The sequence below is a fragment of the Cellulomonas sp. Root137 genome, assembly GCF_001426725.1.
Taxonomy (GTDB): domain Bacteria; phylum Actinomycetota; class Actinomycetes; order Actinomycetales; family Cellulomonadaceae; genus Cellulomonas.
The window spans coordinates 401,713-458,893 of sequence record NZ_LMFG01000004.1; the positions used below are offsets into that span (position 1 = coordinate 401,713).

At 72.3% G+C, this 57,181-nt stretch carries 52 protein-coding genes and 1 pseudogene (1 of these 53 cut by a window edge); 45 read left to right on the forward strand and 8 right to left on the reverse strand.

What is annotated here, in order from left to right; all coding sequences use genetic code 11:
* From argS to rho, 6 genes are all read left to right on the forward strand, one after another.
* On the forward strand, positions 1–713 hold the final stretch of the coding sequence (gene argS, locus ASD18_RS19365) for an arginine--tRNA ligase (RefSeq protein WP_056096268.1). Its footprint begins 970 nt before the window's first position; the window shows 713 of its 1,683 coding nt (coding positions 971–1,683); its start codon lies off the left edge, out of view; its stop codon occupies positions 711–713.
* Positions 710–2,071: a diaminopimelate decarboxylase gene (gene lysA / locus ASD18_RS19370; protein WP_056096271.1), complete on the forward strand. Its 1,362-nt coding sequence runs from the start codon at positions 710–712 to the stop codon at positions 2,069–2,071. The genes argS and lysA overlap by 4 nt, the downstream gene beginning before the upstream one ends.
* Positions 2,072–2,160: 89 nt before the next feature.
* On the forward strand, positions 2,161–3,483 hold the full coding sequence (locus ASD18_RS19375; RefSeq protein WP_235522477.1) for a homoserine dehydrogenase: 1,323 nt from the start codon (positions 2,161–2,163) through the stop codon (positions 3,481–3,483).
* Positions 3,483–4,574 carry a threonine synthase gene (thrC, locus tag ASD18_RS19380; protein WP_056096276.1) on the forward strand — a complete coding sequence of 364 codons (1,092 nt, stop codon included), beginning with the start codon at positions 3,483–3,485 and terminating at the stop codon, positions 4,572–4,574. Before ASD18_RS19375 ends, thrC begins: the two co-directional genes overlap by 1 nt.
* Positions 4,575–4,583: 9 nt before the next feature.
* Positions 4,584–5,513, forward strand: coding sequence for a homoserine kinase (thrB, locus tag ASD18_RS19385; protein ID WP_056096279.1), 930 nt, complete (start codon positions 4,584–4,586; stop codon positions 5,511–5,513).
* A gap of 277 nt (positions 5,514–5,790) precedes the next feature.
* A complete protein-coding gene (rho, locus tag ASD18_RS19390; RefSeq protein ID WP_056096282.1) occupies positions 5,791–7,812 on the forward strand; it encodes a transcription termination factor Rho in 2,022 nt (673 codons plus the stop codon).
* Positions 7,813–7,966: 154 nt separating this feature from the next.
* Here rho and ASD18_RS19395 read toward each other — a convergent pair whose 3' ends face one another.
* A complete protein-coding gene (locus tag ASD18_RS19395; RefSeq protein ID WP_056096285.1) occupies positions 7,967–8,461 on the reverse strand; it encodes a DUF6326 family protein in 495 nt (164 codons plus the stop codon).
* 163 nt (positions 8,462–8,624) lie between these two features.
* Here ASD18_RS19395 and ASD18_RS19400 point away from each other — a divergent pair, with 163 nt between their 5' ends.
* The 23 genes from ASD18_RS19400 (at position 8,625) to ASD18_RS19510 (ending at position 28,065) form a co-directional block, all read left to right on the forward strand.
* The gene (locus tag ASD18_RS19400; protein ID WP_056096288.1) at positions 8,625–9,773 is read left to right on the forward strand and encodes a sensor histidine kinase; all 1,149 of its coding nucleotides are present in this window, start codon (positions 8,625–8,627) and stop codon (positions 9,771–9,773) included.
* Complete coding sequence (locus tag ASD18_RS19405; RefSeq protein WP_056096291.1) at positions 9,770–10,450, forward strand: response regulator transcription factor; 681 nt, start codon at positions 9,770–9,772, stop codon at positions 10,448–10,450. The genes ASD18_RS19400 and ASD18_RS19405 overlap by 4 nt, the downstream gene beginning before the upstream one ends.
* Positions 10,451–10,578: 128 nt before the next feature.
* Complete coding sequence (locus ASD18_RS19410; protein WP_056096294.1) at positions 10,579–11,433, forward strand: PPK2 family polyphosphate kinase; 855 nt, start codon at positions 10,579–10,581, stop codon at positions 11,431–11,433.
* Between the two features lie 122 nt (positions 11,434–11,555).
* Positions 11,556–11,771, forward strand: coding sequence for a 50S ribosomal protein L31 (gene rpmE, locus ASD18_RS19415; protein ID WP_056096298.1), 216 nt, complete (start codon positions 11,556–11,558; stop codon positions 11,769–11,771).
* A 113-nt stretch (positions 11,772–11,884) separates the two neighbouring features.
* A complete protein-coding gene (gene prfA, locus ASD18_RS19420) occupies positions 11,885–12,973 on the forward strand; it encodes a peptide chain release factor 1 (RefSeq protein WP_056096303.1) in 1,089 nt (362 codons plus the stop codon).
* Entirely contained in the window at positions 12,970–13,857 is an 888-nt protein-coding gene (gene prmC / locus ASD18_RS19425; protein WP_056096306.1) for a peptide chain release factor N(5)-glutamine methyltransferase, read from the forward strand. The genes prfA and prmC overlap by 4 nt, the downstream gene beginning before the upstream one ends.
* Positions 13,854–14,504 (forward strand): L-threonylcarbamoyladenylate synthase, encoded by a 651-nt coding sequence (locus ASD18_RS19430; protein ID WP_056096309.1) that lies wholly within the window; start codon positions 13,854–13,856, stop codon positions 14,502–14,504. The genes prmC and ASD18_RS19430 overlap by 4 nt, the downstream gene beginning before the upstream one ends.
* Entirely contained in the window at positions 14,501–15,625 is a 1,125-nt protein-coding gene (locus ASD18_RS19435) for a glycosyltransferase family 4 protein (RefSeq protein ID WP_056096312.1), read from the forward strand. The genes ASD18_RS19430 and ASD18_RS19435 overlap by 4 nt, the downstream gene beginning before the upstream one ends.
* Before the next feature lie 2 nt (positions 15,626–15,627).
* The gene (locus tag ASD18_RS19440; RefSeq protein ID WP_082574324.1) at positions 15,628–16,065 is read left to right on the forward strand and encodes a hypothetical protein; all 438 of its coding nucleotides are present in this window, start codon (positions 15,628–15,630) and stop codon (positions 16,063–16,065) included.
* Between the two features lie 278 nt (positions 16,066–16,343).
* Positions 16,344–17,024 carry a F0F1 ATP synthase subunit A gene (atpB, locus tag ASD18_RS19445; protein ID WP_369817326.1) on the forward strand — a complete coding sequence of 227 codons (681 nt, stop codon included), beginning with the start codon at positions 16,344–16,346 and terminating at the stop codon, positions 17,022–17,024.
* A gap of 87 nt (positions 17,025–17,111) precedes the next feature.
* The gene (atpE, locus tag ASD18_RS19450; RefSeq protein ID WP_056096321.1) at positions 17,112–17,318 is read left to right on the forward strand and encodes an ATP synthase F0 subunit C; all 207 of its coding nucleotides are present in this window, start codon (positions 17,112–17,114) and stop codon (positions 17,316–17,318) included.
* Entirely contained in the window at positions 17,315–17,908 is a 594-nt protein-coding gene (locus ASD18_RS19455; RefSeq protein WP_369817323.1) for a F0F1 ATP synthase subunit B, read from the forward strand. The genes atpE and ASD18_RS19455 overlap by 4 nt, the downstream gene beginning before the upstream one ends.
* Complete coding sequence (locus ASD18_RS19460; protein WP_056096324.1) at positions 17,908–18,720, forward strand: F0F1 ATP synthase subunit delta; 813 nt, start codon at positions 17,908–17,910, stop codon at positions 18,718–18,720. The genes ASD18_RS19455 and ASD18_RS19460 overlap by 1 nt, the downstream gene beginning before the upstream one ends.
* Before the next feature lie 81 nt (positions 18,721–18,801).
* Positions 18,802–20,430, forward strand: a complete 1,629-nt coding sequence (gene atpA, locus ASD18_RS19465) for a F0F1 ATP synthase subunit alpha (RefSeq protein ID WP_056096328.1) — start codon at positions 18,802–18,804, stop codon at positions 20,428–20,430.
* Position 20,431: 1 nt separating this feature from the next.
* Complete coding sequence (locus ASD18_RS19470) at positions 20,432–21,325, forward strand: F0F1 ATP synthase subunit gamma (protein ID WP_056096331.1); 894 nt, start codon at positions 20,432–20,434, stop codon at positions 21,323–21,325.
* A gap of 35 nt (positions 21,326–21,360) precedes the next feature.
* Positions 21,361–22,848: a F0F1 ATP synthase subunit beta gene (gene atpD / locus ASD18_RS19475; RefSeq protein WP_056096334.1), complete on the forward strand. Its 1,488-nt coding sequence runs from the start codon at positions 21,361–21,363 to the stop codon at positions 22,846–22,848.
* 79 nt (positions 22,849–22,927) lie between these two features.
* Entirely contained in the window at positions 22,928–23,221 is a 294-nt protein-coding gene (locus ASD18_RS19480) for a F0F1 ATP synthase subunit epsilon (RefSeq protein WP_056096337.1), read from the forward strand.
* 13 nt (positions 23,222–23,234) lie between these two features.
* Positions 23,235–23,642: a DUF2550 family protein gene (locus ASD18_RS19485; RefSeq protein WP_056096339.1), complete on the forward strand. Its 408-nt coding sequence runs from the start codon at positions 23,235–23,237 to the stop codon at positions 23,640–23,642.
* A gap of 23 nt (positions 23,643–23,665) precedes the next feature.
* Positions 23,666–24,361 carry an endonuclease NucS gene (gene nucS / locus ASD18_RS19490; protein WP_056096343.1) on the forward strand — a complete coding sequence of 232 codons (696 nt, stop codon included), beginning with the start codon at positions 23,666–23,668 and terminating at the stop codon, positions 24,359–24,361.
* A gap of 62 nt (positions 24,362–24,423) precedes the next feature.
* Positions 24,424–25,071: a TetR/AcrR family transcriptional regulator gene (locus tag ASD18_RS19495; protein ID WP_056096346.1), complete on the forward strand. Its 648-nt coding sequence runs from the start codon at positions 24,424–24,426 to the stop codon at positions 25,069–25,071.
* Positions 25,068–26,408: a YndJ family transporter gene (locus ASD18_RS20880; protein WP_082574299.1), complete on the forward strand. Its 1,341-nt coding sequence runs from the start codon at positions 25,068–25,070 to the stop codon at positions 26,406–26,408. The genes ASD18_RS19495 and ASD18_RS20880 overlap by 4 nt, the downstream gene beginning before the upstream one ends.
* The gene (locus tag ASD18_RS19505; protein ID WP_056096349.1) at positions 26,405–26,884 is read left to right on the forward strand and encodes a hypothetical protein; all 480 of its coding nucleotides are present in this window, start codon (positions 26,405–26,407) and stop codon (positions 26,882–26,884) included. Before ASD18_RS20880 ends, ASD18_RS19505 begins: the two co-directional genes overlap by 4 nt.
* Positions 26,863–28,065 carry an N-acetylglucosamine-6-phosphate deacetylase gene (locus ASD18_RS19510; protein ID WP_056096352.1) on the forward strand — a complete coding sequence of 401 codons (1,203 nt, stop codon included), beginning with the start codon at positions 26,863–26,865 and terminating at the stop codon, positions 28,063–28,065. The genes ASD18_RS19505 and ASD18_RS19510 overlap by 22 nt, the downstream gene beginning before the upstream one ends.
* Here ASD18_RS19510 and ASD18_RS19515 read toward each other — a convergent pair.
* Together ASD18_RS19515 and ASD18_RS19520 are read right to left on the reverse strand one after the other, a co-directional pair.
* Positions 28,062–28,523 carry a nitroreductase/quinone reductase family protein gene (locus ASD18_RS19515; protein WP_056096355.1) on the reverse strand — a complete coding sequence of 154 codons (462 nt, stop codon included), beginning with the start codon at positions 28,521–28,523 and terminating at the stop codon, positions 28,062–28,064. The two genes, ASD18_RS19510 and ASD18_RS19515, sit on opposite strands and share 4 nt — an antisense overlap.
* A gap of 19 nt (positions 28,524–28,542) precedes the next feature.
* A complete protein-coding gene (locus tag ASD18_RS19520) occupies positions 28,543–31,293 on the reverse strand; it encodes a glycoside hydrolase family 3 C-terminal domain-containing protein (protein ID WP_056096358.1) in 2,751 nt (916 codons plus the stop codon).
* 249 nt (positions 31,294–31,542) lie between these two features.
* Here ASD18_RS19520 and ASD18_RS19525 point away from each other — a divergent pair, with 249 nt between their 5' ends.
* The 4 genes and pseudogenes from ASD18_RS19525 to ASD18_RS19540 form a co-directional block, all read left to right on the forward strand.
* A complete protein-coding gene (locus ASD18_RS19525; protein ID WP_056096361.1) occupies positions 31,543–33,201 on the forward strand; it encodes an extracellular solute-binding protein in 1,659 nt (552 codons plus the stop codon).
* Positions 33,201–34,205 (forward strand): sugar ABC transporter permease, encoded by a 1,005-nt coding sequence (locus tag ASD18_RS19530; RefSeq protein WP_056096364.1) that lies wholly within the window; start codon positions 33,201–33,203, stop codon positions 34,203–34,205. Before ASD18_RS19525 ends, ASD18_RS19530 begins: the two co-directional genes overlap by 1 nt.
* Positions 34,202–35,152, forward strand: coding sequence for a carbohydrate ABC transporter permease (locus ASD18_RS19535; protein ID WP_056096366.1), 951 nt, complete (start codon positions 34,202–34,204; stop codon positions 35,150–35,152). The genes ASD18_RS19530 and ASD18_RS19535 overlap by 4 nt, the downstream gene beginning before the upstream one ends.
* 1 nt (position 35,153) lies before the next feature.
* Positions 35,154–37,100: pseudogene (locus tag ASD18_RS19540) on the forward strand (beta-galactosidase); the annotation flags it as partial.
* Positions 37,101–37,109: 9 nt separating this feature from the next.
* On the opposite strand, the gene ASD18_RS20885 reads toward ASD18_RS19540, so the two are convergent.
* The gene (locus ASD18_RS20885; RefSeq protein WP_082574325.1) at positions 37,110–38,114 is read right to left on the reverse strand and encodes a LacI family DNA-binding transcriptional regulator; all 1,005 of its coding nucleotides are present in this window, start codon (positions 38,112–38,114) and stop codon (positions 37,110–37,112) included.
* A 247-nt stretch (positions 38,115–38,361) separates the two neighbouring features.
* Here ASD18_RS20885 and ASD18_RS19545 point away from each other — a divergent pair, with 247 nt between their 5' ends.
* The 9 genes from ASD18_RS19545 to ASD18_RS19585 all read left to right on the forward strand — a co-directional run bounded on the left by ASD18_RS19545 (position 38,362) and on the right by ASD18_RS19585 (position 48,344).
* Entirely contained in the window at positions 38,362–39,684 is a 1,323-nt protein-coding gene (locus tag ASD18_RS19545) for an ABC transporter substrate-binding protein (protein ID WP_056096369.1), read from the forward strand.
* 76 nt (positions 39,685–39,760) lie between these two features.
* Positions 39,761–40,735, forward strand: a complete 975-nt coding sequence (locus ASD18_RS19550; protein ID WP_082574301.1) for a carbohydrate ABC transporter permease — start codon at positions 39,761–39,763, stop codon at positions 40,733–40,735.
* Entirely contained in the window at positions 40,735–41,625 is an 891-nt protein-coding gene (locus tag ASD18_RS19555) for a carbohydrate ABC transporter permease (protein WP_056096370.1), read from the forward strand. Before ASD18_RS19550 ends, ASD18_RS19555 begins: the two co-directional genes overlap by 1 nt.
* 10 nt (positions 41,626–41,635) lie before the next feature.
* On the forward strand, positions 41,636–43,906 hold the full coding sequence (gene yicI, locus ASD18_RS19560; protein WP_056096374.1) for an alpha-xylosidase: 2,271 nt from the start codon (positions 41,636–41,638) through the stop codon (positions 43,904–43,906).
* A gap of 181 nt (positions 43,907–44,087) precedes the next feature.
* A complete protein-coding gene (locus ASD18_RS19565; protein ID WP_056096378.1) occupies positions 44,088–45,530 on the forward strand; it encodes a GH1 family beta-glucosidase in 1,443 nt (480 codons plus the stop codon).
* 150 nt (positions 45,531–45,680) lie between these two features.
* A complete protein-coding gene (locus ASD18_RS19570; protein WP_056096381.1) occupies positions 45,681–45,980 on the forward strand; it encodes a hypothetical protein in 300 nt (99 codons plus the stop codon).
* Positions 45,977–46,813, forward strand: coding sequence for an HAD family hydrolase (locus tag ASD18_RS19575; RefSeq protein WP_056096384.1), 837 nt, complete (start codon positions 45,977–45,979; stop codon positions 46,811–46,813). The genes ASD18_RS19570 and ASD18_RS19575 overlap by 4 nt, the downstream gene beginning before the upstream one ends.
* The gene (locus ASD18_RS19580; protein WP_056096387.1) at positions 46,810–47,574 is read left to right on the forward strand and encodes an alpha/beta hydrolase; all 765 of its coding nucleotides are present in this window, start codon (positions 46,810–46,812) and stop codon (positions 47,572–47,574) included. Before ASD18_RS19575 ends, ASD18_RS19580 begins: the two co-directional genes overlap by 4 nt.
* Positions 47,571–48,344: an alpha/beta fold hydrolase gene (locus ASD18_RS19585; protein ID WP_056096390.1), complete on the forward strand. Its 774-nt coding sequence runs from the start codon at positions 47,571–47,573 to the stop codon at positions 48,342–48,344. The genes ASD18_RS19580 and ASD18_RS19585 overlap by 4 nt, the downstream gene beginning before the upstream one ends.
* On the opposite strand, the gene ASD18_RS19590 is transcribed toward ASD18_RS19585, so the two are convergent.
* The 4 genes from ASD18_RS19590 to ASD18_RS19605 all read right to left on the reverse strand — a co-directional run bounded on the left by ASD18_RS19590 (position 48,341) and on the right by ASD18_RS19605 (position 52,962).
* On the reverse strand, positions 48,341–49,717 hold the full coding sequence (locus tag ASD18_RS19590) for a gluconate:H+ symporter (protein ID WP_056096396.1): 1,377 nt from the start codon (positions 49,715–49,717) through the stop codon (positions 48,341–48,343). The genes ASD18_RS19585 and ASD18_RS19590 overlap by 4 nt on opposite strands.
* Complete coding sequence (locus tag ASD18_RS19595) at positions 49,714–50,235, reverse strand: gluconokinase (protein ID WP_235522479.1); 522 nt, start codon at positions 50,233–50,235, stop codon at positions 49,714–49,716. Before ASD18_RS19595 ends, ASD18_RS19590 begins: the two co-directional genes overlap by 4 nt.
* Positions 50,236–50,316: 81 nt before the next feature.
* The gene (locus tag ASD18_RS19600; protein ID WP_056096399.1) at positions 50,317–50,745 is read right to left on the reverse strand and encodes a hypothetical protein; all 429 of its coding nucleotides are present in this window, start codon (positions 50,743–50,745) and stop codon (positions 50,317–50,319) included.
* A 24-nt stretch (positions 50,746–50,769) separates the two neighbouring features.
* Entirely contained in the window at positions 50,770–52,962 is a 2,193-nt protein-coding gene (locus ASD18_RS19605; RefSeq protein WP_235522480.1) for a hypothetical protein, read from the reverse strand.
* Between the two features lie 219 nt (positions 52,963–53,181).
* Here ASD18_RS19605 and ASD18_RS21800 point away from each other — a divergent pair, with 219 nt between their 5' ends.
* From ASD18_RS21800 to ASD18_RS19620, 3 genes are read left to right on the forward strand one after another with little or no spacing between them, the layout of a single operon-like run.
* A complete protein-coding gene (locus tag ASD18_RS21800; protein ID WP_056096402.1) occupies positions 53,182–54,750 on the forward strand; it encodes a hypothetical protein in 1,569 nt (522 codons plus the stop codon).
* Positions 54,747–55,754, forward strand: coding sequence for a hypothetical protein (locus ASD18_RS19615; RefSeq protein ID WP_056096405.1), 1,008 nt, complete (start codon positions 54,747–54,749; stop codon positions 55,752–55,754). Before ASD18_RS21800 ends, ASD18_RS19615 begins: the two co-directional genes overlap by 4 nt.
* 58 nt (positions 55,755–55,812) lie before the next feature.
* Positions 55,813–56,754, forward strand: a complete 942-nt coding sequence (locus ASD18_RS19620) for a tetratricopeptide repeat protein (protein WP_056096409.1) — start codon at positions 55,813–55,815, stop codon at positions 56,752–56,754.
* Positions 56,755–57,181: the final 427 nt, after the last annotated feature.

A 57,181-nucleotide genomic window follows, 5' to 3' on the forward strand; every position in this document is an offset into this window, starting at 1 on the left:
TGGACAAGCGCGAGCGCGGCTTCGACCGGGTCGTCATCATGCTCGGCGCGGACCACCACGGGTACATCGGCCGGATGATGGCGATCTGCGCGGCGTTCGGGGACACCCCGGGCGTGAACCTGGAGATCCTCATCGGGCAGCTGGTCAACCTGGTGAAGAACGGCGCCCCGGTGCGGATGAGCAAGCGCGCCGGCACGGTGGTCACCATCGACGACCTGGTCGACGCGGTCGGCGTGGACGCGGCCCGGTACGCGCTGGCCCGCTCGTCGGCCGACTCGATGATCGACCTGGACCTCGACCTGCTGACGCGGGCGACCAACGAGAACCCCGTGTTCTACGTCCAGTACGCGGCGGCGCGCACGTTCCGCGTGGGGGTCAACGCCGCGGAGGCGGGCGTCCGCCGCGAGGACGGCTTCGACGCGTCGCTCCTCGACCACGAGAGCGAGTCGGTCCTCATCGGCCGGATCGCCGAGTTCCCGCGCGTGGTCGCCCAGGCGGCCGACCTGCGTGAGCCGCACCGCATCGCCCGGTACCTCGAGGAGCTCGCCGGCAGCTACCACAGGTGGTACGACGAGAAGCACCGCGTGGTCCCGTTCGGCGACGAGCCGGTCAGCGACGCGCACCGCACTCGCCTGTGGCTCAACGACGCCACCCGCCAGGTGCTGGCCAACGGGCTGGGGCTGCTCGGGGTCACCGCCCCGGAGCGGATGTGACCACCTTCATCCCCGGCGAGCCCTGGTCCACCGGGGTCGCGCGGGCGGCCGACGGCTCGGTCACGGTCGGGGGTGTCGGCGTGCGCACGCTCGCCGCGCAGCACGGCACCCCGGCCTACGTCCTCGACGAGGCGGACCTGCGGGCACGTGCCCGCGGCTACCGGCGCGCGTTCGAGACCGCGTTCGCGGAGATCGGTGCCGGCATCGACGTGTACTACGCGGGCAAGGCGTTCCTGTCCGTGGCGGTCGCGCGCTGGGTGCACGAGGAGGGCCTGCGCGTGGACACCGCGACGGGCGGCGAGCTGGCGGTGGCGCTGCGCGCGGGGGTCCCCGGCGCGCACCTCGGGCTGCACGGCAACAACAAGTCGGACGCGGAGATCGCGCGGGCGCTGGACGCGGGGGTCGGCCGGATCATCGTCGACTCGCTGGTGGAGATCGACCGGGTGGCCGACGCGGTCGCCGCCCGCGGGGGAGCGCCGGCGCCGGTGATGGTGCGCGTGACCACCGGGGTGCACGCGGGCGGCCACGAGTACATCTCGACGGCGCACGAGGACCAGAAGTTCGGCCTCTCGATCGCGTCGCCCGACGGGGACAGCCCGGCCATGCAGGGCCTCCTGAAGGTGCTGGCACGCCCGGAGCTGCGACTGCTGGGCCTCCACTCGCACATCGGCTCGCAGATCCTGGACCCCTCGGGGTTCGAGGTGGCGGCACGCGCGGTGCTGACCCTGCGGGCCCGGCTGGCCGAGCGGACGGGCGTGCTCGTCGACGAGGTCGACCTCGGCGGCGGCTACGGCATCGCGTACCTGCCCGGGGAGGTCGCCCTCGACCCGGACCGGATCGCCAAGGACATCGCGGGCTCCGTCGAGGCGTCCAACGCCGAGCTCGGCACCCCGCTGCCGCGGTTCTCCATCGAGCCGGGCCGCGCGATCGTCGGCCCTGCGGGTCTGACCCTCTACACGGTGGGCACGGTCAAGCCGGTCCGGCTCGACGACGGCCGCACCCGCACCTACGTGTCGGTCGACGGCGGGATGAGCGACAACCTCCGGCCGGCCCTGTACGGCGCGCGGTACCACGCGGAGGTCGTCGGCCGGCGGGGGAGTCTCGAGACGGTGCTGGCGCGGGTCGTCGGCAAGCACTGCGAGAGCGGCGACATCGTGGTGCACGAGGTGCAGCTCCCCGCCGACATCCGCGCGGGCGACCTGCTCGCCGTCGCGGCGACCGGTGCCTACGGCCGCTCGATGGCGTCCAACTACAACCACGTCCCGCGCCCGCCGGTGGTCGCCGTGGCGAAGGGGACCAGCCGCGTGCTGGTGCGCCGCGAGACCGAGGACGACCTCCTCGGGCTCGACCTCGGCTGAGCCGCCCACCGGTCGGACCTGCGGTCCGGGCGTCGGGACGCACCCCTATCCTGGGGGCGCTCTCGACCCATCCGACTGGAGGCCGTCCCGTGCCCTCGCCCGTGCCCGCCCATCCGCCCCTGCGCGTCGCCGTCCTCGGGTGCGGTGTCGTCGGCACGGAGGTGGTGCGGCTGCTCACGACGCAGGCGTCGGACCTGGCATCTCGCGTGGGCGCGCCCCTCGAGCTGGTCGGGGTCGCGGTGCGCGACGTCGAGGTCGCGCGTGACCCGGTGGTCGACCGCGCCCTGCTGACCGCCGACGCGGAGTCGCTCGTCGAGCGCGCCGACGTGGTGGTCGAGGTCATGGGCGGCATCGAGCCCGCGCGAAGCCTGCTGCTGCGGGCCATCGCCGGCGGCGCGTCCGTCGTGACCGCCAACAAGGCGCTGCTGGCCCAGGACGGACCCACGCTCTACGCGGCGGCCGACGAGGCCGGTGTGGACCTGTACTTCGAGGCGGCTGTCGCCGGAGCGATCCCGATCGTCCGCCCGGTGCGCGAGTCGCTCGCGGGTGACCGCGTGACGCGCGTGCTCGGCATCGTCAACGGCACCACCAACTACGTGCTCGACAAGATGGCCTCCGAGGGCCTCGACCTGGACCAGGCGGTCAAGGAGGCCCAGGCGCTCGGCTACGCGGAGGCGGACCCGACCGCCGACGTCGAGGGGTACGACGCCGCCGCGAAGGCCGCGATCCTCGCCTCGCTCGCGTTCCACACCCGCGTCTCCATCGACGACGTGTCCCGCGAGGGCATCACGTCGCTGACCGCCGACGACGTCCTGTGGGCCGAGCGCACCGGCTACGTGCTCAAGCTCCTCGCGATCGCCGAGCGCGGCACCGCCGACGGGGTCGACGGCGTGCAGGTCCGCGTGCACCCCGCGCTGGTGCCCGTCAGCCACCCGCTCGCCGGGGTCCGGGGCGCCTACAACGCGGTCTTCGTCGAGGCCGAGGCCGCGGGCGAGCTCATGTTCTACGGCCGCGGCGCCGGCGGCGAGCCCACGGCGTCCGCGGTGCTCGGGGACGTCGTCTCGGTCGCCCGCCACCGGGTGCTCGGCGGCAAGGGCCCGATCGAGTCGCGCTACGCCGAGCTGCCGGTCCTGCCCGCCGCCGCGGCGCGCACCCGCTACCAGGTGCGACTCGAGGTGGCCGACCGCCCGGGCGTGCTCGCGCAGGTGGCCACCGTCCTGGCCTCGCACGACGTGTCGATCGAGGCAGTGCGGCAGTCGCCGGCCTCCGAGACGCCCGAGGCCGACTTCGCGCGCCTGGTGATCACCACGCACGCCGCCCCCGAGCACGCGCTGCGCAGCACGGTCGACGCCATCGCCGGCCTCGACGTCGTGCGTCGTGTCGTGTCCGTCCTGCGAGTCGAGGGAGCCTGATGGCCCACCAGTGGCGCGGCGTCATCGCCGAGTACGCCGACCGCCTGCCCGCGCACGTCCAGGAGCGCATCATCACGCTGGGGGAGGGCGGCACGCCGCTCGTCCCCTCGCCGACGCTCTCGCAGCGCACCGGCGCCGAGGTGTTCATCAAGGTCGAGGGCATGAACCCGACCGGGTCGTTCAAGGACCGCGGCATGACGACCGCGATGTCCGCTGCCGCCGGCCGGGGCGCCAAGGCGGTCGTGTGCGCGTCGACCGGCAACACGTCCGCGTCGGCGGCGGCCTACGCCACCCGCGCGGGCATGGTCTGCGCGGTGCTGGTGCCGGACGGCAAGATCGCCATGGGCAAGCTCAGCCAGGCGATCGCCCACGGAGCCACGCTGCTGCAGGTCGACGGCAACTTCGACGACTGCCTGATCGCCGCCCGCAAGCTCGCCGAGGCGTACCCGGTCGAGCTGGTGAACTCGGTGAACCCCGACCGCATCGAGGGCCAGAAGACGGGAGCGTTCGAGATCGTCGACGCCCTCGGGGACGCTCCTGACATCCACGTGCTCCCGGTCGGCAACGCCGGCAACATCACCGCGTACTGGAAGGGCTACCGCGAGTACGCGGGGCTCGACGCCGGCGCCGCGCACACCGCGGTCGCCTCGCGCACCCCGATCATGTGGGGCTTCCAGGCCGCCGGCGCCGCGCCCATCGTCAAGGGCCACCCGATCGACCAGCCCGAGACCATCGCCACGGCCATCCGGATCGGCAACCCGGCGTCCTGGCGGCAGGCCGAGGAGGCGCGGGACGTGTCCGGCGGGCTCATCGAGGCCGTCACCGACGAGCAGATCCTCGCCGCGCACCGCGTGCTCTCCGCCGAGGTCGGCATCTTCGTGGAGCCCGCCTCGGCGTCCGGCGTGGCGGGTCTGCTCATGCTCAGCGAGCAGGGTCGCGTCCCCGCCGGGGCGCGCATCGTCATCACGGTCACGGGACACGGCCTCAAGGACCCGCAGTGGGCGCTGCGCACACCGGACGGCAGCGACGTCGTCCCGGTGCGCATCTCGTCCGACGTGGTGTCCATCGCCACCGCCCTCGGCCTGGACTGAGGCCCCGCGATGCGCCTGGGTGCGGACCACGTCCGCGTCCGCGTCCCCGCCACCAGCGCCAACCTCGGTCCCGGTTTCGACGCGTTCGGCATCGCCCTCGGGCTGTACGACGAGCTCGAGGTCCGGGCGCTCGGCTCACCGGGCGTCAAGGTCGAGGTCACCGGCGAGGGTGCCGGTCAGGTGCCCGACGACGAGCAGCACCTGGTGGTCAGCTCGCTGCGGGCCGCCCTCGATCTCGTCGGTGCCTCGCAGGCGGGGCTGCATCTGGTCTGCCACAACCGCATCCCGCACGGCCGCGGGCTCGGCTCGTCCGCCGGGGCGGTCGTCGCGGGGATCGTCGCCGCCCGCGGGCTGATCGCGGAGCCGGGCGCCCTGTCCGACGACGTGGCGATCGACCTCGCCGCGCAGATCGAGGGGCACCCCGACAACGCGGCTCCGGCGGTGCTCGGCGGCGCGACGCTCGCGTGGCGCGACGGCCGGTTCCGCGCCATCGGCCTCGCGGTCCACGACGACCTGGCGCTGCTCGCGATCGTGCCGCCGAACCACCTGTCCACCAAGGCCGCCCGGGGCGTGCTGCCGGCGACCGTGCCGCACACGGATGCCGCGTTCCAGGCGGGCCGGGCCGCGCTGCTGGTCGAGGCGCTCGGGCGGCGTCCGGACCTGCTGCTCACCGCGACGCAGGACCGGCTGCACCAGGAGTACCGGCGTGCCGTGATGCCCGGCTCGCTCGCGCTCGTCGACGTGCTCCGGGCGCAGGGCGTGGCCGCGGTGGTGTCCGGCGCCGGGCCGACCGTGCTCGTGCTCGCGCGGCGCACGGGGACCGGGACGACCGACGCGGACGACGCCGTGAGCGCCGCGTTCGGCGGCGCCATGGGGGGCTGGCAGATCCTGCCGCTCCCCGTGGATCGCACCGGCGCGACCGTCCAGCGCGTGATCTGACGGGTGAAGTACACGCCGGTTGTTCACTCGGTCTGGTGGCGGTTCCGACAGTGATAGCATCGAAACGTTCCCTGGATCTCGTCCTCTGGTAACCCGTCGCACGTGACCGGTCGCCGCAGAATGAGTAGACGACCCGAGAACGATCCAGCCCACCGTGCGCAGACGTCGTCGTACGCAGCGCGTGTGTGGCTCCAGCACCGTCCAGGTCACCTCGACCGGACGTCGGCCGATCCCCGAACCATCGGGTCCCGGCCACTGACGAGGGGAAGGGTCCTTCGTGACAGACATCATCGAGCCCGCCGTGAGCAACTCCGGCGGGTCCGCCCGCAGCGCCGGCATCTCGGCGCTCCGCCTGCCCGAGCTGCAGGCCATGGCGTCCCAGCTGGGCGTCAAGGGCACGTCCAAGATGCGCAAGGGCGACCTCGTCCAGGCCATCGCGGACGCTCGTGGCGGCTCGCGCCCGCAGGCGCTCGAGCCGCGCCGTGACGTCAGCCGTGAGCAGAGCACGGCCGTGGCCGAGGAGCCGACGCGCAGCGCACGCGCACCCCGGACCGAGGCCCCCCAGCTCGACCTCGGCGGCGACACCGCCCCGGCACAGCAGGACCGCGGGAGCAGGGCACCCCGCGGTGACGCGCTCGCCGGCCTCGAGGCCGCGCTGGACGCCAAGCTCGCGCCGGTCGAGCAGCGGGACGACCGTGCCGCGCGTGCGGCCGACGCCGTCGGCGTGGTGACCGGTGAGCGGCGCTCGCGCCGGGCCGGCCGTGGAGCGGGCGCGCCGCAGGGCGACGAGGCCGACCGCGCGCCGAGCAACGGCCAGCAGGCCGACCGCCAGCAGGCCGACCGTGCGCAGCCGGACCGCCAGCAGACGGACCGCCAGCAGGGGGAGCGCCAGCAGGGCACCCAGCAGCGCGACGCCGCCCAGCGGGACGGCCGCCAGCAGGCGGGGAACGCGCCGCAGGCCGCCCCGCAGCAGGGCACCCAGCAGCGTCGCGAGGACGAGGACGGTCTCGACGAGCGCGGCGGCCGCCGCCGTCGCTCGCGCGACCGCTACCGCGACCGTGACCGTGACCGCAAGGGCCGCGGCACCCGTGGCCGTCCCGGTGCGGGCGAGCTCGCGGGCCTCGACGACATCGAGGTCAGCGAGGACGACGTCCTCCTGCCCGTCGCGGGCATCCTCGACCTGATGGACAGCTACGCGTTCGTCCGCACCACGGGCTACCTGCCCAGCGCGAACGACGTGTACGTGTCCCTCAACCAGGTCAAGCGGTACGGCCTGCGCCGCGGCGACGCGGTGACCGGCGCCGTGCGCCAGCCGCGCGAGGGCGAGCAGCCGCCGGCGCAGGGCAACCGGCCCAGCAAGTTCAACGCGCTGGTCCGCCTCGACTCGGTCAACGGCCTGGAGCCCGACGGCGCCCGCGTGCGCCCCGAGTTCAACAAGCTGACGCCGCTCTACCCGCAGGAGCGCCTGCGCCTGGAGAGCGAGCAGGGCAAGCTGTCGCCGCGCGTGATCGACATCGTCGCGCCCATCGGCAAGGGCCAGCGCGGCCTCATCGTCGCGCCCCCCAAGGCGGGCAAGACGATCATCATGCAGCAGATCGCCAACGCCATCACGACCAACAACCCCGAGGTCCACCTCATGGTCGTGCTCGTCGACGAGCGCCCCGAAGAGGTCACGGACATGGAGCGGACGGTCAAGGGTGAGGTCATCGCCTCGACCTTCGACCGCCCCGCCTCCGACCACACGATCGTCGCCGAGCTCGCCATCGAGCGCGCCAAGCGGCTGGTCGAGCTGGGTCAAGACGTCGTCGTGCTGCTCGACTCGCTCACGCGTCTGTCACGCGCCTACAACCTGGCCGCCCCGGCGTCCGGGCGGATCCTCTCGGGTGGTGTCGACGCCTCGGCGCTGTACCCGCCCAAGCGGTTCTTCGGTGCGGCCCGCAACATCGAGCACGGCGGCTCGCTGACCATCCTCGCCTCGGCGCTGGTGGAGACCGGTTCCAAGATGGACGAGGTCATCTTCGAGGAGTTCAAGGGCACCGGGAACATGGAGCTCCGGCTCTCCCGCGGCCTGGCCGACAAGCGCATCTTCCCGGCGGTCGACGTCAACGCGTCGGGCACCCGCCGCGAGGAGATCCTCATGCCGCACGACGAGCTGAAGATCATCTACAAGCTCCGCCGCGTGATGGGCGCGCTCGACCAGACGCAGGCCATCGAGCTGCTCATCGGCAAGCTCAAGGAGACCAGGTCGAACGTCGAGTTCCTGCTCCAGGTGCAGAAGACGACCCCCGGCAACGACTGACCGTCCCGCGTCGTGCCGACGGCCCCGCCTCCCGTGCCGGAGGCGGGGCCGTCGCGTTCGAGAAGGAGACTGCGGTGCACCGCGTGGAGTACTCGGACGTGCGGGAGCGTGGGCGACGTCCGCCGCGAGAGACGACCGGGCACGCGGAAGGCAGTCACGCGTGAAGCTGCGTCTGACGAGGCTCCTTGTGCGCGCTGGCTGCCGTGATCACCGGCGATGCGGCGCTGCGGGGCCAGGTCCAGGCCAGCCGAAGGATCACGGCGAGCAGGACCACCTCCAGGACGACGGCGAGCCCGTAGTAGTACGTCCAGGACTCGCCCACCGCGTTGAACATCGCGAAAGGGACCTGGACCGATGCCACGACGAGGTTCGTGATCCGGCTCGCGCGGGCCGGCAGCATGGCGGACAGCACCACCATCAGGATCGGGATGGCCATGAGGATGAGGAATGCGGTCAATAACGTCTGGGTGATGTCGAACTCGAAGACGACGCCGACCAGGATGTCGTCGACCTTGCCGGGCACGAAGAAGCCCAGGATGTCCACGTAGGCGTACAGGAACATGAAGCTCGTCCACGCTGCGACGAGTTTCGCTCTCACGGGCAGGCGCGAGTCGTCCAGCGTGGTCGTGGTGTCTTGGCGAGTGCTCATCTGGGTGCTCCGTCGTCTGGGTGAGGTGTGGCTCCTTCACCATCGCGGACCCTCGTGCTGGGCACACCAGCCTCAGAGCCTGACCCGGACTGGCCGTTCGCTCAGTGGCCCTCTTGTGCTTTCGGCTGATTCGCCGCTCACCTCGCATCTCTAGGCTGACCGGATGGTCACCAACGTCCTGCGCGTGCTGTGGGCCGAACCTCGACCGGCGAACCCTCCCGCCCGGGTCTCCCGGGACTGGGCGCTCATCGCCGTGCTGACGGTCTGGTCCGTGGCCGAGGCGGCGCTCCGTGACGTCCTGGCCCCGCTCCCGCTGGTGCTCCTCGCCGTGCTCGCGGTCGTGGCGCCCCTGCTCTGGCGACGCACTCACCCGCTCGGGGCGGTCGTGGTCTCCTTCGGCACGTTGACGATGGTCGACGCGGTGAGGATCTTCTCGGGCTCGGAAGGCGGTCTGCTGGCGAGCACCTCGGCGGCGCTGGTCCTGGCCTACTCCCTGTTCCGGTGGGGAGCTGGTCGCGAGGCGGTGATCGGCCTCGGAGTCATCCTTGTCTGGCTGGCCGTCACCAACGTGGCAGACCCGACCAGCCTGGCGGATGCGGTGGGCGCCTACGCCTTCTTCTTGTTCTCCGCGGCGCTCGGCGCTGCCATCCGCTACCACGCGAGCGCCCGCATCCGCGACATCGACGAAGCCAAGGCCCGCGAGCGCGAGCAGATCGCTCGCGAGCTCCACGACACCGTTGCGCACCACGTCTCCGGCATCGCCATCCAGGCTCAGGCGGGACGTGCCGTAGCTGCCTCGGACCCCGAGCGTGCCGTCGAAGCCCTGGTCATCATCGAGGACGCCGCCACCCAGACGCTCCTCGAGATGCGCACCATGGTGGGCGTCCTGCGCGCCCCGCAGGATGCGGAGTTCGCGCCGCAGCCCGGGGTGGCCGACCTCGAGCGGCTGACCGGCGGTCTCGAGGCGCGTCCTCACGTCCAGGTGACGCTCTCCGGGGAGCTCAAGGACCTCAGCCCGGCCGTCGGGGCCGCGATCTACCGCCTGGCCCAGGAGTCGGTCACGAACGCTCGCAGGCACGCCCGCCACGCGACGCGGGTCACCGTGGTTGTCGTCGGTGACGCCGAGGGCGTGCTGCTGACCGTCGACGACGACGGTGCGCCCAGCACGGCCGACGGGGGCACCGCGGGATACGGCCTCGTGGGAATGCAGGAACGCACCACACTGCTCGGCGGGACGTTCTACGCAGGCCCGACCGCCGACCGTGGCTGGCGGGTCCGAGCAACGCTGCCCCGCACCGGGACCGCACGATGAGCATCCGGGTACTGATCGCCGACGACCAGCACATCGTCCGCACCGGTCTGACGATGCTGCTCGACGCCCAACCCGACATCGAGGTGGTCGGCGCGGCCGCTGACGGCCGCGAGGCAGTGCACCTGGCGCTCCAGCTCCGCCCGGACGTCGGCCTGTTCGACGTCCGGATGCCGCTGATGGACGGCATCGAAGCCACCCGTCACCTTGCCGGGCCCCACGTCACCGACCCTCTGCCCATCGTGGTGATCACCACCTTCGATCTCGACGAGTACGTCCACGAGGCACTCAAGGCCGGCGCCCGCGGGTTCTTGCTCAAGGACGCCGGACCCGCGCTGCTGACCCAGGCGATCCGCGCCGCGGCTGACGGGGATGCGCTCATCGCACCCAGCGTGACCGTCCGCCTGCTCGCGGTGTTCGCGCACTCACAGACCGGACCTGCACGGCAGCCCCTCGAGCCGCTCACGGCCCGTGAGGAGGAGGTGCTGATCCCGGTGGCGCAGGGCCGCACCAACGACGAGATCGCGACCGAGCTGTACATCAGCACGAGCACCGTGAAGGCCCACCTGGCCAGCCTCATGAGGAAGCTCGGCGCCCGCAACCGCGTGGAGCTCGCCATGTGGGCTCATGCGAGCCGCCGCATCCAGGACTCGGAGAGTGGTGGTCTCTCTGGGCCTTGAGACGACCCCCGGCCCCGACTGACCCGCTGACGGACGACCACGGCCCCGCCCTCCGCACGGAGGCGGGGCCGTCGTCGTCCCGCTACCGTGCACTCGTCCGCACTGGCGCGAGTCCGGGGAGTCGTTCGATGGCGAAGTCGTGGAGCACACCACCCCGGGAGGCCCTCCGGGTCCGGTCCGGGTTCGACCTGGCCACGGCCGACCTGGCCGCGACCCCCGGCTGGGAGCACGGCGAGGCGGCGGCCGAGAAGCGGCTCCTGAAGGACGGGGAGCACCTCAGCGAGGAGCAGGAGCGGCTGTTCGCGGACGGCCGCTCGGGCGGGACGCGCTCGGTCCTGCTGGTGCTGCAGGGGATGGACACCTCGGGCAAGGGCGGGATCGTGCGGCACGTCCTGGGCATGGTGGACCCGCAGGGGGTGCAGCTGCGCTCGTTCGGGGTGCCGACCGAGAAGGAGCGGTCGCAGCACTACCTCCAGCGGATCCGTGAGGCGCTGCCGGCGCCCGGGCGCATCGGGGTGTTCGACCGGTCGCACTACGAGGACGTGCTGGTGGTCCGCGTCAACGAGCTGGTGCCGCAGGAGGTCTGGGAGCCGCGGTACGACGAGATCAACGCGTTCGAGCGCGAGGTCGTCGACGCCGGGACCGCGATCGTCAAGGTGGCCCTGCTCGTCTCGCCGCAGGAGCAGAAGGCCCGGCTGCGCGAGCGGCTGGAGCGCCCCGACAAGTACTGGAAGTTCAACCCGGGCGACATCGACGAGCGCGCGAAGTGGCCCCTCTACCAAGAGGCGTACCGCGCGGTCCTGGACCGGACGAACACCGAGCACGCGCCCTGGTACGCGGTGCCGGCGGACAACAAGTGGTACGCGCAGCTGGCAGTCGGACGGCTGCTGCGGGACACGCTCGAGGACCTGCACCTGGAGTGGCCGGCGGCGGACTTCGACATCGAGGCCGAGAAGGCGCGGCTGGACGCGCAGACGCTCTGAGCGCTCCGGCGGGATGATTTCGGGCCTCGTCGCTGTTCTGGCACAATGGTTCGCTGGTCTGCGGTTCACCGGCGCCAGTCGCGCGTCCGGACCCGGAGACACCCACCCAAGGAGATAGTTCTGTGAAGGCTGACATCCACCCCGAGTACGTCCTGACCGAGGTCACCTGCACCTGTGGCAGCACCTTCGTCACGCGCTCGACGGTCACCAGCGGCAAGATCCACGCCGACGTCTGCAGCGCCTGCCACCCGTTCTACACGGGCAAGCAGAAGATCCTCGACACCGGCGGCCGCGTGGCCCGGTTCGAGGCGCGGTACGGCAAGAAGGCCGCCAACTAGCAACCCCGCAGCGCCGGTGCCCGGCGCGGACGACCGCCCTCCATGGCGGTGTCCGCGTGGGCACCGGCGCTGTGTCGTTGTCGGAGCCGATCGATCCACCTGAGGGACACCGCATGAGCGAGGCATTCGCCGCCGCCGAACCGCTGCTCGCCGAGCACGCGCAGATCGAGGCGCAGCTGGCCGACCCCGCCGTGCACGCGGACGCCGCGCACGCGCGCAAGCTGGGCCGCCGGTACGCCGAGCTGGGCCGGGTCGCGCAGGCCTACACGGCCTGGAAGGCCGCGTCCGACGACGCCGAGGCCGCCGCCGAGCTGGCCGAGGTCGACGAGAGCTTCGCCGCCGAGCTGCCGAGCCTCCAGCAGGCCGCCGACGCCGCGTCCGCCCGGCTGCGCGAGGTGCTCATCCCGCGCGACCCCGACGACTCCCGCGACGTCATCCTCGAGGTCAAGGCGGGGGAGGGCGGCGAGGAGTCGGCGCTGTTCGCCGCCGACCTGCTGCGGATGTACACCCGGTACGCCGAGAAGATGGGCTGGGCGACGCAGCTGCTGGGCGCCACCGAGTCGGACCTGGGCGGCTACAAGGACGCGCAGCTGGCCATCAAGGCGCGCGGCACGGTGGCGCCCGAGGACGGCGTCTGGGCGCACCTGAAGTACGAGGGCGGTGTGCACCGCGTCCAGCGGGTGCCCGTCACGGAGTCGCAGGGCCGGATCCACACCTCTGCCGCGGGCGTCCTGGTGTTCCCCGAGGCCGAGGACGAGGCCGAGGTGGCGATCGACGCCAACGACCTGCGCATCGACGTCTACCGGTCGTCGGGCCCCGGGGGGCAGTCGGTCAACACCACCGACTCCGCCGTCCGCATCACGCACCTGCCGACGGGGATCGTCGTGTCGATGCAGAACGAGAAGTCGCAGCTGCAGAACCGCGAGGCCGGCATGCGCGTGCTGCGCGCCCGCATCCTGGCCGCCCGGCAGGAGGAGGCCGCCGCCGCCGCGAGCGTGGCCCGCCGGTCCCAGGTGCGCACCGTCGACCGCTCGGAGCGCATCCGGACGTACAACTTCCCGGAGAACCGGATCGCCGACCACCGCACGGGGTACAAGGCCTACAACCTCGACGCGGTGCTCGGCGGGGAGCTGGCGCCGGTCGTGCAGTCCGCGATCGACGCCGACGAGGCAGCGCGGCTGGCCGCGGCGGGGGAGGCATGACCGCCCCGGACCTGCGCGCGCTGGTGGAGGGGGCGACGAGCATCCTCCTCGACGCCGGCGTGCCCTCGCCGCGCCACGACGCCACCGCGCTGGCCGCCCACGTGCTGGGCCTGGACCGGCTCGAGCTGGTTCTTCCGCCGCCGGTGCCGGACGGGTTCGCGGAGCAGTTCGCCGAGCTGGTCGAGCGGCGACGGAAGCGTGAGCCGCTGCAGCACCTCGTCGGCACCACGGGCTTCCGGTACCTGACCCTCCTGGTCGAGCCCGGGGTGTTCGTCCCGCGGCCCGAGACCGAGGTGGTGGCGCAGGTGGCGATCGACGAGGCCGCGCGGCTGACCGACCCGCTCGTCGTGGACCTGTGCTGCGGCGCCGGGGGGATCGCGCTGTCCGTCGCGACCGAGGTCCGCGCCGCCCGCGTGGTGGCCGTCGACCTGTCGCCGGAGGCCGTGGACCTGACCCGGCGCAACGCCGTCGCGGTCGGCGCGGACGTCCGGGTCGAGCACGGCGACGTCGCCGACCCGACGCTGCTGAGCGAGCTCGACGGCACGGTCGACGTCCTCGTCGCCAACCCGCCGTACATCCCGCCCGACGCCGAACCGGTGGACCCCGAGGTGCGCGACCACGACCCCGACCTCGCCCTGTACGGCGGTGGCCTGGACGGGCTGGACGTCCCGCGCGAGGTCCTGCGCGCCGCCGCTCGCCTGCTCGTCCCCGGCGGCCTCCTCGTGATGGAGCACGCCGAGGTGCAGGACGCCGCCGCTCGCGAGGCGGCCCTGGCCACGAGGGCGTTCGTCGACGTGGAGTCCCGTCCGGACCTGACCGGTCGGCCGCGGATGCTCGTCGCTCGGCGAGCCGCTCAGCCGCACGTGACAGACTCGGCGCCGTGAACGACCGGATCACCCCCGCGAGCGACCCGACCACCTGGGGCCCGGCGCTCGACGAGGCGGTCAACGTCCTGTCCCGCGGGGGCCTCGTCGTGCTGCCGACGGACACCGTCTACGGGATCGCCGCCGACGCCTTCACCCCGCCCGCCGTCCAGGCGCTCCTCGACGCCAAGGGCCGTGGCCGGCAGATGCCGCCGCCCGTGCTGATCCCCGACGTGCGCACGCTCGACGGCCTGGCCACGGACGTGCCGGTGGGTGCCCGCGCGCTGGCCGAGGTGTTCTGGCCTGGCGGTCTCACCCTCATCGTCCGCGCGCAGCCGTCGCTCGCGTGGGACCTGGGGGAGACGCGCGGCACCGTCGCGCTCCGGGTGCCGGACCACGAGACCGCGCTGGCCCTGCTGCGCCGCACCGGCCCGCTGGCGGTCTCCAGTGCCAACACGACCGGATCGCCCGCCGCCGTCACCGCGCAGGCCGCGTACGACCAGCTCGGCGACTCCGTGGCCGTCTACCTGGACGCGGGCGACGCGCCCGGCCAGGTGGCGTCGAGCATCGTCGACGCCACGGGAGCCACGCTGCGGCTCGTGCGCGTCGGCGCCCTGAGTCTCGAGCAGCTGAACGAGGTCACCCCGGTCGAGGGGCCCACCGCGTGAGGGTCTACCTGCTCGCGCTGCTGATCGCCGCCACGGTGGCCTACCTCATGACCCCGCTGGCCCGCTGGTGCGCGCTGCGCTGGGGGGCGATCACCGCGGTCCGGGACCGGGACGTGCACGCCATCCCGACGCCCCGGCTGGGCGGCATGGCGATGTTCGCGGGGATGCTCGTCGCGATCCTCATGGTCAGCTCGCTGCCCTTCCTCTCGGGGGTCTACGACAACATCCGGCCCCTGGTCGGCATCATGGGCGGCGCCGCGATCGTGTGCGCGCTCGGGATCGCCGACGACATCTGGGACCTCGACTGGCTCACCAAGCTCATGGGCCAGGTGCTGGCCGGCGGGTTCCTCGCGTGGCAGGGCGTGCTGCTCTACCAGCTGCCTACGGCGGGCATGCCGATCCTCGGGTCCACCCGGATGGCCACGTTCCTCACGGTGCTCACCGTCGTCATCGCCATGAACGCGGTGAACTTCGTCGACGGGCTCGACGGGCTCGCCGCGGGGGTGCTCGCGATCGGCGGCACCGCGTTCTTCCTCTACGCCTACCTGCTCACCGCCGGCGCCAACCCCGGCGCCTACGCCAACGCCAACCTGGCGGCCCTGGTGCTCGCTGTGCTCGTCGGTGCGTGCGTGGGGTTCCTGCCGCACAACGTGTACCCGGCGCGCATCTTCATGGGCGACTCGGGCGCCATGGTGCTCGGGTTCGTGTTCAGCGCCGCGGCCATCATCATCACCGGCCAGATCGACCCGGAGCAGGTGCTCGTGCGCCAGCGGTTCCCGGCCTTCCTGCCGATGCTCCTGCCGTTCGCGGTGCTCCTGCTCCCGCTGCTCGACATGGGGCTCGCGATCGTGCGCCGGGTCGGCGCCGGCAAGTCCCCGTTCCACCCCGACCGCATGCACCTGCACCACCGCATGCTCCAGCTCGGCCACTCGCACCGCCGCGCCGTCGCGATCATGTACGTCTGGACGGCGGTGTTCGCCTTCGGGGTCGCCGCCCTGGTCCGGTGGGAGACGACCGTCGTGCTCATCACGTTCGGCGTGGCCGTCGTCGTCGCCACCCTGCTGACGCTCGGACCGCTGCGCGGCCGGGCCGCCACCCCGCCCTTGGAGGCTCCGCTGTGACCGTGCCCGCCCCGACACCGCCCACGCCCCCCACGCCTCCCGCGGCGTCCACGGTCGTCCTGCGCCAGGCCCTGCGCGACATGCTCGTGCTCCTGGGGGTCCTCACGGTGGTCGGCGTCGGCGTCGGCTACCTGGTCGACGGCATGGCCGGGGTCTGGGGCGCGCTCCTCGGGGTGGGCATCGCGCTGATCTTCTCGGGGACGACGGTGGTCTCGGTCCTGAAGACCGTGAACTCGGAGCCGACGATGATGATGGCCGTCATCATGGGTGCCTGGCTGGCCAAGCTGATCGTCGTGATCATCGTGATGGTGATCCTGCGGCAGTTCGACTTCTACAACCCGATGGTGCTCTTCCTGGTGTCCGTCGTCGGCGTCATCGGGTCGGCCGTCCTGGACGCGCGAGCGGTGCAGCGCGGACGGGTCGGGTACTTCGAGTCCTGACTCCGGCGAGGCTCGCAGGAGCCTCTTGCAGGTCAGGGGAGGGCGCCCGCATGGGTTAGGCTTCCCCCATCCATGACGGCCCGGCGCCGTGCTCGTGCCCGCACTGATGCGGCACTCGGCGCACACGACCACAGGAGACCGCCCTGTTCAGCCTTGCGACGATCCTGCCGCTCGCCGCGGAAGACGGCGAGGCCGAGTTCCATGGCCCCACGATCGCCGACTTCTTCCCGCCTGCCATCTTCTTCGAGGGCACCCCGTTCGAGATCAACCGGATCATCCTGGTCCGGTTCGTCGCGGCCATCGCGATCCTCCTGATCTTCGTCATCGGCGCCCGCCGCGCCAAGCTCGTCCCGGGACGCTTCCAGAGCCTCCTGGAGATGGGCCTCGACTTCTGCCGGAACGCGATCGCCATCGAGATCCTCGGCGAGAAGGACGGCAAGAAGTACGCCTCGGTCATCACGACGATCTTCTTCGCGGTCCTCTTCTTCAACATCACCGGCGTGGTCCCGTTCCTCAACATCGCGGGAACCTCGGTGATCGGCATGCCGATCGTCCTCGCGCTGTGGGTGTACGTCCTGTACCTGTCGGAGGGCGTCAAGAAGTTCGGCGTCGGCGGCTACCTCAAGCACAGCCTGTTCCCCCCGGGTGTGCCGAAGCCGATCTACATCCTCCTCACGCCGGTCGAGATCCTGCAGGTCTTCATCCTGCGGCCCGCGACGCTGGTCATCCGGCTCCTGGCCAACATGATGGCCGGCCACCTGCTGCTCGCCCTGTGCTTCGCGGCCACCTCGTTCCTGTTCTTCGAGGCGTCGGGCGCGCTCCGGGGCTTCGGCGCCGTCACCTTCGTCGCCGGCTTCGGCTTCCTGCTGTTCGAGGTCTTCGTGGCAGCCCTGCAGGCGTACGTGTTCGCGATCCTCACGGCTGTCTACCTGCAGATGTCCGTCACCGAAGAGCACTGACCGACCGTCTCGACGCGGCGGGCTGATCCCCGGACCGTCGCCCCCCTCGGACGCGCCGCGCGGCGCGCAGATGAAAGGAACCACCCAGTGGAAATCACCGGACTCGCCCTCATCGGCTACGGCATCGCCACGATCGGCCCGGGCATCGGCCTCGGCTTCATGATCGGCAAGACGATCGAGGGCATGGCGCGCCAGCCCGAGATGGCCGGCCAGCTGCGCTCCACCATGTTCGTCGGCCTGGCCTTCATCGAGATCCTCGCCCTCCTGGCCATCGTCACCCCGTTCTTCCTGTGATCACCGCGCCGCTCGTCGCTGCCGCGCACAGCGCGGTGGTGGCTGCCGAGGAAGTCGAGGAGGTCAACCCCCTCCTCCCGCACACCTACGACCTCATCTGGTCGTCGGTGATCGTGGCGATCATCGCTGTCGTGTTCATCAAGTACGTGCTGCCGAAGTTCCAGGTGGTCCTCGACGAGCGCGCGGAGAAGATCGAGGGCGGGCTCAAGCACGCCGAGACCGCCCAGGCCGAGGCCGCCGAGCTGCGCGCGGAGTACGAGCAGCAGCTCGCCGACGCACGCACCGAGGCAGCACGCATCAAGGAGGCCGCCCGCGCCGAGGGCGGTGCCATCGTCACGGAGCTGAAGGCCAAGGCGACCGCCGAGGCCGCGCGCACGCTCGAGACGGCCCAGCGCCAGATCGAGGCCGAGCGTCAGCAGGCGGCGGTGTCGCTGCGCAACGACGTCGGGGCGCTCGCCACCGAGCTGGCCTCCAAGATCGTCGGCGAGTCCCTCGAGGACACCGCCCGTCAGTCGCGGGTGGTCGACAGGTTCCTCTCCGAGCTCGAGGCGTCGACGACTGCGACCACGAGCGCCGGCAAGGAGAACTGATGCGCGGCACGAGCCTGGCGTCGCTCCGCGCGGCACAGCTCCGGTTCGAGCCGGTGCTGGCGGCGGCGGGCGCCGAGGCGATCACCCTCGGCGAGCAGCTGTTCGCCGTCGTCGACGCCCTGGACTCCTCGGGCTCGCTGCGGCGCACCTTGTCCGACCCCGCGGTCGAGGGCGGCGCCAAGGCGGGGCTGGTGGCGGGCGTGCTCGGCCGGCTCGACCCCCGCGTCGTCGACGTGGTGTCCGGGCTCGTGCAGGAACGCTGGTCCTCGGCCGACGACCTCATCGAGGCCGTCGAGCACCTGGGCTTCGACGCCGTGCTGGCGTCGGCGCAGGCCGGCAACGAGCTCGTGCGGGTCGAGGACGAGCTGTTCCGCATCACGCGGTCGCTCGTCGGCCAGCGCGAGGTGCGTCAGGCGCTGTTCGACCCGCGGGTCCCCGGCGACAAGCGGGCGGTCCTCGCGGAGAACCTCCTGCGCGGCAAGGTGGCCGACGCCACCCTCGCGGTGGCCAAGCGGGCTGCTGCCGCACCCCGCGGTCGGCGCTTCGTCGCGACGCTCGGCCTCGTCGGCGATCTCGCCGCCGCACGGCGCGAGCGCCTCGTGGCGGCTGTGACCTCGGGCAGCGAGCTCTCGCAGGCGCAGCTGGACCGCCTCGGCGGCATCCTGCAGCAGGCCTACGGGCAGGAGCTGCAGCTGAACGTGACCGTGGACCCCGAGATCCTCGGGGGACTGCGCATCCAGGTGGGCGCGGACGTGGTCGACTCGACCGTGCTCGCCAGGCTCGCCGACGCACGACGACGACTTGCCAGCTGAGTATCGGCCCCAGGCCGGCCCATTGAACGACGTGCACGAACGTACGACCGCCCGACCGGCGGTCACGACAGGAGAAGAGCAATGGCTGAGCTGACGATCCGGCCGGACGAGATCCGGGCCGCGCTGGACAGCTTCGTGAAGTCCTACGAGCCGACCGGCGTCGCCTCCGAAGAGGTCGGTCGGGTCACCCTGACCGCCGACGGCATCGCGCAGGTCGAGGGTCTCCCGGGCGCGATGGCGAACGAGCTGCTGCGGTTCGAGGACGGCACGCTCGGCCTGGCGCTCAACCTCGACGTCCGCGAGATCGGCGTCGTCGTCCTGGGTGAGTTCACGGGCATCGAGGAGGGCCAGGAGGTCCGCCGCACGGGCGAGGTTCTCTCGGTCCCGATCGGTGACGGCTACCTCGGCCGAGTGGTCGACCCGCTGGGCACGCCGATCGACGGCCTGGGCGAGCTGGAGACCGAGGGCCGCCGCGCCCTCGAGCTGCAGGCCCCGGGCGTCATGGCGCGCAAGAGCGTCGACGAGCCGCTGCAGACCGGCCTCAAGGCCATCGACGCGATGATCCCGATCGGCCGTGGCCAGCGCCAGCTGATCATCGGTGACCGCCAGACGGGCAAGACGGCGATCGCGATCGACACGATCATCAACCAGAAGGCCAACTGGGAGTCGGGCGACGAGACCAAGCAGGTCCGCTGCATCTACGTCGCCATCGGTCAGAAGGGCTCCACCATCGCCGCCATCCGCGGCGCCCTGGAGGAGGCCGGCGCGCTCGAGTACACGACCATCGTCGCGGCCCCCGCGTCGGACCCGGCCGGCTTCAAGTACCTCGCGCCCTACACCGGCTCGGCCATCGGCCAGCACTGGATGTACCAGGGCAAGCACGTCCTCATCGTGTTCGACGACCTGTCCAAGCAGGCCGAGGCCTACCGTGCCGTGTCGCTGCTCCTGCGCCGCCCGCCGGGCCGCGAGGCGTACCCCGGTGACGTGTTCTACCTGCACTCCCGTCTGCTCGAGCGTTGTGCCAAGCTCTCGGACGAGCTGGGCGGCGGCTCGATGACGGGCCTGCCGGTCATCGAGACCAAGGCCAACGACGTGTCGGCCTACATCCCGACCAACGTCATCTCCATCACGGACGGTCAGATCTTCCTGCAGTCCGACCTGTTCAACGCGGACCAGCGCCCGGCCGTCGACGTCGGCATCTCGGTGTCCCGCGTCGGTGGTGCCGCGCAGGTCAAGGCCATGAAGAAGGTCTCCGGCACGCTGAAGCTGGACCTCGCGCAGTTCCGGTCCCTCGAGGCGTTCGCGATGTTCGCGTCCGACCTCGACGCCGCCTCGCGCGCCCAGCTGACCCGTGGCGCCCGTCTCATGGAGCTGCTCAAGCAGGCGCAGTACACGCCGTACCCGGTCGAGGACCAGGTCGCGTCGATCTGGGCCGGCACCAAGGGCAAGCTGGACGACGTCCCGATCGCCGACGTGCGCCGGTTCGAGACCGAGCTGCTCGACCACCTGCGTCGCAACACGGACGTCCTGTCGACCATCGCGTCGTCGGGCAAGCTCGAGGACGACACCGAGAAGGCTCTCGGGGACGCGATCGACGAGTTCCGCAACGGCTTCCTGGTGGGCGACGGAACGACGCTGGTCGGCTCGTCCGACGACGGCGCCGAGGTCGAGATCGAGCAGGAGCAGATCGTCCGGCAGAAGAAGGGCTGACGTGGCAGGTCAGCAGCGCGTCTACCGGCAGCGGATCCGGTCGACAGAGTCGCTGAAGAAGATCTTCCGTGCGATGGAGCTCATCGCTGCCTCGCGCATCGGCAAGGCGCGGGACCGGGTGACGGCGGCGACGCCCTACTCCCGGGCGCTGACCCGTGCGGTGTCGGCCGTGGCCACGCACTCGAACGTGACGCACCCGCTCGTGACCGAGCGGAGCGACACCAACCGGGTCGCGGTCCTGGTCGTCACGTCCGACCGCGGCATGGCGGGCGCCTACTCGGCCAGCGCGATCCGGGAGGCCGAGCGCCTCATCGGTCGCCTGACCGAGGCGGGCAAGGAGCCGGTCGTGTACGCGACCGGACGCCGGGCCGTCTCGTACTACTCGTTCCGCGGGCGCGAGCTCGCGGGTGAGTGGACGGGGAACTCGGACGCGCCGTCGGTCGAGGTCGCCGCCGAGATCGCCGACACGCTGCTGGCGGCGTTCGAGGCGCCGGCGGACCAGGGTGGCGTCTCCGAGCTGCACGTCGTGTTCACGCACTTCCGGAACATGGTGTCGCAGACCCCTCGGGTCATCCGGCTGCTGCCGCTCGAGATCGTCGAGGGCGTCGAGGCGCGCGACGAGAACGAGATCCCGCCCCTGTACGAGTTCGAGCCGTCCCCGGAAGCCGTGCTCGACGCGCTGCTGCCGATGTACGTGCGCAGCCGCATCTACACCTGCCTCCTGCAGGCGGCGGCCTCCGAGCTCGCCGCGCGGCAGCGCGCGATGCACACCGCGACCGAGAACGCCGAGGACCTGGTGCGCATGTACACCCGGCTCGCCAACCAGGCCCGCCAGGCCGAGATCACCCAAGAGATCAGCGAGATCGTGTCGGGCGCCGACGCGCTCGCCTCCTGACGACTACGTCCCCACAGACGAACCGGAGAAACACCATGACTGCTACCACCACCGAAGCTGCCGTCGAGCACGCGTCGGGTCCTGGCGTGGGTCGGGTCGCGCGGGTCATCGGCCCCGTCGTCGACATCGAGTTCCCGTCCGACCAGATCCCCGAGATCTACAACGCGCTCAAGGTCGACATCGACCTGTCGGCGCAGGGCGAGGGCGAGGCCGCGGGCGTCACGACGATGACGCTCGAGGTCGCGCAGCACCTCGGCGACTCGCTCATCCGCGCCATCGCGCTCAAGCCGACCGACGGCCTGGTCCGCGGCGCGCTCGTGCGCGACACCGGCGAGGCGATCAGCGTGCCCGTCGGCGACATCACCAAGGGTCACGTCTTCAACGTCATCGGCGAGGTGCTGAACCTCAAGGAGGGCGAGAAGCTCGAGATCACCGAGCGCTGGCCCATCCACCGCAAGCCCCCGGCCTTCGACCAGCTCGAGAGCAAGACCGAGATGTTCGAGACCGGCATCAAGGTCATCGACCTGCTGACGCCGTACGTGCTCGGCGGGAAGATCGGTCTGTTCGGTGGTGCAGGCGTCGGCAAGACGGTCCTCATCCAGGAGATGATCCAGCGCGTCGCCCTCAACCACGGTGGTGTGTCGGTGTTCGCCGGTGTCGGCGAGCGCACCCGTGAGGGCAACGACCTCATCGTCGAGATGGAGGAGGCCGGCGTCTTCGACAAGACGGCGCTCGTCTTCGGCCAGATGGACGAGCCGCCGGGCACGCGTCTGCGCGTCGCCCTGTCGGCCCTGACGATGGCGGAGTACTTCCGCGACGTGCAGAAGCAGGACGTGCTGCTCTTCATCGACAACATCTTCCGGTTCACGCAGGCCGGCTCCGAGGTGTCGACGCTGCTCGGCCGCATGCCGTCTGCCGTCGGCTACCAGCCGAACCTCGCCGACGAGATGGGCCTCCTGCAGGAGCGCATCACCTCGACGCGTGGTCACTCCATCACCTCGCTGCAGGCGATCTACGTGCCCGCCGACGACTACACCGACCCCGCACCGGCCACGACGTTCGCCCACCTCGACGCGACGACGGCACTGTCGCGCGAGATCGCGTCGCGCGGTCTGTACCCGGCCGTGGACCCGCTGACGTCGACCAGCCGCATCCTCGACCCCCGCTACGTCGGCCAGGCGCACTACGACGCCGCGACGCGCGTGAAGTCGATCCTCCAGCGCAACAAGGAACTCCAGGACATCATCGCGATCCTCGGTGTCGACGAGCTGTCGGAGGAGGACAAGACGGTCGTCGCACGCGCCCGTCGCATCCAGCAGTTCCTCTCGCAGAACACGTACATGGCCGAGAAGTTCACCGGCGTCGTCGGCTCGACGGTCCCGCTCACGGAGACGGTCGAGGCCTTCGGCAAGATCGCCGACGGCGAGTTCGACCACATCGCCGAGCAGGCGTTCTTCAACATCGGTGGCCTCGAGGACCTCGAGCGCAACTGGGCCCGCATCCAGAAGGACTACGGCGTCTGACCTGGTCAGACCCACGCAGGGGCGCCCGCTCGGCGCCCCTGCGTACCCGTAGTCCCGCACAACATCGAAGGAGGGTCCCGTGGCAGAGATCGAGGTCGAGATCGTCGCGACCGCCGGCAAGCTGTGGTCCGGCACGGCCTACATGGTGTCCGCCAAGGCCGGCGACGGCGAGATCGGCATCCTGGCCGGTCACGAGCCCGTGCTGTCCGTGCTGCAGCCCGGTGAGCTCCGCGTGTTCCCGTCGCAGGGTGCCGAGCCCAAGCGCTGGCAGGTCGAGGGCGGGTTCCTCTCCTTCGACTCCGACCACCTGACCATCGTCGCCGACAACGTCGTGGAGGGCGCACGCCCCGCGACCTCGCCGGCCACGCACTGAGGGCGCCGGGACGGTGAGCGGACACGGCGTCGCACTCGCGTGTGTTGCCGTCGTCCTGCTGCTCGCCGTCGCCTTCGTCTGGGCCTCGCGGGTCCACACGCTCAACCGCCGGGTCGGGTCGTTCCCGTGCTCGCTCGGCCGCACCGCCCAGGGGCCGTGGTCCTCGGGGGTCGCCCAGTACGGGGCTGACCGCCTCTACTGGTGGCGCTACCGCTCTCTCTCGGCGCGACCCCGTGCCCGCTGGCAGCGCGTCGGCCTCACGGTCGTGGAGCGCAGCGAGCGGCACGGCGGCCAGGTCCTGGTGACCTGTCGGCCGGGCTCGGCCGTCGAGCCGGTCCACCTGCTGATGAGCGCCGAGGCCTACGCCGGCCTCACGTCATGGATCGAGGCCACGCCGTCGCGCGTGGGCTCGGTCATCTGACTCCCACACCCGGAAGCGAGCTCATGCGCCTCGTCGTCGCGTCCTGCTCCGCTCGGTACAGCGGTCGCCTGAACGCCCACCTGCCCCTGGCCACGCGCCTGCTCGTCGTGAAGGCCGACGGCAGCGTGCTGCTGCACTCGGACGGCGGCTCGTACAAGCCGCTGAACTGGATGAGCCCGCCGTGCACGCTCGCGGTCTCCGAGCCGTCCGAGGAGGCGCGCGCCGCCGGAGTCACGGCCGTCTGGACCGTCCAGCACCAGAAGTCGGACGACCGCCTCGAGATCGACCTGTACGGAGTGCAGCACGACTCCGCGCACGAGCTGGGCGTGGACCCCGGTCTGGTGAAGGACGGCGTCGAGGCCCACCTGCAGGAGCTGCTGGCCGCGCAGATCCTGTTGCTCGGCACGGGGCACACGCTGGTCCGTCGCGAGTACCCGACGGCCATCGGACCGGTCGACATCCTGGCCAAGGACCCGGCCGGCGGCACCGTCGCCGTCGAGATCAAGCGCCGCGGGGACATCGACGGCGTGGAGCAGCTGACCCGGTACCTGGAGCTCCTCAACCGTGACCCGCACCTGGCGCCGGTGCGCGGGGTGTTCGCCGCGCAGGAGATCAAGCCGCAGGCCCGCGTGCTGGCCACCGACCGGGGCATCGGCTGCCTCGTGCTCGACTACGACGCCATGCGCGGGGTCGACGACAGCGGATCACGCCTCTTCTAGCTCGACCACGTCACACCGCCAGCCTCTTGAACGCGTTCAGTTGAACGTGTTCAAATCGTCGCATGAGCGACGACACCAAGGCACTGGTCCGGTCCACGGCCCTGCGGCTGTTCCGCGAACGGGGGTACGCGGCCACGACGATGAGGGCGATCGCGCAGGAGGCCGGGGTGGCCACCGGCAACGCGTACTACCACTTCGCGTCCAAGGACCACCTGGTGCAGGAGCTGTACCTGGACGTGAACCGCGAGCAGACCGTGTCCGCCCGCGCGGTCCTGGCGCAGGGCGGAGACCTGGCGACCCGGCTGCGCGGGGTGCTGCTGGCCGGCGTCGACGCGTTCGAGGGCTATCACGCGTTCGGCGGCGAGTTCATCACGGTCGCCATCCGCCCTGGTTCGGCGGCGAGCCCCTTCTCGGCGGAGTCGAGCGAGTCCCGCCAGATGAGCCAGGCGATCTTCCGTGACCTCGTGGACGGTGCGACGCCTGCGGTGCCCAGCGTCCTGCGCGACGAGCTCCCGGAGCTGCTGTGGCTGGCCCAGCTGGGGGTCACCCTGTTCTGGGTCTACGACGGCTCGCCGGGCCAGCGGCGGACGCGGACGCTGGTCGAGGGGATCGCGCCGCTGATCGGCCGGCTCGTGCGCCTGTCGCGGCTGCCGGTGCTGCGCGGCGCGGCCGACGACGTCCTCGCGCTGGTGCGGGCGGTGCGGGCATGAGCGAGCTGGCGCCGGCCGCGGCGGACGCTGTCCGCGTGGTCGTCGGGCTCGGCACCGTGGTCGTCCTGCCCCTCGGCCTGCGCCTGCTGGGCGACCGGGCGGTCCCGCGCTCGGCGTCGCCGCTCTGGCCGCTGGTCGGCCTGCTGGCGGCCGTAAGCGTCTGGCTGCCGGTGGGTCCCGCCGCGGCTGCGCTCGCCCTCCCCTTCGCCGCGGCCTCGGTCGTGCTCGCCGGCTGCGTGCTGCGGGTGCGTCTCCTGTCCACCGCGGTCGCGCTGGCGACGCCGCTGGTCGGGGCGCTGGCGCTCGTCGTGGAGCGGGCGGGCTGGGGCCTGCTCGGGTTCTCCGGCGACTACCTCGCCCTCACGGTGCCGCACATGCTGTTCGCCGGGTTCGGCGCGTGCCTGGTGGTCGGTCTCGTGGCGCACGCGACGGCCGGCCGTCTGACGCGGGTCTCCGCGACGGCGGCACCCGCCGGCGTGCTCCTCGTCCTCGTCGGCTACGTCGTCTCGGATGCCGCCGAGCTCGTCGGCGCCGCGGTGCTCACCCTCGGGCTCTGGTGCGCCGCGGCGGCGACGGTGGGGCTCACCGGTTCCCGCTCGACCCGCGTCCTGCTGCGGGTGGGGGCAGCGACGATCGTCGCCTCGATGCTGCTCGCCCTGTGGTGGGCGCTCGGGGAGGCGACCGGGATCGCGCACCCGAGCCTGTCGTGGATGGCCGCGACGCACGGGGTGGCCAATGCGCTCGGCTTCGTCCTCTGCACGCTGCTCGGCCTCCGGCTCCGAGGGCCGATCCCGGAGCCGACCGGGCTGACGTACCCCGGGGTCGGTGCGACCCAGGGTGGTCCGCTGCCCGCGGGCTACCGACACCTGCGCATCCGGCACCTGCTCGGTCCCGGTTCGCGCCCCGACGACCTCGCCCGGGTCGGGGACGCGCTGCTCCGCTGGCGGGTGCACGCGGCCGCGGGCATCGAGCTGCTCCACGACGCCGACGCGGCGGCGCCGGGTGTGCGGGTCGCCAGCCGGCTCGGCATCGGGCCGGTCCGCCTGCACGAGCCGTGCGAGGTGGTCTGGGTGGAGCGCACGGCCGACCGCGTCGGCTTCGGCTACGGCACCGTGTCCGGGCACCTGTTCCGCGGCGAGGAGGCGTTCACCGTCGAGCGCGACGCGGCGGGCGACCTCTGGTTCGTCGTGACCGCGTACTCCGTCCCCGACCTCTGGTGGGTCCGCGCAGTCGGCCCGCTCACCGTCGTCGGCCAGCGCGCCTACCTGCGACTCCTCGCCCGGGGCGCCCGCCGGGTGCTCGCCGCGGACCGGCGCGCCGTCGGGAGCGTGGCATGAGCGTCCGTGGAGCGCGCGCGATCGCGGCGCTGTGCCTGCGCTGCCTGGCGGTCCTGTCGGTGGTGAACGGTGCGGCCCTCACCGTCTTCCTCCTCGCGCAGGAGGCGGACTCGTCATGGGCGGCCCAGGTGCCCGCGAGCATCTACTACCTCGGGGTGGCCCTGATCGTGGCCGCCGTGCTGATCGGGCTGGCCGGCTTCCCGGCGGGCGTGCTGACCGCGCGTCTGCTGGACCGGACGACCCGCGAGTGGGTGCATGTCGCGGTCTTCGCCCTGGTCGGTGCGCTCCTGTCGGTCACCCTGTGCGCGAGCTTCGGCCTCCTGAGGGCGAGCGGCTGGACCGTGCTCGTCGCCGCGGCGGAGGGGGCGATCGGGGCCGGCGTGGCCCGGTGGTGGAGCGGGCGGGTGCAGGCCCGGCAGACGCGATGGACGGATGAGGAGGGCGCGGCCCTCCCATGGGGAAGGATGACCCCGTGAGCATCGAGACCCCCCTGGTCCTGCGCGGTCGGCTCGTCCTCCCCCGGGGGGTCCTCGACGACGGTGCCGTGGTCGTCGACGACGCGACGATCGTCTGGGTCGGCCCGGCCGAGCGGCTGCCGCGCGGCTGGGTGCTGCCCGCGGTCAGCGACGCGACGATCCTGCCGGGGCTGGTGGACCTGCACTGCCACGGGGGTGGCGGTGCCAGCTTCCCCGACGCGGTCGATGCCGCGGACGCCCAGCGCGCGGTCGACGAGCACCGCCGGCACGGCACCACCAGCCTGGTCGCGTCGCTGGTCACAGCCGCGCCCGAGGTCCTGCTGGCGCAGACCGCTCTGCTCGCGGACCTGGCGGACGCCGGCGAGATCGTCGGCATCCACCTCGAGGGCCCGTTCCTGTCCGCGGACCGCTGCGGCGCGCAGAACCCCGCCGACATGCTCGCGGGAGACCCTGACCTGGTCCGCGCCATCGCCGGCTCGGCGCGGGGGCACCTCGCGACGATGACGGTGGCGCCGGAGGTGCCGGGCGCGGACGCGGTGCTCGAGGCCCTGGTCGACGTCGGCGCGGTGCCGTCGATCGGGCACACGGACGCCTCCGCGGAGCAGGTCGACGAGGCCGTCGACCGCGCGTTCGACCTGCTCGCCGCGACGTCCAACCGGCGCCTCACGGCCACCCACCTGTTCAACGGCATGCGCCCGCTGCACCATCGCGACCCGGGCCCGATCGCGGCGTGCCTGGCCGCGGCCGCCCGCGGGGAGCTGGTGGTCGAGCTGATCGCCGACGGCACCCACCTGGCCGACGGCACGGTCCGGTCGGTCTTCGACCTGGTGGGCGCGGGCTCGATCGCCCTGGTGACGGATGCCATGGCCGCCGCGGGCATGCCCGACGGCGAGTACCGGCTGGGACCGATGGCCGTGCGCGTGGCCGACGGGGTGGCCCGGATCGCCGACGAGACGGGCGCGATCGCCGGGGGAGTGGCGCACCTGCTCGACGTCGTGCGCAGGGTGGTCGCCGCCGGGATCCCCCTGGAGGACGCCGTGCTCGCCGCGGCCACCGTGCCGGCGGACGTCCTGGGCCGGCGCGACCTCGGCGCGCTGGCCGCGGGGCGTCGCGCCGACCTCGTCGTGACCGACGACGACCTGGTCCCTGTCCGCGTGATGCGCGGGGGCGCCTGGGTCTAGCGGGGTTCGAGCACGACCACCGGCGTCGTCGTCGTCCGCGTGGCGGCCCAGGCGTCGAGCTTAGGGTCGACCGCCGACCAGATCGACCAGAGCCGCTCACGTTCCTGGCCGACCGCGGTGCGGGCGCGTACCGGCTGCGGCTGCCGGCCGTCCAGCCGGACCACGGCGTCCGGGTGGGCCTCGAGGTTGAGCCACCACGCGGGGTGTCCCTCGATCCAGCCGTTCATCGCGAGCGCGACGAGGTTCGGACCGTCCTCCAGGTAGCCGAGGATGACGCTGCGCTCCTGCCCGGAGGTCCGGCCGGTCGTCGTCAGGCGCAGGGCGCCCCAGCCGCGCTTGTTGGACGTCGTCCACAGGAACCGCCCGCCGCTGAGGCGGTAGAGGCCTCGGTGCACACGCCAGGCGACCCGGATGAACCACGCAGGGGGGAGCCACGGAGCACGTTCCGGGGTCGTCATCGCCCCACCGTAGCGGCCGCTACGCGCGGCCCCGCAGCGAGGTCAGCCGCACCGCACCGACCAGGACGAGACGCAGGTCGTCGACTCCCACCGCCGACACAGGGACCTCCAGCGACGACCAGTCGTACCGGTCGCTGGCGGGGACGTCCAGCTGACCGAGCGGCCGCCACGACCGTCCGTCGCGCACCTCGACCCGCACGGAACCGCCCCCGGCGACGGTCAGCTCGAGGTGACCGACGCCGTCGAGGTCGACGTCCCGGAACACGACGTGGCCGGACCGCCGGCCACGCGTGACCTCCAGGGCGTCGCCGGCCTCGCGGGTGCGCTCCGCGAACGTCACGTCCTGGCGGTCGTCGTGGTCCATGGCCCGGATCTCCGTGCCGAGGAGGCGTCGCGGCGGGACGGGTTCGCCGTCGAGGTCGAACCCGACGGCGAGCGGCAGGTCGGCGGACGAAGGGCCCGCGTGCAGCTCGTACCGGCCGGGCTCGACGACGAACCGGCCGCGGGTCACGTCCCAGACTGCGAACGCGTCCGCGGGCACGTCCAGCTCCACGACCGTGACCTGCCCGGGCTCCAGCCGGACCCTGCGGTGCGCGATCAACCGGCGCTGCGGCACGCGCAGCCGGTGCTCGGGTGCGGCGCCGTAGAGCTGCACGAGCTCGTCGACCGCCCGGTCACCGGTGTTCCGCACGGTCACCCGGGCGGAGCCGGGGGCCGCCTCGATCGCCTCGTACGCCACCGACGTGTAGCTGAGCCCGTGCCCGAACGCCCACCGGGCAGGTCGGGGTGCGTACCAGTGCGTGAGGCCCGCGCCGATCACGTCGTAGTCGAGCAGGTCGCCGGCGTCCTCCTCGGACTCGGGCCACGCCTGCGCGAGTCTGCCGTTCGGTTCCGCCGCGCCGGTGAGCACGTCGGACACGCCGTGACCGAGCTCCTGCCCACCGTGGGACGTCCAGACGACCGCCGCGGCGTCGTCGCCGAGCGAGCCGAGCACGTACGGGTACGACGAGACGACCACGAGCACGGTCGCGGGGTTGGCCTCGAGCACCGCCCGGGCGAGCTCCGCCTGCGACTCCGGCAGGCGCAGGTGGGGGCGGTCCTCGGTCTCGCGGCCCAGCAGGTGCGGGTCGTTGCCGACGGCGAGCACGACGACGTCGGCGTCGGCCGCCGCTGCTGCTGCCGCCGCGGTGCCTGAGCGCACGGTGCGCAGAGTGAAGCGCTCGGCCGTCGCGGCCGAGGGGGCGTCCGCCACGAGCACGCCGCCGTCGTGCTGCACGACGACCCACCGGCCGGAGCCCGCGTGCTGCAGCGACACCGAGCCGTCGTCCTGCCGGTGCGCGCGGAAGCTCTCCTGTGCCACCCACCCGTGCACGCTCTCCGCGTCGGCGCGCAGGATCCAGCCACCGCCGGTCCAGAGCAGCCCGGTGCCGGCGGCGCGCAGCGTGAGCACACCCTCGCCCCAGTCGATGACGTCGTGGTGGGCCGCGACGGCGGACGTCGCCGTGAGGATCCCGTCGGCGCCCGCGTCGACGTAGCCGCCGGTGGTGCGCGACCGCAGCGCGACCGTGTCCGCGCCGGTGACCGTGCTGGCCGGGGCCAGGGCGTCGGCGATCGAGACCCGGTACGGCGGTGTCCCCGAGTACCAGTCGGCGAGCACCTGGTCGGCGTGCGGGCCGACGACAGCCACCCGGGCGCCCGGGCGCAGGGGGAGGACGCCGTCGTTCTCCAGGACGACGACCGCGCGCGTGGCCGCCTCACGGGCGAGGGCGCGGCTGGCGGGCAGGTCGAGCTCGTCCGCGGTGGTCGACGCCCACGGATCGAGGTCGGGGTCGAGCTCGCCCGTGGCCAGTCGGAGCTCGAGCTGGCGCAGGGCGGCGCGGTCGATGTCGGCCTGGTCGAGCAGACCCCGCTCGAGCGCGGCGGTCAGGTGCGCGACTGTCCGTGAGGAGTCGGCGTCGTGGTCGGTGAACGAGTCCACGCCGGCCCGGACGGCGGCGGCGGCGGCCTCGACGTGGTCGTCGTAGTAGCGCTCGCCGGTCACGAGGTTGGTGGGCGCCCCGGCGTCGGACACGACGAGCAGCGAGGCCTGCGTCCATCCGCGCAGCTCGTCCAGGAGCTCGCGCGCCACGTGGTTGGGGCGGCCGTTGACCAGGTTGTACGACGGCATCACGGCGCCGACGACCCCGGCCTCGACGGGGCCGCGGAACGCGGGGAGCTCGTACTCGTGCAGCACCCGGGGGGACAGCTGGGCGCTGGTCACGCTCCGGTCAGTCTCGTTCCCGTACGCGACGAGGTGCTTGAGCGTGGGCACGGTCCGCCAGTACGTGGGGTGGTCGCCGCGCAGGCCGCGGGCGTACGCAGTGGCGAGGTACGCGGTCAGGTGCGGGTCCTCGGAGAACCCCTCCTCATTGCGTCCCCAGCGGGGGTGCCGCAGCGGGTTGACGACCGGCGCCCACACGTTGAGCGAGACGGTCGGGTCGGCTGCGTGCTTGGCGCGGACCTCGGTGCCGACGACGGCCCCGACGCGCTCCAGCAGCTCGGCGTCCCACGTGGCGGCCAGGCCGACGGGCTGGGGGAACATCGTCGCCGTCCCGAGCCATGCCACCCCGTGCAGCCCCTCGGTCCCGGTGCGGAACGCGCCGAGGCCGACCCGGGGGACGGGGGCCGCGTGCTGGTGGAGCAGAGCGAGCCGCTCCGTCGGCGTGAGCTGGTCGAGCAGCTGCTGGGCGCGTGCCGCGAAGGGCCGGGTGGGGGGTGTCGGCTCGGGCACGGGATCCTCGTCGTCGAGTGGGGTGGGTCGGTGTCGCTGAAACGTTTAACTCGGAGAATGTCGAACCGATTCGATGATGGTTCGACCGGGGTCGAGCGGGCATCGTGCGGCATTCATGGTGCTTGACGGCCCTGTTTGCCGCAAGTGCCGCCTTCCGGCCAGGGGCCTTGCCACTGCTCGGACATGCCCATAGAGTCACGCCGTCGAACCGCTTCGACGCGATCTCCACAAGGAAGTGAAGGGACGCAGATGAATGCCACGCCTACTTTCGGGCGGCTCGGAGACCACGCGGTCGACCGCCGCCGGTTCCTGGGCCTGATCGCGACGGGCGCGGCCGTCGTCGGGATCCCCGGGTTGCTGACCTCGTGCACCACCGCCCCGGCGCCGTCGTCCACCGCGGGCGCCGCCGCTGCCGGCGACGTGATCCCCAAGTACATCCCGATCACGTACATCGACCCGGACTACCCGAGCGTCAACGGCTCGGTCCCGGGCTTCGAGTCGATCCCGGCCGAGCTGGTGCAGTCCGTGACGTCCGTCCCCGGCTCCGGCTTGACGATCACCGCGATGACTCCGCTGTGGGGCACCATCCCGCCCACCAAGGGCAACAAGTACTACGAGGCCGTGAACGAGATGCTCGGCTCGGACATCCAGTTCCAGATCACCGACGGCAACGTCTACGGCGACAAGCTTGCCACCGTGCTGGCGTCGGCCAAGGACGTGCCGGACTGGGTCTGCGTCCCCACCTGGAACCTGCCGCCGCGCTTCGGCTCCGAGATCGTCGAGAACGTCTTCCAAGACCTCACGCCGTTCCTCGCGGGCGACAAGGTGACGCCGTACCCGAACCTGGCCAACATCTCCTCGGACGCGTGGAAGTTCTGCGTGTTCAACGGCAAGCTCTACGGCCTGCCGTTCCCCGGCGAGGTCATCACCGACGCGATCTTCTACCGTCGGGACGTCCTCGAGGGCCTCGGCATCACGCCCGACGTCAAGAACGGCCAGGACCTCATCGACCTGGCCGTCGAGCTCACCGGCGGCAGCGTCTGGGGCGCCGAGGACCTGTGGAACTCGGCCGCGATCATCCACTCGGTCCCGCCGAAGTGGAAGCTCGACGGCGACACGCTCGTGCACCGCGTGGAGACCGACGAGTACCGGGCCGCCCTGGAGTGGAACGCGGCCCTGTTCGCGAGCGGAGCGGTCCACCCGGACGCCGTCGCCGACCAGTCGGGCGAGGCCAAGGCGCGGTTCCAGTCCGGCAAGTCGCTGATCGCCAACGACGGCGTCGGCGGCTGGCACGAGGCCCTGCGCGACAACCTGGCCGCCAACCCGTCCTACTGGCAGCAGCCGTTCGACCCGTTCGAGGCCGGTGGCGGCACGCCGGTGCTCTGGAAGGGCAACCCGGCGAACATCTTCTCCTTCATCAAGAAGACGGACGACGAGGCCAAGATCACGGAGCTCCTCGCGATCGCCAACGTGCTCGCGGCGCCCTACGGCACCACCGAGTACGACACGATCAACAACGGCGTCGAGGGCGTGCACTACACCCGTGGCGGCGACGGCCTGCCGGTGCCCACCGAGCTGGCCGCCACCGAACTGCAGCCGACGTACATCTTCCTGGTCGACCCGCCGATCTCCGAGTCCCACGTGCAGTACCCGGGCTACGTGAAGGCGGCCTCGGAGTGGAAGGCGAACGCGGCGCAGTACGCGACCGACCCGCTGTTCTACGCGCAGCAGATCGTGGAGCCGCAGCAGTACGCGTCCATCGGTCAGCCGTTCGTCGACCTGGAGAAGGACATCTCGCGCGGGCGCAAGGGGATGGACGACCTCGACGAGGCCGTCGAGACGTGGAAGAGCTCCGGCGGCGAGGAGCTGCGGGCGTTCTACCAGGACATCCTGGACCAGCAGAGCTGATGGCCTTGCCCGAGCTGGTCCGGCGCCGCCCTCCCACGACTCCTCCCGAGTCCGGGAAGGCGGCGCCGCCGGCGCCCGTCCCCACCCGCAAGATCGGGTGGCGCGTGCGCCTCAAGCGCGACCGGTCGCTGCTGCTCATGGTGACGCCGGCGATCCTCCTGCTCGCGGTGTTCGCCTACGTCCCGATGCTGGGCAACGTCATCGCGTGGCAGCAGTACTCGCCGTACACGGGGTTCCTGCACAGCCCATACGTGGGCTGGGTCAACTTCGAGCGCGTGTTCACCAACCCGCTGTTCGTCACGGCGGTCGAGAACACGCTGCTCATCACGGCGTTCCAGCTGGTGTTCTTCTTCCCGATCCCGATCCTGCTGGCGCTCCTGCTCAACAGCGTCGTCACGCCGCGGATCCGCACGACCATCCAGTCGATCGTCTACCTGCCGCACTTCTTCTCGTGGGTGCTGGTGGTGACCCTGTTCCAGCAGATCTTCGGCGGCGCCGGGCTGATCAACCAGACGCTGCGGGACCACGGCCTGGGCAACGGGTTCGACATGATGACCAACCCCGACACGTTCCTGGTCCTGATCACCATGCAGTCGGTGTGGAAGGACGCGGGCTGGGGGATCATCATCTTCCTCGCCGCGCTGAGCACGGTGCCGCCCGAGCAGTACGAGGCGGCCGCGGTGGACGGAGCCAACCGGTGGCGGCGCATGTGGCACATCTCGTTGCCCGCGCTGCGGCCCGTCATCATCCTGCTGCTCATCCTGCGGCTCGGTGACGCGCTGACCGTCGGGTTCGAGCAGCTGATCCTGCAGCGCGGCGCCGTGGGTGCGGACGTCGCCGAGGTCATCGACACCTACGTCTACTACCAGGGTGTCGTGTACGGGGACTGGAGCTTCGCCGCCGCGGCGGGGCTGGTCAAGGGCGTCGTCAGCCTCGCGCTCGTGCTGGGTGCGAACAAGCTGGCGCACGTGTTCGGTGAGTCGGGGGTGTACAAGCGCGCATGAGTACCCAGACAACGCAGACCTCTGCACCGGTCCTGCGGCGCCAGCGCCGCTCGAAGCACCGCCCCGCGTGGGAGGGGCGACCTTCGGTCGGGGGCCAGGCGCTCAAGGTCATCGTGCTCGCGTGCGTCGTCCTGGCCGTCGTCTTCCCGCTGTACACGGTCATCCTCACCAGCCTGTCGACGCAGGCCGAGACGATCCGCGTCGGTGGCCTGGTGACCGTGCCGGGCGAGCTGACGATCAACGCCTACACGCAGATCCTCAACGGCGGCATCGTCACGCGCGCCGCCCTGGTGAGCACGTTCGTCACCCTGGTCGGCACCATCCTGAGCACCACCGTGTCCGTGATGGGCGCGTACGGGCTGTCGCGGCCGGGCTCGTTCGCCCACCGGCCGATCCTGTTCGTCTTCCTCATCACCATGTTCTTCGGCGCGGGGCTCATCCCCACGTACCTGCTGGTCAGCTCGCTCGGGCTCATCGACAGCTACTGGGCGCTGATCCTGCCGGGAGCCGTGTCGGCGTTCAACGTGCTCATCCTGCGCAACTTCTTCATGGGCATCGACATCTCGATCCTCGACGCCGCCCGCATCGACGGGGCCGGTGACTGGCGCATCCTGGGCCGGATCGTCCTGCCGATGTCGCGCGCGGTCGTCGCCGTCGTCGCCCTGTTCTACGGGGTCGGCTACTGGAACGCGTTCTTCAACGCGATCCTCTACATCAACGACAACGCCAAGTGGCCGCTGCAGCTGGTCCTGCGCTCGTACGTGCTGCAGGGCGTGACGCTCCCGGGCAGCGGGGTCGGGCAGGTGGACGTCGCGACCGGCGCGGTGACCGGGCTGCCCATCAAGATGGCGGTGATGGTGCTGGCGATCGTGCCGATCCTCGTCATCTACCCGTTCGTGCAGCGACACTTCACCAAGGGCGTGATCTTCGGCGCGATCAAGGGGTGACGTGACGTCTTTCGAGGCGCTGACAGGCGAGCGCGGGATCCTGTACGGGGGCGACTACAACCCGGAGCAGTGGACCCCCGAGGTGTGGCGCGAGGACGTGGCGCTCATGCGCGAGGCCGGCGTGAACCTGGTGACGGTCGGCGTGTTCTCGTGGGCGGTGCTCGAGCCGAGCCCGGGCGACTTCCGGTGGGACTGGCTCGACGAGGTGCTCGACCTGCTGCACGCCGGCGGGATCGCGGTGGACCTGGCCACGCCGTCGGCGTCCTCTCCACCGTGGCTGGCCCGCCTGGACCCCAGCACGTCGGCCGTGGACGCGGCGGGCGTGCGGATGAGTGTCGGCTCCCGAAACCACTTCTGCCCGGGCTCCGAGGTGTACCGCGAGCGAGTGGGTGTGTTCGTCTCGGCGCTCGTCGCGCGGTACGCCGACCACCCCGCGGTGGCCCTGTGGCACGTGGGCAACGAGTTCGGGCAGGCGTGCTTCTGCGACCTGTGCGCGGACCGGTTCCGCACGTGGCTGGCCGCCCGGTACGGCGACCTCGACGCGCTCAACCGCGCGTGGGGCACAGCCTTCTGGAGCCAGCGGTATGCCGACTGGGAGGAGATCGTGCCGCCGAGGGCCGCGCCGTACGTGCACAACCCGACGCAGCTGCTCGACTTCCGGCGGTTCACCTCCGACCAGCTTCGGGATGTCTACCGCCTGCAGGCCTCCGTGATCCGGGCCTCCTCGACCGCTCCCGTGACGACGAACGCGATGGGCTTCTTCCCGCTCGTCGACCAGTTCTCCTGGGCCGAGGACCTCGATGTCGTCGCCGACGACCACTACGCCGACCCGGCGGATCCTGCGGCCGCCGCGCGCGCGGCGCTCACGCACGACCTCACGCGCGGGGTCGGCGGCGGGCGGCCGTGGGCGCTGCTCGAGCAGGCGGCGGGCGCGGTCAGCTGGCGCCCGCACAACCTGCCCAAGCCGGCCGGCGGGATGCTCCGGGACTCGCTGCGGGCGGTGGCGCACGGCGCGGACGCGGTCTGCTACTTCCAGTGGCGCGCCTCGGCGTCGGGCTCCGAGCGCTTCCACTCCGCGATGCTCCCGCACGCCGGCCCGGACACCGACCTGCACCGGGACGTCCGGGAGCAGGGTCGGCTGCTGGCGCGGCTCCGCTCGGTGGTCGGCACCCGGGTCGACGCCCGCGTCGCGCTCGTCTTCGACTGGCCGTCCCTGTGGGCCGGCGAGGCCGACTCGCTGCCGAGCTCGCTGCTGACCGTGCCCGATCAGCTGGCCGCCTACCACGAGCCGTTCTGGCGGGCGGGGATCGCCACCGACGTGGTCCCGCCCGGCGCGGACCTGGACCGCTACGACCTGGTGGTCGTCCCGCTGCTGCACCTGGTGTCCGACGCCGACGCCGCCAACCTGGCCCGCGTGGCCGAGCGCGGCGGGGTGCTGCTGGTCGGACCGTTCAGCGGGATCGCCGACGAGGACCAGCGGATCCGCCAGGGTCGGTTCCCCGTGCCGTGGGCCGACGTGCTGGGGGTGTCGGGCGAGGAGCACCGACCGCTCCCGGCCGACGGGGTGCCGGTGGACTCCGCGCGCTACGGCACGTTCACGGCGACGGCCTGGTCCGAGCACCTGACCTCCGGCGCCGCCGAGGTGCTGGCCACCTACCGGGGTGCGGGCCTGACCGGCCGGCCCGCCGTGCTCCGGAACGGCACCGCCTGGTACGTCTCGACGGTTCCGCCCGCCGACGTGCTGCGCGCGATCGTCGCCGACTGCCTCGCGGCGGCGGGCATCGCACCGGCCCTGCCGGCGATCCCCGACGGGGTCGAGGTCGCGCCCCGCGGCGGGCTGCTGTTCGTCCTCAACCACGGCGGCACCGAGGCCGTGCTGCCCGGCGACGGCGTCGACCTGCTGACGGGTTCGCCGGTCGTGGGTCGGCTGCGCGTCCCGCCCGGGGGTGCTGCGGTGCTAGCGGCGCGGGGGAGCGGTGCTGGTCCGCGTGGTCAGGACGGGCGCGAGGAGGCGGGTCTCGGCGGGCTGCTCCCCGGTGAGCCGGCCGATCGCCATGTCGACCGCGACGCTGCCGATGGTGTGGGCGGGGATGTCGACGGAGGTCAGCGGCTGGGTCTGGCCGAGGGCCACGTCCTCGGGGCAGACGGCCACGACGGAGATGTCGCCGGGCACGTCCTTGCCGCGCGAGCGGAGCGTCTCGAGCACCGCAGGCAGGGCGACCTCGTTGTGCACGACGAGCGCGGTGACGTCGGGCAGCGCGGCGAGCACCGCGTCGACCGCCTCGACGGCGCCGCTGTGCGACGACTCGCAGGTCTCGAACACGGCGTCCAGGCCGAGCCGGGTGGCCTCCTGCGTGAAGCCGCGCACGAGGCGTGCCGCGTACGTGGTGCGCCGGCTGAGCACCGCCCGCGGGGAGCCGATGAGCGCCACCTGCCGGTGCCCGAGACCGGCCAGGTGGTCGACGGCCACCCGTCCGACCGCCTCGAAGTCCAGGTCGACGCAGGAGAACCCGGTGGCGTCGCGCGGCAGTCCGATGAGCACGGCCGGCTGCTTCTGGCGCCGCAGGATCGGCAGCCGGGGGTCCTCGGCCTCGACGTCCATCATCAGCACGGCGTCGACCATGGAGCCGGCCGCGACGCGCTCGATCCCGTCGTGGTCGTCCTGGGTGAGCAGGAGGACGTCGTGCTTGTAGGACTGGGCGCGCGTGACGACCCCGGTGACGAACTGCATGATCACGCCGACGTTCACGTCCACGCGCAGGGGCGCCATGAGCGCGAGCACCTGGGTGCGCTGAGAGGCGAGCGCGCGGGCGCCGGCGTGCGGCCGGTAGTCGAGCTCGCGGACCGCGCGCTCGACGCGGGCGCGGGTCTCGGCCGAGATGGGTCGCTTGCCCGACAGCGCGTAGGACACGGTCGAGACGGAGACGCCGGCGGCTCGGGCGACGTCGTCGATCGTGCTCACCGCGGTGCTCCTCCAAGTCGTCGAGCCCCGGGGTCCGGGTGCCGGGAGTCACCCTAGCGGGCCTGTGCAGACCCACCGGGCGATTGTCGCCTGGGCGGGGAGGCCCATGGCGAAGCGCTTCGACAATAGCGTCCGAACTCTGCCCGGGAAAGGCTGTTGGACAGGATGAGAATGGCGGGCTAATCTATCGAAGCGCTTCGACGATCGGGTACCCCGCCCGACCATCCACTCGATGAGGAGAACCCGGATGAGGATCAGCACACGGCGATGGGCGGCTGTCGGAACCGCCGCCCTCCTTGCCCCGCTCGCACTGGCGGCCTGCAGCAGCAGCGGCGGTGACAGCGGCGGCGGAGACGGTGACGCGGACACCAAGACGCTCACGATCTGGCACTACGAGAACGACGAGTCCGCGATGGGCCAGGCGTGGGCCAAGGCCATCGAGATCTTCGAAGAGGAGAACCCCGACGTCACCGTCGAGGTCGAGAAGCAGACCTTCGAGCAGATCCAGAAGAACGCCAAGATCGTGCTCACCGGCGACGACGTCCCGGACGTCATGGAGTACAACAAGGGCAACGCGACCGCGGGGCAGCTGGCCTCGCAGGGCCTGCTCACGCCGCTGACCGACGCCGCGAAGGAGAAGGGCTGGGACACCGCGCTCAGCGGCTCCATCGCGACGACCGCCCAGTACGACGAGGACGGGCTCATGGGCTCGGGCGAGTGGTACGGCGTGCCCAACTACGGCGAGTTCGTGGGCGTCTACCTCAACAAGGACATGTTCGCCCAGTACGGCATCGAGGTGCCGACGACGTTCGACGACTTCGAGGCCGCCCTGGCGACCTTCAAGGAGAACGGCGTCACGCCGCTCGCCGAGGCCGGCGCGGAGTACCCCCTCGGGCAGCTCTGGTACGAGCTGGTGCTGCACTACGGCGACCGCGCGCTGGTCGATGACTACCAGCTGTTCGCCAACGACGTCGACTGGCACGGCGAGGCGATGACCCAGGCGACCGAGAAGCTCGACGAGTGGGTCAAGAACGGCTACATCGCTTCCGACTCGGCCGGCCTGACCGCCGAGGACATGGGCGTGTCGTTCATCGACGGCACCTACCCGATCATGGTCTCGGGCTCGTGGTGGTTCGGCCGCCTGCAGTCGGAGATCCAGTTCGACTGGGCGCAGACGCTGTTCCCCGAGAACACGCTGCACCCCGGCTCGTCCGGCAACCTCTGGGTCGTCCCGACGAACGCGGACTCGAAGTCGCTGGCCGAGGAGTTCATCGACATCACGCTGCGCCCCGAGGTGCAGGACGTGCTCGGCCAGGCAGGCGGCCTGCCGGTCGCGGGCGACCCGTCGACCATCACGGACCCGAAGACGGCGGAGCTCACGCAGAACTTCGCCGACATCCTCGGTGACGACGGCCTGGCGTACTACCCCGACTGGCCGGTCGCAGGCTTCTACGACGTGATCGTCAGCCAGCTGCAGTCGCTGGTCAACCAGTCCAAGTCGCCCGACGAGGTCCTCACCGGCCTCGAGGACGCCTACGTGTCCGGCAAGCAGGACCTGCTCGGCGAGTGACCCCGCCGCGCCCGGGCGGGAGCTGCCCGCAGTCAGCACCCGCCCGGGCCGTCAGGCCCGCCCTACGGAGGACCCCATGAGCACCGACGCTCTGCACGACCGCACCCTCGACGCCGCGCCGCCCGCCACGGGTGCCCCTCGTCGTCGCCGGACCCGCCCCACCTGGGTCCCCTACCTGCCGTACCTGGTGCCCGGGATCATCGGGTTCGTCGTCGTCATCGGCATACCGTTCGGGACGAACGTCGTCTACAGCTTCCAGAAGTGGAAGGGCGGCATGGCCCCGCACCTCTGGGTGGGGCTGGACAACTACGCGGCGCTGCTGCACGACGAGCAGTTCTGGACGTCGTTCCGCAACTCGATCTCGATGATCGTCGCGATGGTGATCGTGCCGACGCTCATCGGCCTGCTGCTGGCGTCCGTGCTGTTCGACTACCTCGGCAAGACGTTCGGCGCCCGCTCCGCCTCGGTGCTGCGGGCCACGTACTACCTGCCGCAGATCCTGCCCGTCGCGGTCGCCGGTGTGCTGTGGAACTGGATCCTCAACGCGCAGACCGGTGCCGTGAACGAGATCCTGCGGTCGATCGGCATCGACAACCCCCCGAACTGGCTGGGGTCGCCCACGACGGCTCTGCCCAGCGTGATGCTCGTCCTGGTGTGGGTGCAGATCGGCTATCCGGTCGTCATCTTCATGTCCGCCCTCCAGCGCGTCGACCCCGAGCTGTACGAGGCGGCCGAGCTGGACGGTGCGAACTGGTGGCGCCGGTTCCGGGCCATCACGATCCCGCAGATCAAGCCCGAGACGTTCGTCGTCGTGCTGACCTGCACCGTCGCCGCGCTCAAGGTGTTCGGACCGATCTACGTGCTCACCCGTGGCGGCCCGGAGAGCTCGACCCTGGTGCCGAGCTACTACTCGTACCTCAACTTCTTCGACAAGTCGAAGGTCGGCTACGGCGCCGCGGTGGCCAACGTGCTCACGATCGTCATCGTCCTCGTCGCCGGGGCGATCCTCGTCGCGCAGGCGCGCAGCGAGCGCAAGGAAGGGGTCGGCTGATGGCCGTCGACGTGGTCGCCGCTCCGGCGCCGAAGACGCACTCACCGCTGCCGGAGGGCGCGCGCCACCGCCGCGGGACGACGCGCTGGTTCGTGCTGGCGTTCGCGGTGCTCGTGGCCGTGCTCATGATCGTGCCGTTCCTGATCATGCTGCTCAACGCCTTCAAGTCTCCCGCGGACTACTCCCTGAACGGCCCGCTCAGCTGGCCGCAGGAGTTCTACACCGAGGGCGTCAAGGCGTTCTGGGAGCGCGTGGACTTCCCGCAGAAGCTGGTCAACTCGATCTGGATCTCGAGCGCTGTCGCCATCGCGGGGACGCTGCTCTCGCTGCTGAACGCGTACGCGATCGGCATCGGGCGGATCAAGGGGCGGCTGTGGGTGGTGACCCTCTTCCTGCTGGCGACGATGCTGCCGCAGGAGGCCCTCATCTACCCGCTGTTCACCATGGCGCAGCAGGCCGGACTGTCGAACTCCCCGTGGTCGGTGATCATCATCTTCACCGTCATCCAGTCGGCGTTCGGCACCTATCTGCTCTCCTCGGTGCTGAGCACGTTCCCGAAAGCACTGCTCGAGGCGGCCGCGCTCGACGGCGCGAGCCGCTGGCAGGTCCTGTGGAAGGTCGTCTTCCCGGTGGTCCGCCCGACGCTCTCGGTGCTGATGATCTTCTTCTTCATCTGGACCTGGAACGAGTTCTTCATCCCGCTGGTCATGCTCACGTCCAACGACACGCAGACGATCCCGGTGGCGCTCGCGTCCCTGCAGGGCGACCGGATGATGGACGCACCGACGACCAACGCCGGTGCCCTGGTCTCCCTCGTGCCCGCAGTCATCTTCTTCCTCCTGTTCCAGCGGACCCTGACCCGCGGCGTCACCGCCGGCGCGGTCAAGTAAGGCAGCGACCATGAAGTTCACCGACGGGTACTGGCAGCTCCTCCCCGGCGTCCAGGTGCTGCGCCCGCGCAGCGTCGCGGACGTCGTGGTCGGCGAGGACACGCTCACGGTCTACAGCGCGACGGTCCCGCTGACGTCGCGCGGCGACACCCTGAACCGCCCGCTCGTCACGGTGACGTTCTCGTCGCCGATGGACGACGTGATCGGCGTCCGCATCGAGCACCACGCAGGTGGTGTCGACCGCGGCCCCGACTTCGCCGTCGCGCAGACGCCCGCGGACGTCAAGGTGGTCGTCGACGGACCGGTGGCGTCGCTGCGGTCCGGCGGCCTCACGGCCCGGGTGTCCACCGAGGGGGAGTGGGGCGTCGAGTTCGAGGCCGACGGGCGGGTGCTGACGTCGTCGACGGCGCGCAGCATCGGTGTGGTCACGGATGCCCGGGGCGACTCCTACGTGCACGAGCAGCTCTCGCTCGGCGTGCGGGAGCACGTCTACGGGCTCGGTGAGCGGTTCGGCGCCTTCGTGAAGAACGGCCAGTCCGTCGACGTCTGGAACGAGGACGGCGGCACGGCCAGCGAGCTCGCGTACAAGAACGTGCCGTTCTACCTGTCCGACGCGGGCTACGGCGTGTTCGTCGACCACCCGGGCCGGGTCTCGTTCGAGATCGGCTCTGAGGCGGTCTCCCGCACGCAGTTCTCCGTCCCGGGTCAGACCCTGCAGTACTACGTGATCCACGGGCCGACGCCCAAGGCCGTGCTCCGCCGGTATACCGCCTTGACGGGCCGCCCCGCGCGGGTGCCGGCCTGGTCGTACGGCCTCTGGTTGTCGACCTCGTTCACCACCCAGTACGACGAGGCCACCGTGATGTCGTTCGTCGACGGCATGGCCGAGCGCGGGCTGCCGCTGAGCGTCTTCCACTTCGACTGCTTCTGGATGCGCGCGTTCCACTGGACGGACTTCACGTGGGACCCGGCGACGTTCCCGGACCCCGAGGGCCTCCTCGAGAGGCTGCACGCCAAGGGCCTCAAGGTCTGCGTCTGGATCAACCCGTACATCGCGCAGCGGTCGGGCCTCTTCGAGGAGGGGCGCACGGGCGGCTTCCTGGTGACGCGGGCCGACGGATCGGTCTGGCAGACGGACCAGTGGCAGGCCGGCATGGCACTCGTCGACTTCACCAACCCGGACGCCGTCGCCTGGTACCAGGGGCACCTGCGGCGTCTGCTCGGCCAGGGGGTCGACGCGTTCAAGACGGACTTCGGCGAGCGCATCCCGACGGACGTGGTCTGGCACGACGGCTCTGACCCGGAGCGCATGCACAACCACTACACGCACCAGTACAACCGCGCGGTGTTCGAGCTGCTCGAGGCCGAGCGCGGACCGGGCGAGGCCGTGCTGTTCGCCCGGTCGGCGACCGCCGGTGGCCAGCAGTTCCCCGTGCACTGGGGCGGCGACTGCGAGTCGACGTTCGTCTCGATGGCCGAGTCGCTGCGCGGCGGGCTGTCGCTCTCGTCGTCCGGGTTCGGCTACTGGAGCCACGACATCGGAGGTTTCGAGGGCACGCCCGATCCCGCCGTGTTCAAGCGCTGGCTGCCCTTCGGCCTGCTCTCGTCGCACAGCCGCCTGCACGGCTCGGACTCCTACCGCGTGCCCTGGGCGTTCGACGACGAGGCTGTCGACGTGACGCGCACCTTCACGGAGCTCAAGCTCGCACTCATGCCGTACCTCGGGCGGCTCGGGCTCGACGCCCACGAGCAGGGCCTGCCGGTGATGCGCCCGATGGTGCTCGAGTTCCCCGACGACCCCGGCGCCTCCACCGTCGACACCCAGTACATGCTGGGCGAGACCGTGCTGGTGGCGCCGGTGTTCTCCGCCGAGGGGCGCGTCGACGTGTACGTGCCCGAGGGGACCTGGACCTCGCTGCTCAGCGGCGACCAGGTGACCGGTCCGCGCTGGGTGCGTGAGGAGCACGGGTTCTCGTCGCTGCCTGTGTACGTACGGCCGGACTCGGTCCTGCCGGTGGGTGCCCGCACGGACCGTCCGGACTACGAGTGGGCCGACGGCGTCACGTTGCGACTGTTCGAGCTGGCCGACGGGCACCGGTCGGTCGTGGTGGTCCCGGCGCCGGACGGCGGTGACCCGACGACGTTCGTGGTCGAGCGCACCGGCGACGGGGTGCGCGTCGAGGCGCGGGGTGCCGTCGGCGCGTGGCACGTGCAGGTCGGTCTGGACGGACCCGCCGCGAGCGCGACCGCAGGGCAGGGCACGGTCGAGCTCGCGCTCTGAGGGCTCTCGCCACCCCGGGGGCAACCGGGGTGGCGAGAGCGTTCCCACGCCGTGTATCGTATCGTTTCGACAAACCAGCACCGAGGGCCGTGGACCGGCCGGCACAGCTGCCGACCAGACGTCCCGAGCCCCGCCGGCAGCGCAGACCTGAGACCCGTCCGCTCGATCGAAGGACCCGCACATGACGACCTCGCGCCCCTCCGGACGCCAGTTCCCTGCCGACTTCCTCTGGGGCTCGGCCACCGCCTCGTACCAGATCGAGGGGGCGTTCGACGAGGACGGCCGCGGCCCGTCCATCTGGGACACGTTCTCCCGCAAGCCCGGCAAGGTGCTCGACGGCGACACGGGCGACGTCGCCGCGGACCACTACCACCGCGTGGCTGAGGACGTCGCGATCATGCAGGACCTGGGCCTGCAGGCCTACCGGTTCTCGATCGCGTGGCCCCGGATCCAGCCCACCGGCTCGGGCGAGTTCAACCAGGCCGGCCTCGACTTCTACGCCGACCTCGTCGACCGCCTGATCGCCGCGGAGATCAAGCCCGTCGCGACGCTCTACCACTGGGACCTCCCGCAGGCGCTCGAGGACGAGGGCGGCTGGGCCAACCGGCAGACCGCGCTCCAGTTCGAGAAGTACGCGCGCAAGCTCGCCGAGGTGCTCGGCGACCGCATCCACCTGTGGACCACGCTGAACGAGCCGTGGTGCTCGTCGTTCCTCGGCTACGCGTCCGGCGTCCACGCCCCCGGCGTGACGGACGACGCGAAGGCGCTCGCCGCCGTGCACCACCTGAACCTCGCGCACGGCCTCGCCGGGCGTGCCATCAAGGACGTGCTGGGCCAGGACACGCCGATCTCGGTGACGCTCAACCTGCACGTCACGCGCGCCGCGACCGACGCCCCCGAGGACGTCGAGGCGAAGCGCCGCATCGACACCATCGCCAACGAGGTCTTCCTCGGCCCCATCCTCGACGGCGAGTACCCCAAGGAGGTGTTCGCCGACACGGCGCACATCACCGACTGGTCCTTCGTGCTCGACGGCGACCTCGACCTGATCCAGGTCCCGCTCGCGCTGCTGGGCATCAACTACTACTCGACCGGGCGCGTGCAGCAGGGCACACCCGCCGGCGGGGACGGCACGCCCGGTCCGGACGGCCACCGCTCGTCCGAGAACAGCCCGTGGGTCGGCGCCACCAACGTCGAGTTCCTCCCGCAGCCCGGCCCGCACACGGCGATGGGCTGGAACATCGAGCCCCAGGGCCTGGTCGACCTCCTCCTGGAGATCCACGACCGCTACCCGGGCATCCCGATGGCGATCACGGAGAACGGCGCCGCGTTCTACGACGAGGTCAGCCAGGACGGTCGCGTGCACGACGCCGGCCGCGTGGCCTACCTGCACGACCACGTCGACGCGGTCGGCGAGGCCATCGAGCGCGGCGCGGACGTGCGCGGGTACTTCGTCTGGTCGCTGATGGACAACTTCGAGTGGTCCTACGGCTACGACCGCCGCTTCGGCGTGGTCCGCGTCGACTACGACACCCTCGAGCGCACGGTGAAGGACTCGGGCCTCTGGTACCGCGAGCTCCTGCGCACGAACACGATCCCGACGCCGGAGTCCGCCGCCCTCTGACCAACTCCTCTCCGCAACGTCCGCACTCCGTCGGGTCCCGACCCCCTCGAGTGCGGACGTTGCCGTCTCCCGATCCGGACGTCCGCACTCCGGCGGGCTCCAGCACGCACGAGTGCGGACGTCACGTGGGTGGTGGGGGAGGATGAGGGCGTGGGACGACGATCGACGAAGCGGCCGTACGGCGCGGAGCACGTCGAGCTCGACCTCGATCGCGCCACGGGTGGCCGGCAGTCCGAGTCCGCGGCCGACGGCGAGTGGGTGGTCCAGCGCGTGCGCGGGTCCGACCGCGAGTACCGCTGCCCCGGCTGCGACCAGCTGGTGACCGCGGGCACGGCGCACGTCGTCGCGTGGCGGTCCGACGGGCTGTTCGGCGAGGCGCTCGACGACCGCCGGCACTGGCACCCCTCCTGCTGGCAGGCACGCGCCCGACGCGGACCGACCCGCCGATGACTCGCGCACCCCGGCTCGTCGCCACCGACCTGGACGGCACCCTCCTGCGCCCGGACGGCACGGTCTCCCCGCGCACGGCCGCCGCGCTGGTGCGGGCCGCCGACGCCGGCATCGAGGTCGTGTTCGTCACCGCCCGGCCGCCGCGCTGGCTGCGGGAGCTCGCGGAGCATGTGGCCGGTCACGGGGTCGCCATCTGCGCGAACGGCGCGGCGGTGCTCGAGGTGGGCACCGGGCGGTTGCTCGTCGAGCGGGGGATGTCGCCGGAGCTCGTCGGCAGCATCGCGGACCGCGTCCGAGAGGCCTGGGGTGGCTCGGAGGCGGTGCACCTCGCCACGGAGAGCGCGGACGGGTTCGCCTACGAGGCGCGATTCCTGTCCAGCCACCCCGTGCCGCCCGACAGCCCGACGGCCGACCGCATCGAGGACGTCCTGCGCCCGTCGACGTTCAAGCTGCTGGTGCGCTCCACCCGACCGGTCGGCGCGACGTTCGCCGACGAGCTGGCGGCGGTCGTCGGCGAGCTCGGGATCGTCGCCGACTCCGGGGCGGTCGGGCTCGGCGAGATCTCCGGACCCGGCATCACCAAGGCGTCGACGCTCGCCGACTGGGCGGCCACGCGCGGCATCACCCCGGCGGACGTCTGGGCCGTCGGCGACGCACCGAACGACCTGTCCATGCTCGGCTGGGCCGGCACCTCGTTCGCGATGGCCAACGCCCACGCGTCCGTGCTGGACGCGGCGACCCGACGGTGCGCCTCGAACGCCGACGACGGGGTGGCCGACGTCCTGGAGCTCGCGGGTGCGCTGGCCGAGGGCGCCTTAGGCTCGTCGCGATGACGACGAACACGCAGGACCCCGGCCTCATCCGCTCCTTGACGGTCTTGCCCGCCGCGCGCCAGGACGTCGAGCTGCACACCGCCGACGGGCTCACGCTCGTCGGGGAGCTGGCCCGCCCGGCCGACGCGCCCCCCGCCGCGACGCTCGTGACCCTGCACCCGCTGCCCACGCACGGCGGCTACATGGACTCGCACGTGTTCCGGAAGGCGGCCTGGCGGCTGCCCGCCCTGGCGGATCTCGCGGTGCTGCGGTTCAACACGCGCGGCACGGCCAGCCCGCGCGGGACCAGCGGCGGGGCGTTCGACGGCGGGGTCGGCGAACGGTACGACGTGCATGCCGCGATCGAGTTCGCCGAGTTCCACGACCTGCCGAAGCGGTGGCTGGTCGGCTGGTCGTTCGGCACCGAGCTGGCCCTCATGCACGGCCGCGACCCGTCGATCGAGGGGGCGATCCTGCTGTCCCCGCCGCTGCACCGCGCCACGGACGCGGACCTCGACGCGTGGGCGGAGCTCGGCAAGCCGCTCGTGGTGCTGGTCCCGGAGCTGGACGACTACCTGCGCCCCGACGAGGCGCGCCGCCGGTTCGCACGCGTCCCGCAGGCCGAGGTGATCGGGGTGGACGGCGCCAAGCACCTGTGGGTCGGCGAGGCGGCGGTCCGCCGGGTGCTCGACGAGATCGTCGCGCACGTGCTGCCCGACCACGAGATCCCGCTGCCCACCCACTGGGCAGGACCGAGCACGACGGCGGAGGACGACGCATGAGCCTGCACACCTACCGCGCCGAGGGCGACGGCCTCCCGGTCGTCCTCCTGCACGGCTTCCCGCTCGACCACCGCATGTGGGACGACGTCGCCCGTCTGCTGCCCCCCGGTCACCCGGTGCACGCCGTGGACCTGCCGGGGACGCCGGGGCACGCCACCGACCTGCCCGAGCCGTCGCTCGAGGCGTCGGCGGACCTGGTGGCCGAGGTGGTACGTGCCGCGGGCGTGAGCAGCGCCGTGATCGCCGGCCTGTCCATGGGCGGCTACGTGGCGCTCGCGCTGCTCGAGCGGCACCCGGAGCTCGTCGCCGGGCTGGCGCTCGTCGACACCAAGTCCACCGCCGACGCCCCGGACGCGCGCGCCAACCGGCTGCGCATCGCGGACGAGGCGGAGTCGACGGGGTCGGTCGACGCGGTCCGACCGATGGCGACGTCGCTGCTCGGCGAGACGACGCGGACCGCCCAGCCTGAGGTGGCCGCCGAGGTCGCCGCCTGGATCGACCAGCAGGAACCCGCGGGTGTCGCCTGGTCGCAGCGAGCGATGGCGGCCCGGCCGGACCGCACGGACGTGCTCCGCGCGTTCGCGGGCCCGGTCGTCGTGGTGGTCGGCGACGAGGACACCGTCACCCCGGTCACCGCGGCCGAGCACCTCGTCGCCAACGCCGAGGGCGCCCGGCTCGTCGTGGTCCCGCAGTCCGGGCACCTGTCGTCGGTCGAGCAGCCCGCTGCCGTCGCGTCGGCGATCGCGGAGCTGGCCCAGGCGGCCGGCTAGATCACGAGGCTGAGCAGCAGGACGAAGATCAGCGCGGTCACCGACAACACGGTCTCCATGAGGGACCAGGTCTTGAACGTCTGGCCGACGGTCATCTTGAAGTACTCCTTGACCAGCCAGAACCCGGCGTCGTTCACGTGGCTGAGGAACACCGAGCCTGCACCGATCGCGAGGACCAGCAGGGCGACGTGCGTCGTCGAGAGGTCCGTCGCGAGCGGGGCCATGATGCCCGCCGCGGTGATCGTGGCCACGGTGGCCGACCCCGTCGCGAGCCGGATGAGCACGGCGACGATCCACCCGGCGAGCAGCGGTGGGATCGCGGCGTCGGTGATCCCGCTGGCGATGACGTCGCCGACGCCGGAGTCCACGAGCGTCTGCTTGAACCCGCCGCCCGCGGCGACGATGAGCAGGATGCTGGCGATCGGCGCGAAGGACGAGTCCACCAGCTTGCTCACCTGCGCCCGGGTGTTCCCGAGCGAGGTCCCGAGGGCGACCATCGCCACCAACGTGGTGATGAGCAGCGCGACCAGCGGCGTCCCCAGGAACACGAACACCTGACCCACCGGGTTCTCGCCCGCACCGCTCGCCTCGACGACCGTCCGCAGCAGCATGAGCACGACGGGCAGCAGGACGACCATGAGCGCGACCCCGAACCTCGGACGGCGGGCGTCCTCGTCGGTGCGCGCCTCGCCCAGGAACACGTCGGGGGGCGGCAGCACGACCCACCGGGCCAGCGGCTTGGCCAGCAGCGGGCCGGCGATGATCACGGTGGGGGTCGCGACCAGGAGGCCGAGGCCGAGGGTGGTGCCCAGGTCGGCGCCCAGTGCGTCGATCGCAATGAGCGGCCCGGGGTGCGGCGGCACCAGCCCGTGCAGCGCCGAGAGGCCGGCCAGGGCGGGGATGCCCAGCACGATCATCGACAGCTTCGACCGGCGGGCGGCGAGCATCACGACCGGGATCAGCAGGACGACGCCGACCTCGAAGAACAGCGGGATCCCGATGACGAACGCGATGAGCGCCATCGCCCAGGGCAGCCGCTGCACCGGGGTCCTGGACAGGATCGCGTCCACGATCTCGTCCGCGCCGCCGCTGTCGATCAGCAGCTTGCCGATGATCGCCCCGAGGGCGATGAGCAGCCCGACGCCGGCGACGGTGGTCCCGACGCCCGCGACGAAGCTCGTGAACGCGTCCGTGTAGCCGATGCCGGCCAGCACCGCGAGCACACCGGCGCCGAGCGTCAGGGCCAGGAACGGGTGCATCTTGAGGCCGACGATGAGCGCGACGATGACCAGGATGCCGACGATCGCGGCGAAGATGAGCTGAGTCTCGCCGACGCCCTCGGCGGCCGCGGTGACGAGTTGGTGGGCGATCATGAGCGCTCCTCGGAGAGATGGAGGGCGGCCATCGCGCGGTCGGCCACGGCGTCGGGTGGTTCCTCGACCGAGATCGTCACGCCGTCCTCGGCGTCGGTCAGCGGTTCGAGGGTGGCGAGCTGGGACGTGAGCAGGGACGTCGGCATGAAGTGCCCGGCGCGGTGCTCCATGCGGTCCTCGAGCAGCGGCGCCTGGGCCGTGAGGTGCACGAACCGCACGCGGCCCTCGGCCTCGCGCAGCAGGTCCCGGTACGCGACCTTGAGCGCCGAGCACGTGACGACGGCGCTCTCACCGGCCTGCGACCGCGCGGTCATCCAGTCCCGGATGGCGCGCAGCCACGGCCACCGGTCCTCGTCCGTCAGTGGCTCGCCGGCGGACATCTTGGCGATGTTCTCCGGCGGGTGGAACTCGTCGGCCTCCGCGTACGGCCACCCGAGGCGCTCGGCGAGGATGCGGGCGACGGTCGTCTTGCCGGAGCCGGCGACCCCCATGACGACGACGTGCACCATCTCGGTCATGTAGCGACGCCCCTGTCCGCCGTTCCCCCTGCTGCCTCTGGGAGCCTTGCACGGGCGGTCCGAGCGCGCGCGGTGGGGACGTCAGCGAGCGAGCACCCGCGCGAGGGCCTCCGACATGTCGAGCGACTCCCCGTCCTTGCCGCCGGCCCCGATGACGAGCGGGGGAGCGGACGGCTCCGGGGAGACGCCGCGGAACCGCGCAGCCAGGCTCGACGGCGCAGTCAGCACGTAGAACTTGCCGTCGGTGTCGACGGCGACCGTCTCGTCCCGGCGCAGGTACCAGCCGGTCAGGGGAGTCCGGTACCGGGCCCGACCGTCGTAGCTGCGTGCGGACAGCGGGACCGGCGCGGGTCCGGACGTCAGGGCGCGGCGCAGGAACGCGTCGATCTGCTCCTGCGCCTGCGCGGACTCGGCGCGCTGCCGGCCCGCCAACAGCTCGCCGTGCGCCGCCGCCGCTGCCCGACGCTCCTCGCGCCACGCCGCCGTCGCGTCAGCCTTCTCCTCGGTCACATCGACCCTTCGCGGGTGGACCCGTCAGTGGGAGGACGCGGCTGCGTCGTCCTTGGCGGGCTGCTCGTCCTGGGCGTCGGCAGCCGGGGGAGCGTCCTTGACCTCGGGGGTCTCCTGCTCGGCGTCGTCGACGGGGGCGGCGTCGGTGTCCTTCGACGGGTCCGCGTCCTTGGACGGCTCCGCGTCCTCGGTCCGCGGCTCCGGCACGACGGGCACCGCCGCCGACACGGGCGCCGGGCGCGACTTCGTGGGTCGGGACGCCGGCCGGGCCGGCTTCCCGGCGGGAGCCGGCGCTGCGTCGTCGGAGGTCGCGCTCGACGCCTTCGCCGCGGGGGGAGCCGCCTTCTGCTCCTTCTCGAACGCCGCCTCGGCACGCGTCGCCCGGTCCAGCGTGGCGCGGTCGGGGTTGTGGCCGAGCAGGTTGCGCAGCTCGTCGAGGTAGGAGGTGATCGACTCGCGCTGGCGGTTGAGGTCCTCGACCTGCCGCGTCGCGGACGTCCGCTCCCGCTCCGACTCGATCATCGCGTCGGAGATCTGCTTCTCGGCGTGCTCGCGGGCCTCCGCGACCACCCGGTCCGCGTTCTTGCGGGCGTTGGAGATGAGCTCCTTGGCGTGCTGCTCGGCGTCGGTGCGCACCTTGTCGGCCTGCGCCAGCGCCTTGGCCACCCGCTGCTCGGCCTCGGCGGCGTGCGCCTCGGCGTCGCGGACCAGACGCTCGGTCTCGGCGCGCGCGGTCTCGTGGCGGTCGGCGTCCTCGCGCTCGGCGGCCTCGCGACGCGACGCGATCGTCAGCTCGGCGTCGGCAAGCTGCTGCTCCGCGGAGCGGACCATCTCGTCGGCGTGGGTCTTTGCGGACGTGGTGAGCTCGGCGGCGGCACGACGGGCCTCGGTGAGGGCACGCTCGACCTCGAGGCGGGTGCGCTCGCGCAGCTCCGAGGTCTCACGGTCGGCGGACGCGCGCAGCTCGCCGGTCTCGCGTGCCGTGACCTCCTGCAGCTCGGCCGCCTCGCGCGTCGTGACGTCGCGCAGGTGGGACGTCTCGTGCGTGGCCCGCTCGCGCAGCTCGGTGGTCTCGCGCTCCGCCTGGGCGCGCAGGTCGGTGGCGTACCGCTCGGCGTCGCCGCGCAGGGCGACGACGGTCTGCTCCGCGTCCGCCCGCTGCGCGCCGAGCTCGTCGGCCGTCTTGGAGCGCAGCTCGCCGGTCTCGCGCTCGGCCTGGGCGCGCACGAAGGCCGCGTACTGCTCGGCCTCGACGCGCAGCGCCGCGACCTCGGCCGCGACGCGCTGCTGGAGGGCGGCCGCGTCCCGCTCGGCAGCCGCGCGCACGCCGTCCGCGTACTCCTGGGTCTGCACCCGCAGTGACGTGACCTCCTCGGCAGCCTGCTGACGGGCGGCGCCCACCTCGGCCGCGACGTCGCTGCGCTGCTGCGCCACGTACCGGTCGACCTCGATGCGTGCCGCCGCGAGCTCGCCCTCGACCCGCTGGCGCAGCTCGGTGGTGTCGGCGTCGGCGCTCTGGCGCAGGTCCTGCGCGTAACGCTCGGCCTCCTCGCGCTGGGCGGTGGTCTCCGCCTCGGAGCGCGCCCGGAGCTCGCTCGCGGTGCGCTCGGTCGCGATCCGCAGCTGCGTCGCCTCGTGCTCGACGCTCGCGCGCAGCGTGCCCAGCTCGCGCTCGAGCGAGCTGCGCCGCTCGCTCTCCTCGGTCGTGATCGCGCTCTGGATGCGGGCGGCCTCGCGCTCCGCGGAGCCGACGAGCTCCTCGGCACGGCGCTGGGCGGCCAGGAGCGTGCTCTCGGCCTCCGCGGAGGCCGTCGTCTTGACCTCGTCGGCCTCGCGGCGGGCGGTGGCGACGACCTCGGCGACCTCGTTCTCCGCGCGGGCCCTCAGCTGGCCCGACGAGAGCTTGGCGCGGGCGAGGGCGTCGGCCGCCTGGGCGTTGGCCTGCGTGACGACGTCCGAGGACTGCTCCTCGGCGGACCGCAGCAGCTGCTCGATGCGCGAGCCCAGCCCGGAGTAGGTGGGCCGCTCGGCCTCGCGCAGCTGGCGGTGCGCCTCGGAGAGCTCACCTGCCACCTGCATGGCGCGCCCGTCGAGGGACTCCACCTGGGCGCGGGCGTCGGCGAGGGCCTTCTCCAGCCCGGAGATGCGGGCGTCGACGGCTTCGCGTTCGTAACCGCGGAAGTTGACGACGGGGAAGGGGGTCCGGGCGTCGGGCACGAGCAGTCCTCCTGGGCACGGTGGCTCCGCGCGGAGCGGCCTCGGTCGAGGCGCTCGTCGACTTCCGGAGCCCGCCGGTCAGGATACGCGTGTTCACGGTGCCGTGGTCAGGACCCTGCCCGGTACGCACACCAGGGAGGATCCGTCCACTCGGTCCCGGTTCGGCCGTGACGTGCCCCTCTGCCTATCCTGGGGGTTCTCTTCCCTGGAGGATCCTGCGTGCTCAAGCGACTGATCATCGCCGCCGTCGGCGTCGCCGGACTGGTCGTCATCGGTCTCGGCATCGCGTCCGCGACGGTGTGGCGGGCCGACGACGTCCTCGTCGCGACGACGTCGGGTGGCTCCCACACCCTCGTCACGGACCCCGGTGTCCTCGAGCTCGGCGGCGACCCCGTGACCGTCACGGTGAGCGTCCCGGACGGTGGTGACGTCGTCCTCGCGGTCGGCCGTGACACGGACGTCGACGGCTGGGTGGGGACCGACGCGCACGGTCGGGTCACCGGCCTGTCCGGCTGGCACGCGCTGGCCGTGGAGGACGTCGCCGCGCCGGAACCCACCACGGCTCCCACACCCACCGACGCCGCCGCGCCGCCTGCCGACGCGGCCACCCCGGCGCCCACCGAGGGCGAGGCGGAGGCCACCGTCACCGTCGCCGACCCGACGGGCTCCGACCTGTGGGTCGCGGAGGAGACCGGGACCGGGGAGGCGACGCTCGTCTGGCCCGCGCAGGAGGGCCGCTGGAGCCTGCTCGCGGTCAGCACCGGGGAGTCCGCACCGACCCTCTCGCTCGCCTGGCCGCGGGTGGTCACCACGCCGTGGCTGTGGCCGTGCGTCGCCGTCGGCACGCTCCTGGTGCTGCTGGCGGGCTGGCTCCTGCTGCGGGACGTCCGCCGTCGCCGTGCCGGGCTCGACGAGCCCGAGTGGACCTCCGTGCACACCGGTGCGACGCCCGCCGTGGTCGTCGGTGCGGCGGACATCGACACGATCCCCGTGCTCACCCGTCGGCAGCTGCGCGAGGCCACGCAGGCCCGGGCAGCCCGACCGCGTACCGGACCCGTCCCGACGGTGCCCGCGCCCACGAACGAGCCCACGCCGACGCCGACGTCCCCGACGCCCGCGCCCGTCGGCACGAGCCGTCGGGCGCTCCGCCCGCCGACCGGGGCCATCCCGGTGGCACCGACCACCCCGACGCCGGAGCGCACGGTTCCCGCCCCGGGCCCGACGCCGACCCCCGGTCCGTCCGCCCCCACGACGACCCCGTCGGCTCGTCCGCCCGTGCCCGCCCCCGTGCCCACCGCGTCCTGGTCGGCTCGCCCGCCGGCGCCGACGTCGGCGACACCCCCGGTCCCCGGTCCGCCGGCCGCGTCCGCTCCGTCCGGTCCGCCTGCGCCGAGCGCACCCGCCGAGCACAGCACCGTCCCGCACGGCCGACCGTCCTGGGCGCAGCGCGGGAACCCGCCCGTACCGTCCACGGCGACGCCCGCGGCCGCACCCCCGGCACCGCCCGCGGGCCCCGGTCCGGTCAGCCCTGCCGGGTGGTCGGCGGTGCCACCCCCACCGGGTGCACGCCTGCGTCCCGGCTCACCGGCTGGACCCGACGCCGAGCCCGTGCACACGGGCCGGCCCACCTGGGTGCGGACGGCGACACCTCCCGAGCCCGGACCCGACGAGTCCGCCACCGCGGGGTCCCGCGCCGACGCCTGGCGTCGGGCGTGGGGACTGCCTCCGACGGAGGGCGCCCCCGAGGGTGCGCAGACCCCCACCGACACGAACGAGGAGGACCGATGACACGCCGGACGTCCCGCCGCCTCGCCGCGGCCCTCGGCGGCGTGCTGGTGCTCGGGCTCGCCGCCTGCAGCACCCCGCTCCCGCAGGCCCAGCCCGAACCCGTGCCGGCCGTCGCGCCCGCGGTCACCACCGTGGTCCAGTCCCAGGACGTGCTGACCGACCTCGGCGCCGTGCTCACGGCGTCCGACGCGGCCCTGGACGCCACGCAGCTGCCTGCTCGCGTCGCCGGGCCGGCTCTGGCGGTACGGACCGCGGAGTACGTCCGCGCGACCGCGACCGCCGGCGCCAAGCCGCCGACCCCGCTGCCCACGGACGAGCAGGCGCTGATCGTCCCGCAGACCGACACCTGGCCGCGGACGCAGCTGGTCGTCACCAAGCAGCCCGACGACCTCCAGGCCCCGCGCATCCTCGTGATGCAGCAGGCGACCCCTCGCGAGCAGTACAAGCTGTGGGGATGGGGCCGCATGGGCGCGGGCATCCAGATGCCGGCCACCGCCGCCCCGGAGACGGGCAGCCCGGTGCTCGCGCCCGACGCCGCCGGTCTCGTGATGACTCCGGTCGAGGCCTTCCAGCAGTACGCGGACGTCCTGGCCAACGGAGACGCTTCGGCGTTCGCCGCGAGCTTCCTGCCCGACACCTTCAGGTCGAGCGTCGAGGCGGCGCGGGCGGCGACGGCAGCCGGTGTACAGGCGGCCGGGTCCGCGGTCGAGACGTACACGCCTGACCCGACGACGCCGGTGGTCAGCCTCCAGACGGTCGACGGCGGAGCGATCGTCGTCGGCCAGCTCACCACCGTGTCCACCGTGACGCTCACGGTGGCGGGTGGCACGATCCCGATCTCCGACCCGTTCTACGCGGCGCTCACCGGCAAGACGAGCGCCGGCAGCAACTTCGTCCGGACGTTCACCGACGTGCTCGTCATGTACGTGCCCCCGGCCGGCAGCCCCGCACTCGTGCAGCTGCTGGCCGCCGAGCACGCCGTGACGTCCGCGACGGCCGAGTAGACCGACCGACTTCCCGCACCCCAGCGACTCCAGCGCGCAGCCGAAGGAAGACCGACGCATGTCCCAGCCGACCGGACCCCGCCCCCGCCTCGACGTCCGCGGGGCGGTGGACCTCTCCACGCTCAACCGTCCTGCGACACCCCCGCCCGGCAGTCCGGGTGGGCTGCCGGCGCCCGGCACCTACGTGGTGGACGTCGACCAGGAGTCGTTCCCCGACCTCGTGCAGAGCTCCACGCAGTACCCGGTGGTCGTGGTGCTCTGGTCACCCCGGAGCGAGGCCAGCGCGACGGTCGCCGCCGACCTCGCCTCCCTCGCCGACGAGGACGAGGGCCGCTGGCAGCTGGCGCGCATCGACGCGGAGGCCAACCCGCAGGTCGCCCAGGCGTTCCAGGCGCAGAGCGTGCCCACCGTCGTCGCCGTCCTCGCCGGTCAGCCGCTTCCCCTGTTCCAGGGCGCGTACCCCCGCGACCAGGTGCGTGCCGTCCTCGATCAGGTGCTCGCCGCCGCCGAGGCCAACGGGATCACGGGCCGCGCGGCGCCGAGCACGGGCGCCGCAGCCCAGGACGAGCCGGAGCCGGAGCCCGAGCTCCCGCCCCTGCACCAGGCGGCGTACGACGCGATCGAGCGTGACGACCTCGCCGCGGCCACCGCCGCCTACGAGCAGGCGCTGAAGGAGAACCCGCGCGACTCGCTCGCGCGTGCCGGCCTGGCCCAGGTCGGCCTGCTCGACCGGACGCGCGACGCCGACCTCCAGACAGCGCGCGCTGCAGCCGCCGACGACCCGTCGGACGTCGACGCCCAGCTGGCCGTCGCGGACCTCGACATCCTCGGCGGGAAGGTGGAGGACGCGTTCGCGAGGCTCGTCGACGTCCTGCGTGCCACCGCCGGCCCGGAGCGCGAGCGGGTGCGCGTCCGTCTGGTCGACCTGTTCGAGGTCATCGGCGGCGAGGACCCCCGCGTGATCGCCGCCCGCCGGGCCATGGCCAGCGCGCTGTACTGAGCGCGTTTGCGCAGGTCGGAGGCTTCGCGGCCGAGTGACCCGCGTCACCGCTCGCGGATTTGCTCTCCGGCGGGATGCCTGCGTAATCTTCTCGACGTCGCCCGGCAGGGAGGAACGGACACCGCGGATCGAACCGCAGTGGCTGGTCCCCCGGAGCGACATCCTCGGACTCTTCGACCGGCGGCCAGATCGTCGGTCATCAGGAGCGTCCGGACGCGGAGCTCAGGCTCCCGCCCCGCTGAATCTCCTCTGACCAGGGGATTTGACGAGGCAGGGCCGCTCCGCTAAGTTAGAGCAGTTGCCTCCGGACAGGTTGAAAGGCCTGGAAGGATGCGCGTCTGTTCCTTGAGAACTCAACAGTGTGCCAAATAGTCGATGCCATATGGCTCGCTATCGGAGGATGTCTTGTCCCGTTCGGGGTGGGGTG

Excerpts from the sequence above, each read along its gene's own strand:
- thrC (WP_056096276.1), top strand. The coding sequence starts at position 3,483 with ATGGCCCACCAGTGGCGCGGCGTCATCGCCGAGTACGCCGACCGCCTG.
- thrB (WP_056096279.1), top strand. The coding sequence starts at position 4,584 with ATGCGCCTGGGTGCGGACCACGTCCGCGTCCGCGTCCCCGCCACCAGC.
- ASD18_RS19395 (WP_056096285.1), bottom strand. The coding sequence starts at position 8,461 with ATGAGCACTCGCCAAGACACCACGACCACGCTGGACGACTCGCGCCTG.
- ASD18_RS19400 (WP_056096288.1), top strand. The coding sequence starts at position 8,625 with ATGGTCACCAACGTCCTGCGCGTGCTGTGGGCCGAACCTCGACCGGCG.
- ASD18_RS19405 (WP_056096291.1), top strand. The coding sequence starts at position 9,770 with ATGAGCATCCGGGTACTGATCGCCGACGACCAGCACATCGTCCGCACC.
- ASD18_RS19410 (WP_056096294.1), top strand. The coding sequence starts at position 10,579 with ATGGCGAAGTCGTGGAGCACACCACCCCGGGAGGCCCTCCGGGTCCGG.
- prfA (WP_056096303.1), top strand. The coding sequence starts at position 11,885 with ATGAGCGAGGCATTCGCCGCCGCCGAACCGCTGCTCGCCGAGCACGCG.
- prmC (WP_056096306.1), top strand. The coding sequence starts at position 12,970 with ATGACCGCCCCGGACCTGCGCGCGCTGGTGGAGGGGGCGACGAGCATC.
- ASD18_RS19460 (WP_056096324.1), top strand. The coding sequence starts at position 17,908 with ATGCGCGGCACGAGCCTGGCGTCGCTCCGCGCGGCACAGCTCCGGTTC.
- atpA (WP_056096328.1), top strand. The coding sequence starts at position 18,802 with ATGGCTGAGCTGACGATCCGGCCGGACGAGATCCGGGCCGCGCTGGAC.
- atpD (WP_056096334.1), top strand. The coding sequence starts at position 21,361 with ATGACTGCTACCACCACCGAAGCTGCCGTCGAGCACGCGTCGGGTCCT.
- nucS (WP_056096343.1), top strand. The coding sequence starts at position 23,666 with ATGCGCCTCGTCGTCGCGTCCTGCTCCGCTCGGTACAGCGGTCGCCTG.
- ASD18_RS19495 (WP_056096346.1), top strand. The coding sequence starts at position 24,424 with ATGAGCGACGACACCAAGGCACTGGTCCGGTCCACGGCCCTGCGGCTG.
- ASD18_RS20880 (WP_082574299.1), top strand. The coding sequence starts at position 25,068 with ATGAGCGAGCTGGCGCCGGCCGCGGCGGACGCTGTCCGCGTGGTCGTC.
- ASD18_RS19505 (WP_056096349.1), top strand. The coding sequence starts at position 26,405 with ATGAGCGTCCGTGGAGCGCGCGCGATCGCGGCGCTGTGCCTGCGCTGC.
- ASD18_RS19510 (WP_056096352.1), top strand. The coding sequence starts at position 26,863 with ATGGGGAAGGATGACCCCGTGAGCATCGAGACCCCCCTGGTCCTGCGC.
- ASD18_RS19515 (WP_056096355.1), bottom strand. The coding sequence starts at position 28,523 with ATGACGACCCCGGAACGTGCTCCGTGGCTCCCCCCTGCGTGGTTCATC.
- ASD18_RS19525 (WP_056096361.1), top strand. The coding sequence starts at position 31,543 with ATGAATGCCACGCCTACTTTCGGGCGGCTCGGAGACCACGCGGTCGAC.
- ASD18_RS19530 (WP_056096364.1), top strand. The coding sequence starts at position 33,201 with ATGGCCTTGCCCGAGCTGGTCCGGCGCCGCCCTCCCACGACTCCTCCC.
- ASD18_RS19535 (WP_056096366.1), top strand. The coding sequence starts at position 34,202 with ATGAGTACCCAGACAACGCAGACCTCTGCACCGGTCCTGCGGCGCCAG.
- ASD18_RS19545 (WP_056096369.1), top strand. The coding sequence starts at position 38,362 with ATGAGGATCAGCACACGGCGATGGGCGGCTGTCGGAACCGCCGCCCTC.
- ASD18_RS19550 (WP_082574301.1), top strand. The coding sequence starts at position 39,761 with ATGAGCACCGACGCTCTGCACGACCGCACCCTCGACGCCGCGCCGCCC.
- ASD18_RS19555 (WP_056096370.1), top strand. The coding sequence starts at position 40,735 with ATGGCCGTCGACGTGGTCGCCGCTCCGGCGCCGAAGACGCACTCACCG.
- yicI (WP_056096374.1), top strand. The coding sequence starts at position 41,636 with ATGAAGTTCACCGACGGGTACTGGCAGCTCCTCCCCGGCGTCCAGGTG.
- ASD18_RS19565 (WP_056096378.1), top strand. The coding sequence starts at position 44,088 with ATGACGACCTCGCGCCCCTCCGGACGCCAGTTCCCTGCCGACTTCCTC.
- ASD18_RS19575 (WP_056096384.1), top strand. The coding sequence starts at position 45,977 with ATGACTCGCGCACCCCGGCTCGTCGCCACCGACCTGGACGGCACCCTC.
- ASD18_RS19580 (WP_056096387.1), top strand. The coding sequence starts at position 46,810 with ATGACGACGAACACGCAGGACCCCGGCCTCATCCGCTCCTTGACGGTC.
- ASD18_RS19585 (WP_056096390.1), top strand. The coding sequence starts at position 47,571 with ATGAGCCTGCACACCTACCGCGCCGAGGGCGACGGCCTCCCGGTCGTC.
- ASD18_RS19590 (WP_056096396.1), bottom strand. The coding sequence starts at position 49,717 with ATGATCGCCCACCAACTCGTCACCGCGGCCGCCGAGGGCGTCGGCGAG.
- ASD18_RS19595 (WP_235522479.1), bottom strand. The coding sequence starts at position 50,235 with ATGACCGAGATGGTGCACGTCGTCGTCATGGGGGTCGCCGGCTCCGGC.
- ASD18_RS19615 (WP_056096405.1), top strand. The coding sequence starts at position 54,747 with ATGACACGCCGGACGTCCCGCCGCCTCGCCGCGGCCCTCGGCGGCGTG.
- ASD18_RS19620 (WP_056096409.1), top strand. The coding sequence starts at position 55,813 with ATGTCCCAGCCGACCGGACCCCGCCCCCGCCTCGACGTCCGCGGGGCG.